Origin of the sequence: Herbaspirillum sp. C7C2 (assembly GCF_022627865.1) — a bacterium.
GTDB classification, from domain to species: domain Bacteria; phylum Pseudomonadota; class Gammaproteobacteria; order Burkholderiales; family Burkholderiaceae_D; genus Herbaspirillum; species Herbaspirillum frisingense.
Genome location: NZ_JABXGI010000018.1, coordinates 1 through 55,328, shown reverse-complemented (window position 1 = coordinate 55,328; position 55,328 = coordinate 1). Strand labels below are relative to the sequence as shown.

Annotated in this window: 55 protein-coding genes (1 of these 55 running past the window's edge); 29 read left to right on the top strand and 26 right to left on the bottom strand. The window is 62.9% G+C overall.

The genetic code is table 11. The annotated features are described in order from the left end of the window. Positions 1-39: the beginning of an acyl-CoA synthetase gene (locus HWE04_RS19125; RefSeq protein WP_241813423.1), read on the bottom strand. The gene continues 1,584 nt to the left of window position 1, outside the view; 39 of the gene's 1,623 nt are visible here — the first part of the coding sequence; it begins with the start codon at positions 37-39; its stop codon lies off the left edge, out of view. Between the two features lie 386 nt (positions 40-425). On the opposite strand from HWE04_RS19125, the gene HWE04_RS19120 reads away from it, so the two are divergent. The 5 genes from HWE04_RS19120 (at position 426) to HWE04_RS19100 (ending at position 7,803) form a co-directional block, all read left to right on the top strand. Further along, positions 426-3,212 (top strand): type VI secretion system Vgr family protein, encoded by a 2,787-nt coding sequence (locus HWE04_RS19120; protein ID WP_241813394.1) that lies wholly within the window; start codon positions 426-428, stop codon positions 3,210-3,212. 3 nt (positions 3,213-3,215) lie between these two features. Next, positions 3,216-4,961: an esterase/lipase family protein gene (locus HWE04_RS19115; RefSeq protein WP_241813393.1), complete on the top strand. Its 1,746-nt coding sequence runs from the start codon at positions 3,216-3,218 to the stop codon at positions 4,959-4,961. 98 nt (positions 4,962-5,059) lie between these two features. Next, positions 5,060-6,355 carry a T6SS immunity protein Tli4 family protein gene (locus HWE04_RS19110; protein WP_241813392.1) on the top strand — a complete coding sequence of 432 codons (1,296 nt, stop codon included), beginning with the start codon at positions 5,060-5,062 and terminating at the stop codon, positions 6,353-6,355. Continuing rightward, positions 6,352-7,500, top strand: coding sequence for a T6SS immunity protein Tli4 family protein (locus HWE04_RS19105; RefSeq protein ID WP_241813391.1), 1,149 nt, complete (start codon positions 6,352-6,354; stop codon positions 7,498-7,500). Before HWE04_RS19110 ends, HWE04_RS19105 begins: the two co-directional genes overlap by 4 nt. 36 nt (positions 7,501-7,536) lie before the next feature. Continuing rightward, on the top strand, positions 7,537-7,803 hold the full coding sequence (locus HWE04_RS19100; protein ID WP_006463471.1) for a PAAR domain-containing protein: 267 nt from the start codon (positions 7,537-7,539) through the stop codon (positions 7,801-7,803). Between the two features lie 9 nt (positions 7,804-7,812). Here the strand turns inward: HWE04_RS19100 and HWE04_RS19095 are convergent, their stop codons facing one another. From HWE04_RS19095 to HWE04_RS19065, 7 genes are all read right to left on the bottom strand, one after another. Beyond that, positions 7,813-9,417 (bottom strand): methyl-accepting chemotaxis protein, encoded by a 1,605-nt coding sequence (locus HWE04_RS19095; protein WP_241813390.1) that lies wholly within the window; start codon positions 9,415-9,417, stop codon positions 7,813-7,815. A 243-nt stretch (positions 9,418-9,660) separates the two neighbouring features. Further along, positions 9,661-10,299: an ABC transporter ATP-binding protein gene (locus tag HWE04_RS19090; RefSeq protein ID WP_241813389.1), complete on the bottom strand. Its 639-nt coding sequence runs from the start codon at positions 10,297-10,299 to the stop codon at positions 9,661-9,663. A gap of 23 nt (positions 10,300-10,322) precedes the next feature. Then, positions 10,323-10,646, bottom strand: a complete 324-nt coding sequence (locus HWE04_RS19085; RefSeq protein WP_241813388.1) for a hypothetical protein — start codon at positions 10,644-10,646, stop codon at positions 10,323-10,325. Positions 10,647-10,738: 92 nt separating this feature from the next. Further along, positions 10,739-11,203 (bottom strand): DUF2269 family protein, encoded by a 465-nt coding sequence (locus HWE04_RS19080; protein WP_241813387.1) that lies wholly within the window; start codon positions 11,201-11,203, stop codon positions 10,739-10,741. A gap of 11 nt (positions 11,204-11,214) precedes the next feature. Further along, positions 11,215-12,507: an SDR family oxidoreductase gene (locus tag HWE04_RS19075; RefSeq protein WP_241813386.1), complete on the bottom strand. Its 1,293-nt coding sequence runs from the start codon at positions 12,505-12,507 to the stop codon at positions 11,215-11,217. Positions 12,508-12,607: 100 nt separating this feature from the next. Next, positions 12,608-13,144 (bottom strand): GbsR/MarR family transcriptional regulator, encoded by a 537-nt coding sequence (locus HWE04_RS19070; RefSeq protein WP_241813422.1) that lies wholly within the window; start codon positions 13,142-13,144, stop codon positions 12,608-12,610. Between the two features lie 196 nt (positions 13,145-13,340). Further along, entirely contained in the window at positions 13,341-14,582 is a 1,242-nt protein-coding gene (locus HWE04_RS19065) for an MFS transporter (RefSeq protein ID WP_241813385.1), read from the bottom strand. A 133-nt stretch (positions 14,583-14,715) separates the two neighbouring features. On the opposite strand from HWE04_RS19065, the gene HWE04_RS19060 reads away from it, so the two are divergent. Next, a complete protein-coding gene (locus tag HWE04_RS19060) occupies positions 14,716-15,705 on the top strand; it encodes a LysR family transcriptional regulator (protein WP_241813384.1) in 990 nt (329 codons plus the stop codon). A 28-nt stretch (positions 15,706-15,733) separates the two neighbouring features. Here HWE04_RS19060 and HWE04_RS19055 read toward each other — a convergent pair whose 3' ends face one another. Next, complete coding sequence (locus tag HWE04_RS19055; RefSeq protein WP_241813383.1) at positions 15,734-17,224, bottom strand: acetyl-CoA hydrolase/transferase family protein; 1,491 nt, start codon at positions 17,222-17,224, stop codon at positions 15,734-15,736. A gap of 186 nt (positions 17,225-17,410) precedes the next feature. On the opposite strand from HWE04_RS19055, the gene HWE04_RS19050 reads away from it, so the two are divergent. The 3 genes from HWE04_RS19050 (at position 17,411) to HWE04_RS19040 (ending at position 22,016) form a co-directional block, all read left to right on the top strand. Next, positions 17,411-18,307, top strand: coding sequence for a LysR substrate-binding domain-containing protein (locus HWE04_RS19050; RefSeq protein WP_241813382.1), 897 nt, complete (start codon positions 17,411-17,413; stop codon positions 18,305-18,307). Positions 18,308-18,611: 304 nt separating this feature from the next. Beyond that, on the top strand, positions 18,612-20,792 hold the full coding sequence (locus HWE04_RS19045) for an FUSC family protein (protein ID WP_241813381.1): 2,181 nt from the start codon (positions 18,612-18,614) through the stop codon (positions 20,790-20,792). Positions 20,793-20,879: 87 nt separating this feature from the next. Continuing rightward, positions 20,880-22,016 (top strand): mechanosensitive ion channel family protein, encoded by a 1,137-nt coding sequence (locus HWE04_RS19040; protein ID WP_241813380.1) that lies wholly within the window; start codon positions 20,880-20,882, stop codon positions 22,014-22,016. Positions 22,017-22,290: 274 nt separating this feature from the next. Here HWE04_RS19040 and HWE04_RS19035 read toward each other — a convergent pair whose 3' ends face one another. The 3 genes from HWE04_RS19035 to HWE04_RS19025 form a co-directional block, all read right to left on the bottom strand. Beyond that, entirely contained in the window at positions 22,291-22,581 is a 291-nt protein-coding gene (locus tag HWE04_RS19035; protein WP_006465675.1) for a DUF4148 domain-containing protein, read from the bottom strand. Between the two features lie 646 nt (positions 22,582-23,227). Continuing rightward, positions 23,228-23,629 (bottom strand): DUF4148 domain-containing protein, encoded by a 402-nt coding sequence (locus HWE04_RS19030; RefSeq protein WP_077236506.1) that lies wholly within the window; start codon positions 23,627-23,629, stop codon positions 23,228-23,230. 246 nt (positions 23,630-23,875) lie between these two features. Further along, positions 23,876-24,184 (bottom strand): hypothetical protein, encoded by a 309-nt coding sequence (locus HWE04_RS19025; protein WP_241813379.1) that lies wholly within the window; start codon positions 24,182-24,184, stop codon positions 23,876-23,878. A 329-nt stretch (positions 24,185-24,513) separates the two neighbouring features. On the opposite strand from HWE04_RS19025, the gene HWE04_RS19020 reads away from it, so the two are divergent. After that, positions 24,514-24,870, top strand: coding sequence for a hypothetical protein (locus tag HWE04_RS19020; protein ID WP_077236507.1), 357 nt, complete (start codon positions 24,514-24,516; stop codon positions 24,868-24,870). A 67-nt stretch (positions 24,871-24,937) separates the two neighbouring features. Here HWE04_RS19020 and HWE04_RS19015 read toward each other — a convergent pair whose 3' ends face one another. Further along, the gene (locus tag HWE04_RS19015) at positions 24,938-25,888 is read right to left on the bottom strand and encodes a LysR family transcriptional regulator (protein ID WP_241813378.1); all 951 of its coding nucleotides are present in this window, start codon (positions 25,886-25,888) and stop codon (positions 24,938-24,940) included. 229 nt (positions 25,889-26,117) lie between these two features. Here HWE04_RS19015 and HWE04_RS19010 point away from each other — a divergent pair, with 229 nt between their 5' ends. Genes HWE04_RS19010 through HWE04_RS19000 form a run of 3 tightly spaced genes read left to right on the top strand, consistent with a single transcriptional unit; the run spans position 26,118 to position 28,029 of the window. Continuing rightward, positions 26,118-26,867 carry an SDR family NAD(P)-dependent oxidoreductase gene (locus HWE04_RS19010; RefSeq protein WP_006465331.1) on the top strand — a complete coding sequence of 250 codons (750 nt, stop codon included), beginning with the start codon at positions 26,118-26,120 and terminating at the stop codon, positions 26,865-26,867. Between the two features lie 58 nt (positions 26,868-26,925). Continuing rightward, positions 26,926-27,399 (top strand): nuclear transport factor 2 family protein, encoded by a 474-nt coding sequence (locus HWE04_RS19005; protein ID WP_241813377.1) that lies wholly within the window; start codon positions 26,926-26,928, stop codon positions 27,397-27,399. 42 nt (positions 27,400-27,441) lie between these two features. Continuing rightward, positions 27,442-28,029 (top strand): VOC family protein, encoded by a 588-nt coding sequence (locus HWE04_RS19000; RefSeq protein ID WP_241813376.1) that lies wholly within the window; start codon positions 27,442-27,444, stop codon positions 28,027-28,029. Between the two features lie 67 nt (positions 28,030-28,096). Here the strand turns inward: HWE04_RS19000 and HWE04_RS18995 are convergent, their stop codons facing one another. Continuing rightward, a complete protein-coding gene (locus tag HWE04_RS18995) occupies positions 28,097-29,392 on the bottom strand; it encodes an MFS transporter (protein ID WP_241813375.1) in 1,296 nt (431 codons plus the stop codon). 140 nt (positions 29,393-29,532) lie between these two features. On the opposite strand from HWE04_RS18995, the gene HWE04_RS18990 reads away from it, so the two are divergent. Further along, entirely contained in the window at positions 29,533-30,438 is a 906-nt protein-coding gene (locus HWE04_RS18990; protein WP_241813374.1) for a LysR family transcriptional regulator, read from the top strand. 46 nt (positions 30,439-30,484) lie between these two features. Here HWE04_RS18990 and HWE04_RS18985 read toward each other — a convergent pair whose 3' ends face one another. Beyond that, the gene (locus tag HWE04_RS18985) at positions 30,485-30,937 is read right to left on the bottom strand and encodes a hypothetical protein (protein ID WP_039877031.1); all 453 of its coding nucleotides are present in this window, start codon (positions 30,935-30,937) and stop codon (positions 30,485-30,487) included. A 579-nt stretch (positions 30,938-31,516) separates the two neighbouring features. Here HWE04_RS18985 and HWE04_RS18980 point away from each other — a divergent pair. Genes HWE04_RS18980 through HWE04_RS18970 form a run of 3 tightly spaced genes read left to right on the top strand, consistent with a single transcriptional unit; the run spans position 31,517 to position 33,872 of the window. Further along, on the top strand, positions 31,517-31,768 hold the full coding sequence (locus HWE04_RS18980; protein ID WP_006465337.1) for a FeoA family protein: 252 nt from the start codon (positions 31,517-31,519) through the stop codon (positions 31,766-31,768). After that, positions 31,765-33,591 (top strand): ferrous iron transporter B, encoded by a 1,827-nt coding sequence (gene feoB, locus HWE04_RS18975; protein WP_241813373.1) that lies wholly within the window; start codon positions 31,765-31,767, stop codon positions 33,589-33,591. Before HWE04_RS18980 ends, feoB begins: the two co-directional genes overlap by 4 nt. Next, a complete protein-coding gene (locus HWE04_RS18970; protein WP_241813372.1) occupies positions 33,588-33,872 on the top strand; it encodes a DUF6587 family protein in 285 nt (94 codons plus the stop codon). Before feoB ends, HWE04_RS18970 begins: the two co-directional genes overlap by 4 nt. A 26-nt stretch (positions 33,873-33,898) precedes the next feature. On the opposite strand, the gene HWE04_RS18965 is transcribed toward HWE04_RS18970, so the two are convergent. Further along, positions 33,899-35,104, bottom strand: coding sequence for a threonine ammonia-lyase (locus HWE04_RS18965; RefSeq protein ID WP_006465340.1), 1,206 nt, complete (start codon positions 35,102-35,104; stop codon positions 33,899-33,901). A 347-nt stretch (positions 35,105-35,451) separates the two neighbouring features. Here HWE04_RS18965 and HWE04_RS18960 point away from each other — a divergent pair, with 347 nt between their 5' ends. Beyond that, positions 35,452-35,802: a hypothetical protein gene (locus HWE04_RS18960; protein WP_182993456.1), complete on the top strand. Its 351-nt coding sequence runs from the start codon at positions 35,452-35,454 to the stop codon at positions 35,800-35,802. A 21-nt stretch (positions 35,803-35,823) separates the two neighbouring features. On the opposite strand, the gene HWE04_RS18955 is transcribed toward HWE04_RS18960, so the two are convergent. Both HWE04_RS18955 and HWE04_RS18950 read right to left on the bottom strand, forming a co-directional pair. Continuing rightward, positions 35,824-36,189 (bottom strand): type II toxin-antitoxin system VapC family toxin, encoded by a 366-nt coding sequence (locus HWE04_RS18955; RefSeq protein ID WP_241813371.1) that lies wholly within the window; start codon positions 36,187-36,189, stop codon positions 35,824-35,826. Then, a complete protein-coding gene (locus HWE04_RS18950; RefSeq protein ID WP_077236512.1) occupies positions 36,183-36,401 on the bottom strand; it encodes a ribbon-helix-helix protein, CopG family in 219 nt (72 codons plus the stop codon). The genes HWE04_RS18955 and HWE04_RS18950 overlap by 7 nt, the downstream gene beginning before the upstream one ends. Positions 36,402-36,542: 141 nt before the next feature. Here HWE04_RS18950 and HWE04_RS18945 point away from each other — a divergent pair, with 141 nt between their 5' ends. Then, positions 36,543-37,115, top strand: coding sequence for a methylated-DNA--[protein]-cysteine S-methyltransferase (locus tag HWE04_RS18945; protein ID WP_006465344.1), 573 nt, complete (start codon positions 36,543-36,545; stop codon positions 37,113-37,115). 32 nt (positions 37,116-37,147) lie between these two features. Here the strand turns inward: HWE04_RS18945 and HWE04_RS18940 are convergent, their stop codons facing one another. The 4 genes from HWE04_RS18940 to HWE04_RS18925 are packed head-to-tail and all read right to left on the bottom strand — an operon-like array spanning position 37,148 to position 40,934. Next, complete coding sequence (locus HWE04_RS18940) at positions 37,148-38,014, bottom strand: ABC transporter permease (protein WP_006465345.1); 867 nt, start codon at positions 38,012-38,014, stop codon at positions 37,148-37,150. A gap of 8 nt (positions 38,015-38,022) precedes the next feature. Then, on the bottom strand, positions 38,023-38,886 hold the full coding sequence (locus HWE04_RS18935; RefSeq protein WP_241813370.1) for an ABC transporter ATP-binding protein: 864 nt from the start codon (positions 38,884-38,886) through the stop codon (positions 38,023-38,025). Further along, positions 38,867-39,892, bottom strand: coding sequence for an ABC transporter substrate-binding protein (locus tag HWE04_RS18930; protein ID WP_446719241.1), 1,026 nt, complete (start codon positions 39,890-39,892; stop codon positions 38,867-38,869). Before HWE04_RS18930 ends, HWE04_RS18935 begins: the two co-directional genes overlap by 20 nt. A 1-nt stretch (position 39,893) precedes the next feature. Next, a complete protein-coding gene (locus tag HWE04_RS18925) occupies positions 39,894-40,934 on the bottom strand; it encodes an ABC transporter substrate-binding protein (RefSeq protein ID WP_241813369.1) in 1,041 nt (346 codons plus the stop codon). Between the two features lie 452 nt (positions 40,935-41,386). On the opposite strand from HWE04_RS18925, the gene HWE04_RS18920 reads away from it, so the two are divergent. The 5 genes from HWE04_RS18920 to HWE04_RS18900 all read left to right on the top strand — a co-directional run bounded on the left by HWE04_RS18920 (position 41,387) and on the right by HWE04_RS18900 (position 47,062). Next, positions 41,387-43,288, top strand: coding sequence for a potassium transporter Kup (locus HWE04_RS18920; protein ID WP_102664370.1), 1,902 nt, complete (start codon positions 41,387-41,389; stop codon positions 43,286-43,288). A 190-nt stretch (positions 43,289-43,478) separates the two neighbouring features. Then, complete coding sequence (rocF, locus tag HWE04_RS18915; RefSeq protein ID WP_077236518.1) at positions 43,479-44,405, top strand: arginase; 927 nt, start codon at positions 43,479-43,481, stop codon at positions 44,403-44,405. A 256-nt stretch (positions 44,406-44,661) separates the two neighbouring features. Continuing rightward, the gene (locus HWE04_RS18910) at positions 44,662-45,441 is read left to right on the top strand and encodes a basic amino acid ABC transporter substrate-binding protein (protein WP_102664372.1); all 780 of its coding nucleotides are present in this window, start codon (positions 44,662-44,664) and stop codon (positions 45,439-45,441) included. A gap of 137 nt (positions 45,442-45,578) precedes the next feature. Then, a complete protein-coding gene (locus tag HWE04_RS18905; protein WP_006465352.1) occupies positions 45,579-46,331 on the top strand; it encodes an amino acid ABC transporter permease in 753 nt (250 codons plus the stop codon). 8 nt (positions 46,332-46,339) lie between these two features. Continuing rightward, positions 46,340-47,062: an amino acid ABC transporter ATP-binding protein gene (locus HWE04_RS18900; protein ID WP_006465353.1), complete on the top strand. Its 723-nt coding sequence runs from the start codon at positions 46,340-46,342 to the stop codon at positions 47,060-47,062. Positions 47,063-47,140: 78 nt separating this feature from the next. Here the strand turns inward: HWE04_RS18900 and HWE04_RS18895 are convergent, their stop codons facing one another. From HWE04_RS18895 to HWE04_RS18880, 4 genes are all read right to left on the bottom strand, one after another. Further along, positions 47,141-47,905, bottom strand: a complete 765-nt coding sequence (locus HWE04_RS18895; RefSeq protein WP_241813368.1) for an ABC transporter ATP-binding protein — start codon at positions 47,903-47,905, stop codon at positions 47,141-47,143. A 23-nt stretch (positions 47,906-47,928) separates the two neighbouring features. Continuing rightward, entirely contained in the window at positions 47,929-48,696 is a 768-nt protein-coding gene (locus HWE04_RS18890) for an ABC transporter permease (protein ID WP_241813420.1), read from the bottom strand. A 15-nt stretch (positions 48,697-48,711) separates the two neighbouring features. Continuing rightward, a complete protein-coding gene (locus tag HWE04_RS18885; RefSeq protein ID WP_077236521.1) occupies positions 48,712-49,713 on the bottom strand; it encodes an ABC transporter substrate-binding protein in 1,002 nt (333 codons plus the stop codon). A gap of 479 nt (positions 49,714-50,192) precedes the next feature. Beyond that, a complete protein-coding gene (locus HWE04_RS18880) occupies positions 50,193-51,164 on the bottom strand; it encodes a LysR family transcriptional regulator (protein WP_241813367.1) in 972 nt (323 codons plus the stop codon). Between the two features lie 208 nt (positions 51,165-51,372). On the opposite strand from HWE04_RS18880, the gene HWE04_RS18875 reads away from it, so the two are divergent. The 5 genes from HWE04_RS18875 to HWE04_RS18855 all read left to right on the top strand — a co-directional run. Continuing rightward, on the top strand, positions 51,373-52,557 hold the full coding sequence (locus HWE04_RS18875) for an NAD(P)/FAD-dependent oxidoreductase (RefSeq protein WP_241813366.1): 1,185 nt from the start codon (positions 51,373-51,375) through the stop codon (positions 52,555-52,557). 15 nt (positions 52,558-52,572) lie between these two features. Then, positions 52,573-53,148 (top strand): HutD/Ves family protein, encoded by a 576-nt coding sequence (locus HWE04_RS18870; protein ID WP_077236523.1) that lies wholly within the window; start codon positions 52,573-52,575, stop codon positions 53,146-53,148. 73 nt (positions 53,149-53,221) lie between these two features. Beyond that, on the top strand, positions 53,222-53,971 hold the full coding sequence (locus tag HWE04_RS18865; RefSeq protein WP_102664378.1) for an electron transfer flavoprotein subunit beta/FixA family protein: 750 nt from the start codon (positions 53,222-53,224) through the stop codon (positions 53,969-53,971). Between the two features lie 9 nt (positions 53,972-53,980). Then, positions 53,981-54,916 (top strand): electron transfer flavoprotein subunit alpha/FixB family protein, encoded by a 936-nt coding sequence (locus HWE04_RS18860; protein WP_241813365.1) that lies wholly within the window; start codon positions 53,981-53,983, stop codon positions 54,914-54,916. Between the two features lie 4 nt (positions 54,917-54,920). Then, the coding region (locus tag HWE04_RS18855; protein WP_241813364.1) for an NAD(P)/FAD-dependent oxidoreductase at positions 54,921-55,328 on the top strand (408 nt) is incomplete at its 3' end.

Genomic DNA, 55,328 nt, shown 5'->3' with positions numbered 1-55,328 from the left:
CGCCGGTTCGTCGTGGCGGTAGTGCGTGCCATTGATCACGGTGCGTGGCGGGATGGTGGGATTCACTTCTGGTCTCCTTCGGGTGTCGGGGCCGTACGGTCCCGGGTGGTCCGGCGGGCGCTGCCTACGCGGGCGCGCCTCTGATTTGTGGGTCAGGCCGGCATGAGCCTGTCTTTCACCGCCTTGGCCTTGTCGCAACACGCGGGACTGCGTGCAGGCCGTCCATTGCTGCATGCATGTGCGGCAATGAGTGTTATCGAATTCTAACGAAAATACCCTTCAACAGTCTTCCTCGCCGCGAAGCTTGCGTATGCCGCCGCTAGCATAACCGCCTCAATCGCATCGCGTCCTACTCCATTCCATCTATAGCTCTGCCGTCCTGCATGCCCCCGGCACTCAGGCGGATTCGCATCGAGGACCCTGGCATGGTTTTCCGCTCTCTGAAGGAGTCGCTTACGGGCTACTCCGACATCGCACGCAGTATCCATTTGCGGCTGATGCAGCCGCCACCCGCCGAACCCGGGCCGGCTTCCGCGCCGCGCCTGGACGAGCTCCTGCTGGTGACCCACGTCTCAGGCCATGAGGTCGTCTGCGGTGCATTCGAATACCGTCTGCACTGCATCTCTGCCCAGCCCGATCTGCCGCTCAAGGACTTTATCGCGTTGCCCGCGGAGATCCGCTTCGTGACCGATCGTGGCCAATTGCGCAGGGTGTCCGGCCTGATTGCCGAGGCCAGTGCCGGTGAAGTCGAGGACGGCCTCGCCAGCTATCGGCTGATCCTGCGCGACGCCCTGGCGCTGATGGGCCAGCGCAGCAATACGCGGGTCTTCCTGCATGCCAATGAGCTCGATGTCACGCAGGTGTTGCTCTCCGAGTGGCGCAGGATCAATCCCGTGCTCACGTCCTGCTTCGACGTCGACTGGAGCCTGCTGGCCGGAGGCTACCCCTTGCGCGAATTCACCATGCAGCACAACGAGTCCGATGGCGACTTCCTGCGCCGGCTCTGGAAGCGACGCGGCATAGGCTGGTTCATCCGCCCGGGTGAGCCGGCACCGGAGGACCGCACAGGCCGGCCGACCCACACCCTGGTGTTATTCAACGATGCCTTCCAGTTGCCGGCCAACGCCGCCGGCACGGTGCGCTATCACCGTGACCATGCGCCCGGCGAACAGGACAGCATCACGCACTGGAGCGCGGTGAGGACCTTGCGGCCCGGTAGCGTCAATCGCTACGGCTGGGACCACGCCAAGGGCGGCCCCATGCGCAGCCGTGAAACCACCCGGGCGGACCAGGGCATCCTCGGCAGCCGCTTCGCCGCCAGTGTGGATGACTACCGGATTGACGCCCCGCGTACCGGCAACGAATCGGAGGACTATCGCCAGCTTGGCAAATTGCGCATGCAGCGCCACGCATACGAATCCAAATCCTTCCAGGCCCGCTCCACTGTGCGCGCACTGCGCGTGGGCGAGTGGATCACCGTCGAAGATCATCCGGAGCTGGACAGGCATCCCGCCCACGAGCGGGAATTCATTATCACCAGCCTCGACGTCGAGGCCGAAAACAACCTGCCGCATAGCCTGGCGACCAAAGTGAAGGCCTTGTCGCTTCGAAACCGATGGGAAATAGGCGACGAGAATGGACACCAGGGCGTTGAAAGCCCGAATCAAGGTGCGCCCACGCGGACGTTCCGCTACCGCAACCATTTTTCCTGCGTACGGCGCGGCACCCCGGTGGTACCGGCCTTCGATCCGCGACAGGATGTGCCGACGCCCCGCCTGCAGAACGCGCATGTGGTCGGTCCCCCCAACGAGGCGGTATTTTGCGACGCGCTTGGCCGGGTCAAGATCCGCTTTCCCGGCACCCGCATCGAGGATCATCGCCACGCCAATGGCGCCGGTGCCAGCGACAGCGGGCGCGACTCGGCCTGGGTGCGCGTGGCCAGTACCTGGGCCGGCAACCAGTGGGGTGCGATCAGTCTGCCGCGGGTGGGCGAGGAAGTCATCGTCGACTTTCTCGGCGGTGATCCCGACAAGCCCATCATCATCGGTCGCGTACACGGCGCCACCTCCCTGCCGCCCAGCTTCAGCGACATCGGTGCCCTACCGGCCAACCGCTTCCTGGCCGGCATCAAAAGCAAGGAAGTCCGGGGCCATCGCTACAACCAGCTACGGCTGGACGACACGTCGCGCGAAATCAGCGCGCAGCTCGCCTCCCAGCATGGCTACAGCGAACTGAACCTGGGCTGGCTCACCCATCCCCGCGACCAGGGTTTTGCGACCGCGCGGGGTGAAGGCGCGGAGTTGCGCACCGACCAGTCACTGGCCCTGCGCGGTGGACAAGGCGTACTGATCAGCGCCGCCGCACGCCCGGCCGCCGGTGGAGGGCAACTCGACAGGCAGGAGTTGCTCGGCCTCATGACAGCGCTGCAGGACGTCCAGCAGCAACTGGCCACCCTGGCACAGACCCACCGTGCCGGCGACACCGAGGCGCGCGCCCTGAGCACATTGCGTGAACGCCTCGAACGCTGGGAAGCCGGCAGCAACACCGACAAGGAAGGCAGCGGCGGCGGGCGTCCCCTGGTCGCCATGACCGCGCCCGCTGGTGTCGCCATCAGCAGCGAAGACAGTATCGCCATCGGCGCACAGACCCAGATCGACATGATCAGTGTGGGCAACACCCAGCTTTCAGTGGGCAAGAAGCTGCTGGCCCGCGTGGCCGAAAGCATCAGCCTGTTCGCCCATCGGTTGGGGATCAAGCTGGTCGCCGCCAGCGGCAAGCTGGAACTGCAGACGGACGCCGACAACATCGAAGCCACCTCTGCCAAACGCATCGTTCTCACCGCCGCAGAAGAAATCGTGCTGCAGGCACCGCGTCTGCGCTTCGTTGCACAGGGCGCGCAGATTGATCTCGGCGGCGGCGCCATCACCCAGCAGAGCAGCGGCGACCACGTCATCCGCTCGGCCGATTTCCATCACCTGGGCGGCGCAGACGCGCACGTTCCCGAGATCACCCTGCCGGTCAGCAATGTGCCGACTGACGAGCGCTTCATATTGGCCCGGCGCGGCAGCGGGCGACCCCATGCGCACCAGCGCTACCGCATCGAACTTGACGATGGCAGCGCCATGGAAGGCGTCACCGACGAGCAGGGCCGCACCGAGCTGAGCCAGGACATGGCCTTGCGCATCGCCCGGCTGCATCTACTGAAGGAGTAGGCAATGAATCAAACAGTGAAGCAAGCAAACAACCCGGAACCCACCCGCCTGGTCGGCACCAGCTGGGACGATCAGGGCAATGATGTGGCGCAGTCGGTCCTGACCGGCAAGAGCATGAAGGTGCGCGCCCTGTGCCTCACCTCGCCGGATGCGGTGCTGCCCATCGTCTTCGTGCCGGGGATCATGGGGACGCGGCTCAAGGTCAAGGGCCGTGATAAGGGGGCGGCATGGTTTCCGCCTGAAGGTAAATGGGATGCTGTCATTCTCCTGCTCAGGTCGCTCGTTCGAACTGCAGCGGACAGGCAGCGGCTGCTTAATCCCGACAAAACAGAGGTCGATGATGAGGGGCCGGCCTATCCCGACGACGCCTGCAAAAGTTTGCTGGCGATTGCGCCTGGCAAGACCGATGCCGAGCGCGCGCGCTGGCGCGGCTGGGGCCAACTACACGGCGACAGCTACGAAAAGATCCTGGCGTTTCTTGAGAAGAGCATGGCGACGATCTTCGATCCGATCAGCCAGGGGCAGACGCTCACACCACTTTGGCAGGAGCTGGTAATGAACCGCCAGGACGCCGCCAAGCTAGGTGCGCAAAAGCCCTTCGTTCCACTGCAGGAGCAGCAGTTGCGCGACGCTGCCGAACTGCTCTACCCGGTACATGCGGTGGGGTACAACTGGTTGCAGAGCAACAAGGTATCAGCCGAGCGGCTGGCCGCCGAGATCGACCGCATCACCGCCTATTACCGCAGCAAGGGCAAAGCCTGCGAGCAGGTGATCCTAATCACGCACAGCATGGGCGGCCTGGTGGCCCGTGCCTGTGCGCAATTGCCTGGAATGGACCAGCGCATCCTGGGGGTGCTGCACGGTGTCATGCCCGCCCTGGGGGCACCTGCCACCTACAAGCGCATACGCGCAGGGTTTGAGGGGGCAGCACAGGTGATTCTGGGGCGTAACGGCGCCGACTGCACCGCAGTGATGGCCAACGCAGCAGGTCCGCTGGAGCTGCTGCCCACAGATCAATACCGGACCTGGACCAACAGTGGTGAGCGGCATTGGCTGCGCGTCAGTTACGTGGGGATGGGGCAACGCGGGGTACAGGAGGAGATGGAGAGCTTTCTGGGCGAGGGGGACCCCTACGCGAACATCTATCTCAACAATACGGCGGACTGGTGGAAGTTGGTGAGGGAGGATTTGATTGATCCGGCTGGGAGGGAGGATCGAGAACGCTCTCAGCTTGCAGGCGAGGAAACCATAGCAATTGATAGTGGAAAATCCGAGTTTGATGACTATGCGCAGAATATGGAAAAAGCCTGCCGCTTTCATTATCTCATCGAGAAAAAATACCATCCTGTCACTTACGCTTATTACGGCGCCGATCAGCAGCAGCAAGCTTGGAATGAGATCGTATGGAAAGGCGATATGTTCGTTGCGGGTAGTCCCAGCAACGCCCTGTTACACGATGATGATTTGAATGGATCGGTCGTACTTTCCTTCAAGGATCTCAGCAAAAGTCGGTTCACTATCCAACCTGCTAGCGGGCCTGGAGACGGAACCGTACCGGCAGAATCTGGCGGATCGCCGACGCCCTTTGTAGTCCAGATATTCAAGCACGAAGGGAAGCTTAAGGCGCATGAAAGCTATGATCATCAGTATTCCTACAATGCCAAGCTTACCCAAGACGTAAGTCTTTATTCGATCATCAGAATAGCGAGTGAATCGACGTTGCTGAAAGCCGATCTCGATCAATCATGAATTTTCGCTCTCTCCTTCGCATTGTTCGCATAGCGACCATATGTACAGCGTCAATCATTTCATCTGACGTACCTGCTCAGATCACATCATCTCCAATAATGAACATCACGAACTCTGAAACAAGCTCATCAACTGCCACGTTTTGTGCTGGACGTTATGCACTGGACGTTCCTGTGGGATCGCGACTTAGTGGTGGCAACTATATTTATAAGTTCACGCAATTGGAGAAGCCCGAGCAAGTCAGCTTACAAAGTTTTGAAGCCGCCATAGCTGAAAAGGAGAAGGCCCTGAAGGCCATGAAACACGAGATCGAACCCAGCCTCCTTCGCTTGTCTTTGAGGCCTGATACTCACTCACATATCTTGGTTTTTTGGGAAGAAGACTTTGCAGAGGCTATTGCTGAGGTCGAAGGATATCGCTGGATTGATGGCATACGGTTCGTCATCAAAGGTCGGGCCGGGATGAGCAAACCTAGCCATGGAACGATAAGTCGTCAGGATATCGTCATTAACCGGATGCGTGAAATCCTTGCCCATTTGCGGCCGCGATCTGATGGCGAAATCCCTTCAGAACCCGGCTACTGCTTTGAAGGTGGCTTCATCGCCAGTCCCAAGTGGGGAAATGAAGAAGCTGGTATCGATATCGACATAGCGGGCCATCCTGACGCATTTATCTCCGTCTGGTTCTACCCCCTGGCCATGAGCAAACATGACCGCCCGTTACTGGAGCGCATGGGCGGAGTCCTGCAATCGCTTGGTAGACTCGCCACATCGGTACGGGTCCTGCGCAGCGGCGATCGCCAAGTCGGCCCCTACCGTGGGCAGGAACATCTGGCAACGGCGCCGAGCAGCGGCGGCATGCGCGGTCACAGCTTCATCTGGGAGACTGAAGGCCAAGGTACCTTCGAGACGCCAGCACTCAAGATCGAACTCACTACCGGTCATCGAGACAAAGATGGCAACCCACAAAAGACCCGGTTGACCGATGAGCAAGCCATGAAGCTCTGGGACGAAGTCCTCAACAGCTTCCGCGTGCGTCCGACCACGGACCCGCAGAAAACCAGCCAGAACAATCCTCCATCCTCCCCCTTGCGTCCTCTCGGCGAGCTCGCCGGGACCGGCAGCACCTGCCCGCAGAATGGCTGGTGGAGATGTGTTGACACGGGCAATGTTGCGGGCGGTCGTCGGCGCTTCTTCAAGGCTGGGGAGAAGATGCCCTCCGTTGTCCTGCTGGGTCCGCCGAACCTGTGGCAGGCCTTGCGCAAGAAACCACCGACATATGAAACCAAGACTGTATGGACTCTGGTCGATTACGAAGAAGGAGTCGACGTCCCGAGTGCGGAAACCGGCACGGACGGTGTAAATGCCGATACGCAAAGCAGGGGAAAGTCATGAAGCGTCAGCGCTTTTCTTGGTTGATTTTCCCTCTGGTGACGTTGGTCGCGGCTACCTGTACCGCCGATAGCAGTGGCCCGCGATCAAAGCTGATGAGCATGCAATCCAATAGTCCCTCTGCCTCGTCCGTGTCTACCTTCTGCGTGGGTCGATTTCTGATCGATGTGCCTTTGGGATCCAGGCTTAGCGGAGCAGACTACAAATATGATTACCTCCAGATCGAACCTCCGATGGGAAAGTCGTTCGAGGACTTTCAACGCGAGCGTAATTTGAAGGAGAAACAGCTAAGGGCGGAAAAGCATGAAAGGGATCCCAGTCTGTTACGTATATCTCGTACCCCAGATGCAGAAACTCGTGTGCTTTCATTCTGGGAATTCGATACAGCAGACGGTCTTATTGAAGTAGAAGGATACCGTTGGATCGATGGGACGCAGTATTTTTTGAGGGCACAAGCCGGAACCAGCCCGCCAGTAGAAGGAACCATGAGCAGGGAGGAGCTTGTTCTCGGCAAAATGGAAAGGGCTCTCACACATCTTCGGCCGCGTCTCGATACCGAAATTCCGACAGAACCCGGCTACTGTTTTGAAGGCGGCTTTATTGCTGGTGCCGAGTGGGAGAGCGAAGAAGCCGGTATCGATATCGACATTGCAGACCATCCCGACGCGTTTGTATCAGTCTGGTTCTACCCTCTACACATGAGCAAGCACGACCGTCCGCTGCTGGACCGCATGGGTGGAGTTCTGCAATCGCTTGGTCGCTTCGCCACATCGGTCCGGGTCCTGCGCACAGGCAATCGACAAGTCGGCCCCTACCGTGGCCAGGAGCATCTGGCAACGGCGCCGAACAGCGGCGGCATGCGCGGTCACAGCTTCATCTGGGAAACCGAAGGCGAAGGTACCCTGGACACGCCAGCACTCAAGATCGAACTCACCACCGGTCACCGCGACAAAAGCGGCAACCCGCAAAAGACAAAACTAACGGATGAGCAAGCCATGAAGCTCTGGGACGAAGTTCTCAACAGCTTCCGCGTACGCCCCACCGCAAGCCCCGAAAAGCTGCTTCACCGCGATCCCCCTGCCGGGATGCCCCAGCCTGCCAAGACTCCACAATCCGGCGTTGCCCACCCCGCCGAGTCCGCCTCCTGATCACTCTCTCCAATCCCTGCCCGAAAGGAAATCTCCATGCCCAAGATCATTCGTCTCGGTGACGCCACCTCCCACGGCGGCAAGGTCACCAGCGTCAGCGCCTCACACTTCAAGGTCAATGGCATTGCCGTGGCCCGTGTAGGCGACCCCTGCAGTTGCCCGCAGAAGGGTCACGAGAATTGCACCATCGTCGAAGGCCATGCCCATCACAAGATCAATGGCGTCGCCGTCGCCTACGAGGGCCACAAGACCAGTTGCGGCGCGACCCTGATTGCCAGTGCCAACAACTTCAGCGCTCAATAGCGGATCGACCTACGCATAGGCCAGCCGACCCCTCGTCGGCAACTCCAGCACCGCCAATCCCGGCGTCCCTCCTTCCAGCCTGAACACCGACACCAGCCGTGCCAGTTGCGCGGCCTGGTCCTGCAGCGACTGCGCTGCTGCAGCGGCTTGCTCTACCAGCGCCGCATTCTGCTGGGTCACCTGGTCCATCTGTACGATGGCCAGGTTCACCTGTTCGATGCCGGCGCTCTGTTCCTGCCCGGCTGAGCTGATCTCGTTGACCACGGCGCCCACCCGCTGCACGCTTTGCACCACCTCCTGCATGGTCAGCCCGGCCTGCTCCACCAGCTTGCTGCCGTCGCTGACCCGCTGTACCGAGTCGGCGATGAGGCCCTTGATCTCGTGGGCCGCCGTGGCCGAGCGTTGCGCCAGCGCACGCACCTCCGAGGCCACCACCGCAAAGCCGCGGCCCTGCTCGCCGGCACGGGCCGCTTCCACCGCTGCGTTCAGGGCGAGGATGTTGGTCTGGAAGGCGATGCCATCGATGACACCGATGATGTCCACGATCTTCCTGGAAGAATCGTCGATGGCTCCCATGGTCTTTACCACCTGGCTGACCACCTCCCCTCCCTGGCGCGCGATGTCCGAGGCCGAGCCCGCAAGTTGATCGGCCTGGCCGGCGTGGCTGGCGTTTTGCCGGACGGTGGCGGTGAGCTGCTCCATCGAGGAGGCGGTCTCCTCCAGCGAAGCCGCCTGCTCCTCGGTGCGGGAAGACAAGTCCAGGTTGCCACGCGCAATCTCGCTGCTGGCCGTGGCGATGGTATCGGTGGAGACGCGCACCTGGCTCACGATCTCCAGCAGCCGGTCATTCATCTTCTTCAAGGCACGCAGGAGCATGCTGGTCTCATCGCGCCCATGGGCGTCGATGGCCGAGGTCAGGTCGCCGGCCGCCACCGTCTCGGCCACGCGTACGGCGCGGTCCAGGGGCCGTGTGATGCTGCGCGTGATCATCCAGGCGATGGCGGTGGCGGCCGCCAGACCGACGACGGCCAGCGTCAGCAGCAGCGCGCGCGCTTGCTGGTAGTTGTCCTCGACTTCGTCGCCCGCGCTTTTCATCATGTCGTGCTGCAGCTTGATGAGGGCGTCGGCGGCGCTCATGGTGGCGCTCTGTACCGGGCGCACTTCGTCGATGAGCACATCGATGGCGCCCTCCTTGCCACCCTGCTGCACCATGGTCAGGACCTTGTCGCGTTTTTCCATGTAGGCCGTCTGGGCGCTGAGCAGCTTGCCCAGGGCGGCACGGCTGTCGGCGTCGGTAAGCAGGCGGTCCAGTTGCGCCAGGTTCTCGCGTACGGCCTTGTCGGCACCGCTGATGCGCTCGTACTCGCTCTTGATCTGCGCTTCCTTCTTGAGCAGCACGATGTTGCGCACCGAGCGTGCCACCAGATTGAGCTGGTCGACAATGTCGCCGGCTACTACGGTCTTGGGATACTTGTCGTGGATCACATCCTTCATCTGGCCATTCAGCTGAGCCAGACGCGCGATGCCGCTGGCGGCCATGGCCAGCATCAGTACCATCAGCAGGCCGAAGCCCAACCACAGACGCACACGGATGGTGACGTTGGAAAGTTGCATGGAATTCCCCCTGTTATCGTTTCATTGTCGGCAGGCAAGCAGGTCGGGCGACGTAACCGGAAAAGCAAGGCGCGGGCAGCAGTCCGGTTGTGCCCAGCCTCTTCCAGCATAGAAGACGATGCAGTTGAAACCAAGCACGGCCTTGTTGCGGGCGAGCGCCGACAGGCCGAAGACTCAGGCGTCCCGACGTAACTCAGCGGGGAGAGAATGTGAAGATGGAACGGGGACCGGGCGTGGGATCGCTCAGTCGCCCAGGTCGATGGTCCCGGCCAGGCGGATGGCCGTCGGGGTTTCGTACATCGCCACCACCCACGCCTGCTGGGCATCATCGGCATGCGCATCGAGCGTGGCGGCGACGAAGTTGATCGAGGCCCGGTCGAGGCTGGCGTAGGGGTCGTCCAGCAGCGTGAGCCTGGCGTGGGCGGCAAAGGCGGCAGCCAGGTAGACCTTGCGCTTGCTGCCGGTGGAGAGCATGAAGAGCTTCTTTTCCAGATGGGGCGTCAGCGACAGGCCCTCGGTCAGGGCCGGCAACAGGCTGTGGTCGAAGTGCGGAAACCGCTCGGCCATCGCCGCGAATACCTCCGCCGGCAACATCTGGTCGTAGGCCTCGGTACGCGGGTCGATGAAGAAGACCTGACGTCGATAGGCTTCGCCATCGCTGTCCAGGCGCATGCCGTCCAGTTCCAGAACCCCGTCGCGTGCCGGCATGAAGCCGCCCAGCAGGTTCAGCAGCGTGGTCTTGCCGCGCCCATCGCCGCCGCGCACCAGCGTCACGCCGGCGGTGATGCGGGCCGAGAAGTCCTGGAACAGATCCAGACCGGGATAGGAAAAATTGAGGCGGGAAGCCAGCAGCAGGGCAGCACGATCAGCAGCTTGGGTCATCGGATGGATTGGGTGAGGCCGTTTCAACGGCGTTGGCGACGGGCGGCTTGTCGTTCTGCTTCCTGGGCGGCGCGTTTCTCCTTGCGGGCATCGGCCAGCATCGCCAGTGCCAGCGCCAGTGGCGGATACAGGAGGATCAGACCGCTCCAGTCGTGATCGGACAGAAACATCAGGGCCGCAATGCAGAGGTCGACGGCCATCAGCAACATCAGTGGCCAGCCCACGGGCGCACCAAGGAAGGTCTTCTGTCGCTTGTTCTTGAAATACAGGGCCATGCCGTTCACCGTGCCGTGTTGTTCGCCGCGTGGCCGCCGCGCCGGATGGGCGCTATCACTGGCCGGGATCATGCTGGCGATGGGTTGTCTCCTGCCCGCGATTATAGAAGATGTGAAGGATCAGGGGGCATGCGGCGGCAGATGTTCCCCGCAAGAAAACCTGCTTACATCGGCTTGTTGACCATCAACCAATACACCACGAGCAGTCCGCCGAAAGCGGGAAAGCCGAGCACAGTCCAGATTTTTTCGAAGCGCCAAAAGCGCGCCGGCAACTCAGTGCCCTGCCTAGCGGCGATCTGCGCCATGTCGCGCATCCGCAATTGCAGCCAGACGACCGGTAGCCAGCAGGCGCCAGCCAGGGCGTAGAGCGCAAGTGACCAGATGATCCAGGGCGAATGCAAGGGATAACCCGCCAGGTGGATCATCCAGAAGCCCGACAGGGGCTGCACGATCACCGACGGCGTCGTGAACCACCAGTCGGCGCGTGCGACCCAGCGCGTGACCACGGCAATGGCCTGCACGTTGTGGCTGCGATTGACGAAGAACATGTAGAAGGCGGTGCCGAAGCCGGTCCCAAACATGAACGTGGCCGAGATGATGTGTACCCACTTGATGGTGAGGTAGGTCATGGAAATTCCTTTCAACGTAGGCGCCACATGACGCAAAAGAGAAGCAGCAAAGGCAGGTTCTTCGAGAGGGGCCCGAATGGGTGAGCCCAGAATTGCGGCAGAAAGACCGTCATCAGCAGCGTGTAACCCGCGACCAGGCCTATCTGCACCGGCCACAGCACGCCATGCCAGCGACGGGCACGGAGCAGTCCTGTCAACAGGGCCGTACCGAGCGCGGCATCGGTGAGGCTGGCGGTGGCCAGCACGAACTCATGCAGCCTGGGCGGCATGGCGCATGCTGATAGCCAGGCATGGCTTTGTTCGTGTGGCCAGGCGAACCATGAGACATACGCGGTATATAGCCATAGCCAGGCGATGATCACAGTCAAGGCCGGATAGGCCCAGCCGGCGATGGCCGCTGGCCGGAGGGAGGGGGTGGCGAAACCGGCCGGATCACGTGGCGAACGGCCCAGAATCTGGCACATCATGCTGTTATCCGGACAGAGGCGACCGCCCTGGCTGGCCGCCAGCATGGTCAGCGGCTCCGGGCCGAGCATCGGCAGTCGCAGCCAGGCGCTGACGCGCGCGATCGGTTGCGCCAGGGCAAACGGCAAGTGACCCAGCCAGGCGGGCGGCGCTCCCATGGCCTGACGCAGAAGGCTGATGTACTGCGCCAGGGTCATCTTGCGCGGGCCGGCGACGTCGATGCGGCGTGGCCAGGTCTCTCCGTCCAGCCGCATGCGCACGAGGGCCACGACCAGCGCCGCCAGGTCGTCCACGGAGACGGGTTGCACCGGCACGTTCGCGCCAGGGAGCAGCACGAGGGGCAGTGTGGCCAGTCCCAGGAACAGCTTGCTGCTGGCGCCCTGGGGACTGAAGACCAGCGAGGGGCGCAGGATGGTATAGGCGATATCTTGCGCGGCCAGCCACTCTTCTCCCCTTCCTTTGCTGGCCCAATATGCAGTAGGTGCGGTGCTGGCACTGCCCAGCGCGGAGAGATGGATCAGTGCGCAATGCCGCTTCGTGCATGCCACGCTGAGGGCTTGCAACATGGTGCAATGGAGTATCTCGAAGTCCCCGCTTCGCTTTTCGGCGATGATGCCGACGCAGTTGACGACGAGCTCGACCCCCTCCAGCATGGCTTCCCACTGGGCGGTGGTCGGCAATTGGGTGACGTCCATGCTGATCCATGGCGCGGTGCCTGCGGCGACCTCCTGTTCCGGCTGTCGACGACTGGCGCCGATGACCTCATGACCCTCTGCCAGCAATGCCTGTAGCGTGCACGCGCCGATGGCGCCCGTGGCGCCCAGAACCAGAATCCTCATCGCCGTTTCTCCGAAAGTTTTGTCACTTATTTCTGTAAATACAGAAATAATTATTTAAAAAAATGCGAGATCTTCCGGTAAGAAGATCTCGCTTGATCATTCAGGTCTTGTCGTCGGTGCTCAGCAGTCGCGCCACCTTGCCGCCCATTTTCAGGAAGCGCTTGAGCGTGGCAGGCGGAAGATGCTTGTAGTCGTCGTAGGAAGCCGTCAGCATCTGCAGGAAGTCCAGCGCCTCATCCATGCGCCCCTGCGCGGCTTTGCTCAAACTTTTGTCATGCCTGGCTTCGGAAGCGCAGTCGCGCAATACCGTCAAGGTTGGGTCGATCTCGCGCCGCTTGCGCTCCTCCACAATGGCCCGAAAGATTTCCCAGACGTCTTGCAGCGCCACGAAATGATCACGCCGGTCGCCAGCGAGATGAACAATGCGTACCAGGCCCCAGCTTTGCAGCTCCTTGAGACTGTTACTGACGTTGGACCTTGCAACATTGAGCGTTTCAGTGATTTCTTCCGCGTGCATGGGCTGGTCGGCCAGGAACAACAAGGCCTGGATTTGCGCGACGGTGCGATTGACGCCCCAGCGTGTCCCCATTTCTCCCCAGTGGAGAACGTATTTCTGGGCGGTTGGGCCAAGATCCATTGTCATTCCTCTTCCGTTATTTCTGTCATTACAGAAATTGTAGATGGGACTGCCGTGGCCGTCAACCTGATTGCGGGTTTGTTAATGACAGATGGGGAGACGGCATGACGGACCGGAAAAATAAAAAACGGCCCCGGCAAAGCCGGGACCGTCGTTGTTTCAGTCAATCTCAGGGGAAACAGATCGCGCTTAAGGCTCAGTGTGCCTTGGCCGCCCCCGGCCACATCCGCACCACCAGGGCCAGCAGGGCCGACAGGGTTGCCAGGGCGACCACGGCGATCCAGCCCCACTGGGCCAGCGCCAGACTGCCCAGGGCGGCACCGACGGCCATACCGATGAACATGCCCACGAACAGCACGGCATTCAGACGGCTGCGGGCGCCCGGTTCGATGCTGTAGACGATGGTCTGGTGCGCCACCAGGGTCGCCTGCACGCCGAGGTCGAAGCCGATGGCGGCCAGCGCCAGCAAGACCAGTTGACCCTGGGTCGAGAACCACGGTGCCAGCGCCATCGAGGCAAAGGCCAGGGCCGCCAGTGTCACACCCAGACGGGTCACCAGTTCCGGACCTTTCTTGTCGGAAATGCGGCCAGCCAGGGGTGCGGCCAGCGCACCGGCGGCACCGGCCAGGCCGAAGGCACCGGCAGCGGCGCTACCCAGATGGAAGGGGGCGCCATGCAGCATCACCGCCAGGGTCGACCAGAAGGCCGAGAAACCAACCGACAGCAGGCCCTGGGCCAGGGCGGCACGACGCAGGGCGCCATGCTTGCTGACCAGCGTACCCAGCGAGCCCAGCAGCGCGCCATAAGACAGACGCGAAGTCGGGTGGAAGCGCGGCAGGCCACGCCACGCGGCCAGGCCGACCAGGGCGATGCTGGCCGAGGCGCCCACGAACATGGCGCGCCAGCCGAAGTGTTCAGCCACGAAGCCGCTGACCACCCGCGAGAGCAGGATGCCCAGCAGCAAGCCGGTCATGACGGTGCCGACGATGCGGCCGCGATGCTGTTCCGGTGCCAGGGTGGCGGCAGCCGGGACGATGTCCTGGGCCATGGTGGCGGTCAGGCCGATGGCCAGACTGGCCGCCAGCAGCGTGGCTACGCCGGAGGCGGCGCCGGCCAGCAGCAGCGCCACCGTCAGGATGGCGGCCTTGATCAGGATGATGCGGCGGCGGTCGTAGCGGTCGCCCAGCGGTGCCAGCAGCAGGATGCCCAGGGCATAGCCGAGCTGGGTCGACATCGGCACCATGCCCACCGCGCGCTCGGAAGCGCCGATGTCATCGGCCAGCACGCCCAGCATGGGCTGCGAATAGTAGAGGGACGCCACGGCCAGGCCGGCGCCGGTGGCCAGCAGGCCGATCAGGGCCGGCGACAGGCCATTGGCATGCGCGGCTGGCTGGCCGGAAACCGGGGCAGCGGTATGCGTCTTTTGAATGCTGTTCATGATGGAACTCCGTAGGGTTTGTCTTGCGGCCGGCCCGGGAAACCCCCTCTTTGCCAGCGTTGGAACGGATTCTCCGCCTCCTGGCTCGCATCCGGTAGTAGCGCACGCGGCAGAATTGTTATACGTTAGCCGTATGAGCAAGCCTATCTCCCCCTCCCCTGGCGCGTCCGATCAGCCCAATATGGCCAGCTTTTCCGCGGCCGGGCTGACCGACCGCATCGAGCTGATCCAGACCTTCGTGCGCATCGTCGATGCCGGCAGCCTGTCGGCGGCGGCGGCGCAGCTGGCCACCACCCAACCCACCATCAGTCGTCGCCTGCAGACCCTGGAGCGCTCGCTGGGCGTGCGCCTGCTGCAGCGTTCCACCCATGCGATGAAGATGACCGAGGATGGCGAGCGCTGTTATGAACGGGCCAAGGAATTGCTGGCCGGTTGGGATGAGTTCGAGAACGAGTTGCGCGGTGCCCGCCAGCACGCCGAAGGGACCCTGCGGGTGGCCGTGCCGCACGCCTTCGGCCAGGAGCAGCTGATCGGCCCGCTGGCGCAGTTCATGCGCAACCATCCGCGCATCACGGTGGAATGGCTGCTGCACGACCGTGCCGCCGATTTCATCAGCCAGGGGATAGACTGCGCGATCCAGGTGGGAGAGGTGGCCGATCCCTCGGTGGTGGCGATCCATCTGGCCGAGGTGCCGCGCATGACGGTGGTCGCCCCCACCCTTCTGCAGGGACGGGCGCTGCCGCAGTCGCCGGCCGAGCTGGCGGACCTGCCGTGGATCGCCATTCCCGCCTTCTACCGCCGCGAAGTGACGCTGACCCACGCCCACAGTGGTGAGCGCAGCCAGGTGGCGTTCCGGCCCCAGCTGGTCACCGATAGCCTCTACGCCCTGCGCAATGCGGCCATCGCCGGCATGGGTGCGGCCGTAGGTTCATCCTGGGTACTGTCCGAGGATGTGGCCGCTGGTCGGCTGGTGCAATTGCTGCCGGAATGGGAGCCGGCACCCCTGCCGGTCTCGCTGTTGTACCCCTACGCCCGCTTCTACCCGGCGCGCCTGCGCCACTTCATCGATACCATGAAGGAAGCCATGCCCGGTGTGGTCCACAAGGCCGTCGGCCGGACTTGACCGGTAGCCGCCCGGCGGTCGGCCGATGTCAGTCCAGACGCATGGTCTGGTGCGTGGCAAAGTGCTGGTGCCAGGAGAATGCCTCGCCCAGCAGATGCGGTGTATGCCCTCCGGCGCGGCAGGCGCGCTCGAAGTAGTCGCGCAGCTGCGGGCGGTAATCCGGATGGCAGCACTGCTCGATCACCTTCACGGCGCGTTCGCGCGGCGCCAGGCCACGCAGGTCGGCCAGGCCCCATTCGGTGACCAGCACATCGACGTCATGCTCGCTGTGGTCCACATGCGAGACCATCGGTACCACGCTGGAAATCGCACCGTCCTTGGCCACCGATTTGGAGACGAAGATCGAAATCTGCCCGTTGCGCGCAAAATCGCCCGAGCCGCCGATGCCGTTCATCATGTGCGTGCCGCCTACGTGGGTGGAATTGACGTTGCCGTAGATGTCGAACTCCAGCGCCGTGTTCAGCCCGATGATGCCCAATCGGCGGACCAGCTCCGGATGATTGCTGATCTCCTGCGGGCGCAGCACCAGCTTGTCGCGGTAACGCTCGATATTGGCCAGGAAGTGCGCATACTTGGCCTGCGACAACGTGATCGAGGAAGCCGAGGCAAAGGCCAGCTGGCCCGAATCGAGCAGGTCGATGGCGCTGTCCTGCAAGACCTCCGAATACATCACCAGATCGCGGAATGGCGAATCGACCAGGCCGTGCAGCACCGCATTGGCAATCGTGCCGATGCCGGCCTGCAGCGGCGCCAGCGTATGCGGCAGGCGACCGGCCTCGACTTCGCATTCCAGGAAGTGGATCACATGGCCGGCGATGGCCCGGGTCTCGTCATCCGGCGGCAGCACCGAAGACGGACTGTCGGGCGTCTCGGTGAGCACGATGGCCACCACCTTGGCCGGATCGAAGGGAATGGTGGGATGGCCGATGCGGTCGCCGGCGGCGGTCAGCGCAATGGGTTTGCGCTCCGGGCGCGCGGCCGGGAGGTAGATGTCGTGCAGACCTTCCAGTGCCAGCGGCATGCTGGTGTTGAGTTCGATGACGATCTGCGCGGCCTGCTCCACGAAGCTGGCCGAATTGCCCACCGACATGGTCGGAACGATGCCCTCCTCGGTGATGGCTGCGGCTTCGATGACCGCGATGTCGATGCGCGAAGGCGTGCCGCTGCGCAGCTGCTCGGCCGTTTCGGAGAGGTGCTGGTCGATAAACATCACCTCGCCGGCATTGATCTTCTTGCGCAGCGTGGGATCGACCTGGAACGGCAGGCGCCGCGCCAGCAGGCCCGCTTCGGCCATGAGGCCGTCGCTGCCATTGCCCAGCGAGGCGCCGGTGATGACGGTGAAATGCAGTTCTTCATGCGCGGCCCGATCGGCCAGCGCACGGGGCATGGCCTTGGCGTCGCCGGCACGGGTGAACCCGCTCAGGCCGATGGTCATGCCGTTGTGGAAAAATGTCGCCGCCTCTGCGGCCGACATCACTTTGCCGGCCAATGCGGGCTGGCGGATGCGCTGGCTATCCATGGATGGTGTGCTCCTGCTCGGGTTCTTTAGGGGGCGTGCAGTGCATCCTCGACGGACTTCTTGCATTCTTGTTTGTATCAAGTGTAGGAGCGGGTCGCTATGCACTGTATGATTAAAATTCCCGCATTCCAGTCGTAAAACGCATAGGTGGGCCGGCCCGCCTTCCCGCTGCAGAAAGCCCTCGCCATGGACATCCGCGCCCTGCGCTATTTCACCGAAACGGTGCGTCTGAACAGCTTCAGCCGCGCCGCCGACGCCTTGCACGTGACCCAGTCCACCGTCAGCAAGATGGTGCGGCAGCTGGAGGACGAGATGGATGCCCCCCTGCTCATTCGCGATGGCCGCCGCCTGCAGCTGACCGACACCGGCCGCGTGGTCTATGAGCAGGGGCAGCAGATCCTGGCCTCGATGCAGCGCCTGGATGCCGAGGTACGCGATACCAAGGCCTTGCGCAGTGGCCGGCTGGAGATCGGCATACCGCCCATGATCAACATCCTCTGCACCCCGGTGCTGAAGGCCTTCCGCGAGCGACATCCCGAGATCGCCATCGTGCTCCAGGAAGATACCGGCCCGCAGATCGAGCAGCGCGTCGCCAGCGGTGAGCTGGAGATCGGCATGACGGTCTTGCCGGCCGACCCCGCGCTGGAGTTGCAGACCATGCCGGTGGCGCGCTATCCGATGTGGGCGGTGGCCCAGGCCGGCAGTTTCCAGAAGAACCGCTCTACCCTGCGCTGCGCCCAGCTCGACGGCATGCCGTTGGTGCTGCTCAACAATGAATTCGGTCTCACCCGCAGCCTGCGCGGCATGTTCCGCGAACAGGGCATCGCGCCCGAGATCGTGGCCCAGAGCGCGCAATGGGACTGGCTGGTGGCCATGGCCCTGGCGGGCATGGGTGCCGCGCTGCTGCCGGAACCGTTCATCCACCGCCTGGCCACCGACCAGTTGCAGGCGGTGCGCCTGGTCGAGCCGGAGGTGCAGTGGCAGGTGGCCTACGTCACCCGGGGCGGCTATCTCTCGCATGCGGCCAGGGCATGGATGGACCTGAGCGGCGAGCTGTTCGCCGGTGGCAAGGGCCGCAAGTAGGGTTGACTGACAAGGAACGCCCTCTGGCCGCAGGACTGCGACTACCCCATCTCTCACCGGCTGGGTGGCGTCTCCCCATGCATTTCTGAATATTCTCAAATGGAATGCAAAGCCGGAATTTAAGTCATGCCGTGCATGAGCGCAGCTTCCTATACTGAGCACTGCCGATGCCTGCCGCCCCTCCTCACCCGTGACGGCGGAACCGGAATGACGTCGTTGCGACCGTGAGTGCGCAGGTGTCGGCAATCCTCATGGCCGGTTTCCAGGCCGCCTGCACCCCAGCCCTCTACGTCAGCACGTGATCATGCCGCCGCCTTTGTCGTCGCTCCCGCTTTTGCAATCCCTGTCGCTGCTGTCATCGCGGTTTTCGCTCTACCGATTTCTGCTGCTGACCCATTGCCGTCGTTGTCGCACCCGGGTCGAACGCTGGCGCATGCAGTTCCCGCTGCGTCACGCCAATCTCTCCGAAGGCCTGCGTGCCGCCTGCGGTGCGGCGGCCATGCTGTTGCTGGGCGAATGGCTGGGCAATCCGCTCTTCTCCTGGGCCGCCATCGGTGCCTTTCTCACCTCGCTGGCCGACAGTGCCGGCTCCAACCGGGCCAGGCTGGCGTCCATGGGCGGCTTCGCCCTGGCCTCCACCCTGGGCGGCATGGTCGCCGCCAGCGCCGCCGGCCTGAGCGTGGAAGCGGGTTTGCTGGCCATCATGGCCTGCGCCGGTGCGGCTGGTTTTTCGCGTATCTATGGTGCGGCCGTCGGCCTGGTGCTGATGCTGGCGGCCGGGGTCTCGGCCATCATGGCCGATGCGCCGGTGGTGTTGTGGCCGCTCTCGCAAAGCCATGTCCTGATCTATTTCGCCGGCTGCCTGTGGGCGTTGCTGCTGGGCCTGACGGTCTGGCGCATCCACCCCTTCGCCCCGGCACGCCAGGCAGTCGCGCGCGCCTATGGCACCCTGGCCGAACTGGCCGCCATTGCGGCCGCCAATGACCTGGACGACCCGGCCTATGCGGTGCATGCCGCCGAACTGGCCGCCCACACCCGCCGTCACGCCCGCTTCGACCTGGCCAGTGCGCATCGCGCCCTGGAGGCGGTGGCCGTGGAGCGTACCGAATCCCGCCGTCTGTATGAAAACCTGCTGGTCCGCCTGGCCCGTGCCGAGGTGCTGCTCGATGGCATCACCGTGCTGGCCGACCTGCAGCTGACGCATTATCAGGCGCCCCGCGCCCGCCAGCGCACCGGCCGCGTGCTGGCCGCCATCGCCCGCCAGTTGCAGGCCATGCAACGCGACATGCAGCGTGGTGATGCCATTGCCGCCGATGACGATGCCCGCATCATGTTGCGCCTGCGGCAACTGGTGGCACGACTACCCAGCGGCACCGGCCGTCTGTTGCAGCGGGTGGACACGCCACTGGCCAATGGCGGCGATGATCCCGCCCGCCTGAAGCAGGCCGCCCGCGCCGAGCGCGCGCAGCGGGTGGGAGTATCGGCCTGGTTTCATCTGCTGAGCGCGGCCGCCCGCAAGGCCGCCCTGCACGTGCGCGCCGGTTCGGCCGAATGGCATCACGCCTGGCGCTGCGCCGCCGCCGCCGGGGCCACCTATCTGATCGTGCACCTGCTGGAACTGCCCTTCGGCTACTGGGCCACCATGGCCACCATGCTGGTGATGCAACCCAGCATCTCCGACAGCTGGTCGCGCAGCATGGAGCGCGCCGTCGGCAGCGTGGTCGGTGGCGTGCTGGCGGTGGCGGTCTGTCTGGTGGTGCATTCGCCGCTGGGGCTGGCCTTGCTGGTGTTCCCGCTGACCCTGCTGACCATGGCCCTGCGGCCGGTCAGCTATGGCCTGTATGCCACCTTCCTGACACCGGTATTCGTGCTGGTGGCCGATGTCGGCGGCGATCCGGCCCATGAACTGGCCAATGCCGCGCTGCGTGCCGGCAACAACGTCATTGGCGCGGTGGTGGCGGTCCTGGCCAGCTATCTGTTCTGGCCGCGTCGCCAGCAGGAAGACCCGCAGGCGCAACTGCGCCGCATGGCCCAGCTCAACCTGGACTACCTGGCCGCGGCATTGGTACCGGCCATGCCGGCTGGCGCCGGTGGAGCGGACAAGGCCGTTATCGCGCAGTTGCACGCCCACCGCCGCGACGCCTGCGTGGCCAATGTCGAAGCCGGCCTGCTGCTGCAACGGGTGGCGCGCGAACGCGGCTGGCGCGAGCGTGACCATGGGCGTGGCCGCACGGCAGTCGCCCTGTCGCGCCGCCTGGCGGCTGCCGCCAGCCACCTGTGGGCGCATCCCCAGCCTGTCGCACCGGAACTGCTGGAGTGGCTGCACGCGCTGGCCCAGGCCCTGCAGGCGCGCGATGCGCCGGCCCTGCAGGCCCTTACCCGCCAGCGCCCTGCCCCGGTGCAGCTGGCCCAGGCCGCTGCCGTCGAGACTGCCCGCCTGCTGGTGGCCACCCTGGAGGCCACCGGGCCGGCGCCAGGAAATTAGCGGAAACAAAATCCCCCTTCCCTGTTCGAACTGGAAAAACGCCTCTGGGCGTACCGATTCGACAACACAACAGATGGAAGGGAACGGATGAGCCTGGACCTCGATTTTCTTTACAACATGAACGAAGGCCCGCTGCGTTCGGGCCTGATCGTGCTCGGCGTCGCCCTGGTGGCGGTGCTGCTGGCGATCTTCCTGCATCGGCTGGGGGTGGCGCTGGTCAGGCGCCTGGCACGCGGCCGGCCCTTTACCACCACCGCCACGCAGGTCACCTTCAACGCCAGCCGTGCCTGTGTGATCCTGTTCATGCTGCGTATCGTGCTGGCCGGTGCGCCCGACAATACACCGGGCCTGACTCGTATTTCCTATCTCACCTCGATCGCCTTCATCCTGGCGCTGACCTGGTTCCTGATGCGCTGCGTGAAATCGGTGAGCCTGACGGTCGTCAATTTGAATCCCTATGACGTGGCCGACAACCTCAAGGCCCGTCGCATCCTGACCCAGACCCGGGTGCTCTCGCGCAGTGCCTACTTCCTCATCGCCCTGCTGGGCCTGGCCTTCGTGCTGCTGACCCTGCCCGGTGCGCGCCAGTTCGGTGCCAGCCTGCTGGCCTCGGCCGGGGTGGCCGGTATCGTCGCCGGTATCGCCGCCAAGCCGGTGCTGGGGAATTTCTTTGCCGGCCTGCAGATTGCCTTCTCGCAACCGATCCGCATCGACGATGTGCTCATCGTCAAGGGTGAATGGGGGCGCGTGGAGGAAATCACCGGGACCTTCGTCGTGGTCAGGATCTGGGATGAACGACGCATGATCGTGCCGCTGCAGTGGTTCATCGAAAACCCCTTCGAGAACTGGACCCACACCTCCTCCACCATTCTCGGCACGGTATTCCTGTGGCTGGATTTTTCGGTTCCCACGCAGGCCGTGCGTGCCGAATTCGAGCGCATCTGCCAGACCCTGCCGCTCTGGGACAAGCGGGTCTGCGTCATGCACGTCACCGACGCCAGCGAACGCACCATGCAGATTCGCCTGCTGGTGTCGGCCAGGGATTCGGGCAGTGCTTTCGACCTGCGCTGCCAGATTCGCGAGCACATGATCAACTTCATCGCCAGCCATTACCCGGACGCCCTGCCCCGCATGCGTGCAGAACTGAGCTCGCGCAATCAGCCGGATGCTTTGGATACCCTCATCGACGGCGCGCCCGGAGAGCCGCTGAAAGGGCAACAATGAACTCGCCGGAGGTCGCATTTTTACAACACTGGCGTGGCATGAAAAACTTAGAAAGTTGGATTGTTGAAACTAAGTAATCACAGGGGCTAAAACTTAGAAAAACTGTCACTGTGATTTTCTGATGCGTGCCGTCGGCGCCTGATGAAGCCACACGCAAAAAAGATCAGGCGGATCTCACGACTGGCGACCGAGGGGAGAGAGTGTCGCTGTCATGGATCCGCCTGCAGGGGAGAGACTGGTGTGCCGGACAACCCGGCTTGTTGGTCGCCAAGGCTTATTGATCGGTGACGTGCATTTCGCCATTGGCGCGGGCCTGGGCCAGCTCGGCGCGCACCTCGTCACGGGTCTTGGCAGAGGCGATCTGCTTGTCGTCGCGGTTGCGATCGCTCACCAGCAGTTCGCCGTTGGCACGGGCTTGTTGCAGTTCGGCGACCACTTCGGCACGGCTCTTGGTGGAGACGAAGCGGGTTTCGGCAGGATACGGTGCTTCAGCCATGGCGGTACCGATGGCGGAGGTCAACAGCAGGCCGGCAAACAGGTTCTTGGCAATGTTCTTGGTGTTCATGATCGTTCCTTTGTGTGAGAGAAGGGATGTGCACTTCAACCCGGCCCAAGGTCTTGGTTCAGTCGTTGTGTGCTGTCATCGTGAAACCAAGTTTAGAGATCAACGGACGACGGATAAAGACGCGAAATCGGAATTCATCGTTCCGGATTTCAGAACAAGCACATCCATTGTTGCCAGGCGCAGGTACCGTGGAATCCCGTGATCGGGTGATCCGGCCGCTTGTCGAAAACTTAGAAACACAGATGATGAAAACTTAGAAGTCGAAAACAGGAAAACTTAGAAAATGAAAAAAGAAATGCTCCGCCGAATTGGGTAAAAAATGAGCATGCTGCAGAGTGAAAATCGTGCATTGGGAGGGGAAAAATTCCGGATAGGGACCGCTGGAAAAACTTAGAAAAATGTCGAAATTTTTCTAATGCGGCTGGCGGCGTGGCAGCGTCAGGGCGGCAGCGGGAATTGTCCGGAATCGAGATGGCGAGATGGGCGCAGAAAGCAGGCAGGCGGACCTCACTACCGGCGACCGAGGGGAGAGAACGTCGCTTTCATGAGGCCCGCCTGGGGAGAGACTGACGCACCGGGATCGCCGGTGCGGGTGATGCGCAGCCAGGGGCGCGGATGGCGCCGGCCTGGCATCAGGGCATGCGGATTACAGCGGAGCGTTGCTGTTGCTTACAGCAGTGCCCTGGTTGCGGGCTTGCTGCAGTTCTTCTTGCACTTGCTGACGGGTCAGGGTCGAGTGGAAGGGCTTTTCCACCGGATATTGTTCGGTCACCAGCAGGTCGCCGTTGGCGCGGGCCTGGATCAGTTCGGCGCGTACGTCAGCGCGGGTCTTGGTGGAGACGAAAGGCTTGTCGACCGGATATTGGTCGGTCACCAGCAGGTCGCCATTGGCGCGGGCTTGCTTCAACTCGGCGACCACTTCGGCGCGGCTCTTGGTCGAGACGATCTGGGTCTCGGCGGGATACGGGGCTTCAGCCATGGCGGCACCGACAGCGGTAGTCAACAGCAGGCCGGCAAACAGGTTCTTGGCAATATTCTTGGTGTTCATGATCATTCCTTTGTGAGTGAGGGGATGAGCACTGCAACCTGGGCCGACACTTGTGGTTCAGTCGTTGTGTGCTGTCATCGTAGAACCAAGTTTAGAGATCCAAGCGCGGCAGAAAAAGCAGACAAACCGGAATACATCATTCCAGAAACGCGAACAATCAGTTTTTTCGAGCCTGTACTGCTCTTTTTGCACCGCATCTGCACATGGAGAATGTTGCATAAATTTCTACTTATGAAGTAGTTGAAGTTAATTAAATCGTTGATTTATTTGGAAAAAAATTGAATTGATCATCTGCTGGCAATAATCGCTGGTTGATCCATTTTGCGGTGCGATAAAAAAATTCCTATCGATCCAATACAAAATCGCAATAACTTGTTCAATGGATTTGACAGAGTTTTTCAGGCCTTCGTTATATTTCGACAAACATAGCGAATTGGCGCCTTTGAGCAAGCGTCTTTCTCCGCCTGACATTTGCGCATTCCCCATATAGCTCGATTTGCAGAAGCCGTGTGGTGGCGAACATTCATTGCTTGCAGCGTTGTTGTTTCGTTGCATAGCATCTCCTTGCATCGCCATCTGCTGACGGCAATGAGTGACGGTTCCCCCTTGTTACGATTGCTTGCAAGCCTCACCAACGCTTGCACTTCTCCTCGAACCTTCCTGTCGGAAAAGGCTTCAGAGATTCACGCGTTACGCAGAACAGGCAGGCCAACAGGCCCCACATTTTGCGTAATCGGGGAAGCGGAGAATCAGTCCTTGTCCGACATAGCGCGACCGCAAGCTTGCCTATAGTGATGACACGGATCTGCGATCCCGCATCCTGTAATTTTCTTGAGTATCCAAGCCTCGGGCTTTTCCGAAAAACATAATGCAAGGAGGTACACATGAAGACTCGTCATATTCTGATCTCGTCCCTGTTCATGGCCCTGGCCGGTAGCGCCATGGCGCAGAATGCACCGACCAATGGCAACGCCGTGGGCGCTGCACCGACCGCGCCGATGTCGTCGGCTTCGACCGCATCGCCTTCGGCCGTGCCTTCGAATGACCCGTTCGTCCAGAAGCGTCAGGCTGATGCCGATGCCAAGGCCGAGTACAAGGCGCAGAAGAAGGCCGCCAAGCAGGAATACAAGTCCGACAAGAAGGCTGCCAAGGCGCAGCTGAAGCAAGAGAAGAAGGAGTCCACTGCCGAGCGTAATGCAGCCCTGGCGGCCACTCCTGACAAGTCCGACAAGACTCCGTAATCTGCGGCGCTCATGTCGTGATGAAGATCCCCGGCTGCGGCCGGGGATTTTTTTTGCCTGCGTCTGCTCAGCGCTTGCGGGTCTTGGTTACGGCTCTTTGAGTCGCCATATGCTCGGCGGCGATGCGCGCCGGCAGGCACTCCAGCAGCCAGTCGATGAAGACCCGCAGGCGCTGGCTGACATGGCGGTTCTGCGGATAGACCACGTGGAAGGGATAGGCCGCCGGTCGCCAGGGCTGCAATATTTCCACCAGCGCCCCGCGCTCCAGTGCGTCGCGCGCGGCATAGCTGAAGGTCTGCACGATGCCCAGGCCCGCCATTGCCGCCGCCAGATGGGCGTTGCTCTCGTTGACGCCGATGCGATGGTCGATCTTGATGTCCTGCTTTTCTCCCTTGCGTTCGAAACGGAAGGGAAAGGCCCGGCCATTCTGCGGCGACAGGTAACTCACCAGCCGGTGTCCGTTCTTCAGTTCTTCCGGATAGGCCGGTGTGCCGAACTGCTTCAGGTAGGCCGGCGCCGCGCAGGTGATCAGCGTCGCATTGCCGATGTGCCGCGCGACCAGCGATGAACTGTCCAGCGGGCCGCCGCGGAGGACGCAATCGATGTTGTCGCTGATCAGGTCGGCCGAACGGTCGGAGACGCCGAGGTCGATGCGGATGTCGGGATAGCGCGCCATGAACTCCGGCAGCGCCGGGACCAGCACGTCACGCGCGGTCGAACCACCGACATCCACCCGCAGCTGGCCCTTGGGCTTGACGCGGGCCGCGTCGAAGGAGGTATCGATATCCTCCAGGTCGCGCAGGATGCGGGTGGTCTTCTCGTAGTAGTCGCGCCCTTCGGCCGTGACGGTGACGCGGCGCGTGGTCCGCTGCAGCAGTCGCACGCCCAGGTGCGACTCCAGTTCCTGTATCTGCTTGCTCAGCGTGGCGTTGGGCATGTCCAGCGAATCGGCAGCTCGCGTGAAACTGCCGGCTTCCACCACCCGCGCAAAGCCGCGGATGGCCATCAATTGATCCATGTCGAGTGTCCTTGGTTGATCGACGCCTGCCGGAAAAGTTTGCGGGATCGTCCAGATTATCCACGTGTGTGAATAGTAATTTTGATTTTACACGGTTTATCTGGGAATCGACCGCCGCTAAAGTGCAGCCATGCCTGATCGATACACAGCGCAACGCAAGGCGGGGCGCCACGACATGGCAGACGTCCATTTCATCCAAATTGCAGCACCCGACATAAGGAGCAACACCATGAACAAGCAACTCGACGGCAAGATCGCACTCGTCACCGGCGGCACCAGCGGCATCGGCCTGGCCACCGCCCAGGAACTGGCAGCACAGGGTGCCCGTGTCTTCATCACCGGTCGCCGCCAGGTTGAACTGGATGCCGCAGTGGCCAGCATCGGCGTGGCCGCCACCGGTATCCGGGCCGATGCCTCGGTCCTCTCCGATCTGGACCAGGTCTATGCCCAGATCGCCAAGAGCGCCGGCAAGCTGGACATCCTCTTCGCCAACGCCGGTGGTGGCGACATGATGCCGCTGGGCGCGATCACCGAAGAACACTTCGACCGCATCTTCGGCACCAATGTGCGTGGCGTGCTCTTCACCGTGCAAAAGGCCCTGCCGCTGCTGGTCGATGGCGCCTCGGTGGTGCTTACCGCCTCCACCGTCTCCATCCAGGGCACGGCCAACTTCAGCGTCTACAGTGCCAGCAAGGCCGCGGTGCGCAACTTTGCCCGCTCCTGGGCACTGGACCTGAAGGACCGCGGCATTCGCGTCAACGTGGTGAGCCCCGGCCCGGTCCGTACGCCTGGCCTGGGCGGCCTGGTGCCCGATGAAGCGCGTCAGGGGCTGTTCGACTTCCTCGCCGCACAAGTGCCGCTGGGCCGCCTGGGCGAACCACAGGAAATCGGCAAGGTAGTAGCTTTCCTGGCGTCGGATGCCTCCAGCTTCGTCAATGGCATCGAACTGTTTGTTGATGGTGGCATGGCACAGGTGTGATGTCGGGGGCGCTGGCACGGCATGTCCGCCAGCGCCGTCTTACATCGCCAGACCGACCATGAAAAATCTCGTCGCCACCCTTTCCCTCATTGGCGCGCTGGCCCTGCTTGCAGCGCCGGCAGCCTTCACCCAGGAGTCTTCCATGCATCTCACAAGTGACGCCACCGTTGACGTGGCACAGGCGCAGGCCTTGATCGACCTGCATTTCACGATCTGGAACGAGCCCGATGCGCAGCGCCGCAACCTGCGTGTCGGCCAGGTCTATACCGATGATTTCTTTGTCGCCGACTACCAGGCCAAGGCGGTCGGACACGCCGCCGTGGGCCAGTTGCTGCAACGGGTCCAGGACCAGCATCCCGGTTTTTCCTTTAAGCCCGATCCGGTGAGCTGGAACCACGGTCTGGGTCGCGTCACCTGGAATTACGGTCCGCCGGACCAGCCGGCCCTGATCCACGGCGAGGACATCTTCACCATTCGCGAGGGCAAGCTGGCCAGTGTCTTCGTCTTCCTCGACGTAGCCCCTTCCCACTGATCACCTTTCACTTTTCACCTTTAGCGTTGCACGGAGTCTTCCATGAAATTCGTTGTTTCCCTTCTGGCCGCAGTCGCCCTGCTGATGGCTGTACCGGGTCATGCCGCCGGCGTTCCGATTGCCGGGGTCGATCACGTCGGCATCAATGTGCCTGACCTGAAGCAGGCAGAGGCTTTCTTCATCGATACCTTCGGTTGCGTACCGGTGACGCAGATCGGCCCCTTCCCCCTGGATGTCGCCGCCGCCGAGAAATCAGAGGCCTTCGCGCCGCGCGCCGACAGCGTGACCCTGGCCATGATCCGCTGCGGGACCGGTGCCAACATCGAGTTGTTCGAGTACGTCAATCCGCGTGGCAGCAAGGCAATGCCGCAACTGGCCGAGGCCGGTGCCTCGCACATCGCCTTCTACACGGAGGACATCGTCGCTGGCGTGGCCTACCTGAAGTCGCACGGCATCACCGTGCTGGGTGAGCCGATCACCATGACGGCTGGCGACACCGGTGGCGAGACCTGGGTCCACTTCCGCGCGCCGTGGGGCGCCGAGATGGAACTGGTCAGCTATCCCAAGGGCAAGGCCTATGAGGGCCATACCGCGCAGCGCCTGTGGAATCCGAGCCGGCCGGCGCAGTGAACTGGGCGGCCCAAAACGACAAGGCCGGCATTGTGCCGGCCTTGTCGTTTCTGCTCTCAAAGAGGTGTCAGTTGCGACCCTGCCGCCATAGGCAGCGGGCCAGCCATGCGGCCGTCACGACCTGCAGCAGCATGAAGGCAGCTACGGCGTTCCAGCCTGCGTGTTCCCAGAACCAGCCGCCGGCCGAGCCCAGCACGCTGCCGCCCAGGTAATACGCCAGCAGGTACAGCGAAGCGGCATGCCCCTTGCCCCGCCCCGCCAGCCGACCGACCCAGCTGCTGGCGGCCGAATGGGTGGTGAAAAAGCCGATGGTCAACAGCACGATGCCGGCGATGACCACTGCCAGCCAGGGCGTGCAGGTCAGGAACAGGCCCACGCAGGAAGTGCCGATGCCCGCTGTCACCAGCGGGGCGCGGCCATAGCGGTCAGCCAGGGCACCGGCCCACGAAGAGGACACGATGCCGAAGATGTAGGCGCTGAAGATGAGCCCGGTCAGCGTGGCTGACAACGAGAACGGCGGGCTCATCAGGCGAAAGCCGGCGTAGTTGTACGAGGTAGCGAAGATGCCCATGTTCAGCGCCGCGATGCCGAAGGTCAGCGGCAGGCGGGCGTGGCCGAGGTGGCGGCGCCACAGGCCGAAGTGGTCGCGCAGGCGCAGCGTGCCGTTGCGCACGAAGTTGCGTGAGGCCGGCAACATCATCACGAAGGCCACTGCCAGCACCAGGTCCAGCGCGCCGATGGCAAGCATGGCGTGGCGCCAGCCGAAGGATTCGGCCAGGGTGCTCATGGCGACCCGGCCGACCATGCCGCCGAAGGCGTTGCCGCCCACATACAGCCCCATGGCGTAGCCCAGGCCACCGGCGTCGATTTCCTCGGCCAGATAGGCCATGGCCACGGCCGGCACGCCGCCCAGGGCGATGCCTTCCAGCGCACGGGCGACCAGGATCAGGTGCCAGCTGGGTGCGATGCCGGCCAGCAGGTTGCAGCAGGCGGCGGTGGCCAGGGAGGCGAACATCAGTTCCTTGCGGCCGAAGCGCTCCGACACCATGCCCGCCAACAGGATGGAGACCGCCAGGAAGCCCGTCGACAGCGACAGGGCCAGCGAGGCGCTGGCCGCGCCGATGTGGAATTCCTGCGCAAAGGCCGGCAGCAACGGCTGCACGCAGTACAGCAGCGAGAACGTGGCGAAGCCCGAGCAGAACAACGCCAGCACGATGTGGCGGTAGGCGGCGGAGCCGCGGACCGCGCCACCGGTGGCATGGCTGGCCGGGGTGGCAGAGTTGGCAGAGGTGGCATGGTGCGCGGCGGGTGCCGCTTCCGGGCACGGGACGTTGGAAGACGGTGAATCGGAGAGCGACTGCATGGCAAGGGGACGGCAGACGCGCCGGAGGAAGGCGTACCGCCATGTGTTGTGGAGAGGGGTAGTCTGGGATAAATGCGCTATATTGTCCAATATATGGAAGGTGGCCTGGCCATCTATGAAGCAGATATCAGGTGAGCACAATGGAACTGCGACATCTCCGCTATTTCCTGGCCGTGGCCGAACAGCGCAGCTTTACCCGGGCCGCGGAGAAGGTCGGCATCGGCCAGCCCCCGCTGTCGATGCAGATCAAGGACCTGGAGCAGGAGGTAGGCGGCGCGCTGTTCATCCGCACCTCGCATGGCGTGGAATTGTCGGAGGTGGGACGGGTGTTGCTGCCACACGCCCAGACGGCGGTGGACAATGCCGAGCAGGCACTGCGCGCTGCGCAACAGGCCGCCAGCGGCGAGGTGGGATTGCTGCGCATGGGTTTTACCTCGTCGGCGGTATTCCATCCGCTGGTGTCGCATGCGCTCCAGCAATTCCGCGAGCGTCATCGCAAGCTGGAAATCTCCCTCAGTGAAGGGATCACCGAGCAGTTGCTGGCCGATATCGCCGCGTCGCAACTGGATGCGGCCTTCGTGCGCATCGTGACGACGCCGTCGGCCGAGCTGGGGGTGGTGGAACTGCCGGCCGAGAAGCTGAAGGTGGCCTTGCCGCGTTCGCATCCACTGGCACGACGCAAATCGTTGCGCCTGCAGGACCTGGCCGGGGAAAACTTCATCATGGTGCCGCGTGGCAAGGGATCGGCGCTGTACGACAACATCTTCAGCGCGTGCCAGGCGGCCGGCTTCGATCCGCAGGTGATCCAGCTGGCGCCGCAGCTGACCTCGGCCATCAATCTGGTGGCCGCCGGGCTGGGGATTTCCATCGTCCCGGAAGCCATCGAACAGGTACAACTGGCACAGGTGCGCTACATCGAGATCCGCGAACCGGCGCCGCGGGCGCAGCTGTCGCTGGCCTACCACCGGCAATCGATTGCCGCGGCACGCTTTGCTGCGCACCTGCAGCGTTCGCTCAGGCGCGTCGGGGGCGAACATGTGTCGTGAAGCGCCGTGAAGCTGTATGGGCGACGGGCAGCGGGCGAAGTCTGCCTCAGTTGCTTTTGAAGCGTCCCAGCAGCTTGTTGGCCTGTTGCAGGAAGGCCTGAGGATAGGCCTCCACCAGTTGTTCGAGCGCCGGCAGCATGCGTTCGAGGGCAATGGTCAGGGCGATATCGCTGATTTCCTCGCCCCACAGGACCTTTTGCACGAAGGCCGCGGGTCCGATCTCGGCGATCAGGCTCATGCTCATCTGGCGTTCAAGGGTGTCGATACGCGGGCCGAAGACCTCATCGAAGATGCGCATGATGGCTTCTTCCAGCTGTACCCGCTCGCTGCGTTGCAGGCGATCGTCCCGTCCTAGCGGCTCGGGATCGACCGGCGCCGGCATCTGGCTGTTCTCGATGAGTGCGCTGGCCTCCCCCGCCATGCGACTCAGTTGCTGCACATGCAGCGTCAAGGCACTGATTTCAGCGAGCAACGAGCGCAGCGGCATTTGCTGCGGCATGTCGGATTCGGCTGGACCTGCTGGATGTGGATTCATATTGTTGTTGTTGCTCAGCCTGCCAGGGCAGAGACCGGGCAAGCTGCTTGAATCGATCGTTCCGGCGATGCCGCCCCCATGCGGTTGTATCGCCGGTGCCTGTGTACTGAACCGACGAGGCCCAGTACAAATTTCCCCAAGGAAACTAAATTAAGTATAGTGCGCTGCAAAAATTTACGCATGAAAAAATCCGTCACTTGGACGCAGAAGCGACACTTTCAGCGACTTTGTTGTTCGAATAATAAAAGAAAATCACAGAGTTGCGTTTTTTAGTTGTCTGTAATCCAACACTTTCGTGTGGATTGCACCCCGGGATTGCGACATATCGTCGCAGCTGATATGCGCAAACAGCCCTGGCCCGGCCCGCGATGCCCGTCGGAAATCCCCGTGATCGCCTCGAATTCCGCCAGCTGGCGGGCTTGAGCGTCTCTTGCTGACTGTCAGTACCCTCCTCCGCTGCTGTTGGGCTTCCGTCAGGCAAGTGTCAAAGTGAAGGAATATAATGAGAATCGTTCCTGATTTCTTCGACTGAAGCACACCATCATGCGTCTCACCGAACTTCCCAAGGGCATTGCCGCCATTGTCGATCATGTTGCCGACCTGCACGCCGCCGATGCCGTCGCCGCCCGTCTGCGCGACCTCGGTTTCGTCACCGGTGAACCGGTACGGGTGGTGGCGACGGCGCCCTTTGGTGGCGATCCCATCGTGGTCCAGATCGGCTCCACCCGTTTTGCCTTGCGGCGGGCCGAAGCGCAGCGGGTGTCGCTGCAGGCCGGTTCGGAAATGGCAGCATGAGCGCGGGCGCACTCAACATTGCTCTGGTCGGCAACCCAAACTGCGGCAAGACCGCACTGTTCAACCAGATGACCGGGGCGCGCCAGAAGGTGGCCAACTATGCCGGCGTGACCGTGGAACGCAAGTCGGGCAGCTTTACTTCCCCTTCCGGCCGTCAGGTGCGGGTGGTGGACCTGCCCGGTGCCTACAGCCTGCAGTCGGTCAGCCCCGACGAACGGGTGACGCAGGCGGTGCTGCAGGGACGCTACCCGGGCGAGGCGGTGCCGGATCTGATCGTCTGCGTGGCCGATGCCACCAACCTGCGCCTGCACCTGCGCTTCGTGCTGGAAGTGCGGCGCCTGGGGCGGCCCATGGTATTGGCCCTGAACATGATGGACGCCGCGGCCAGGCGCGGTATCCGGGTCGACGTGGCGGCACTGTCGCAGCGGCTGGGCATGCCGGTCATCGAAACCATCGCCGTCAGGCGTGGTGGTGCCGATGCCTTGCAGGCGGCCATCGACGACGCCCAATCGCTGGCGGCACCCACGGCGCCGGCAGTGGCCGACCTGCACGTGGAGGTGCGCGCCCTGCTGGCGGACACCGTCGTGATGCCGGCACCGACCGACCGGCGTGATGACGCAATCGACCGCATCGCCCTGCATCCGGTGCTGGGCGTGCTGCTGCTGGCGCTGACCATGTTCCTGGTGTTCCAGGCCGTATATGCCATCGGCAAGCCGATGACGGACGCCATTGCCGATGGCTTCGGCACGCTCGGTGGCGTGGTCGGTGAATGGTTGCCCGAGGGGCCGCTGCGCGGCCTGGTGACCGATGGCCTGGTGGCCGGGCTGGGGACGGTACTGGGGTTCCTGCCGCAGATCCTGGTGCTGTTCTTCTTCATCCTGCTGCTGGAGGAATCCGGCTACCTGCCGCGCGCGGCTTTCGTGCTGGACCGGGTGATGGTGTCGGTGGGCCTGTCCGGGCGCTCGTTCATTCCGCTCTTGTCCAGTTTCGCCTGCGCCATCCCCGGCATCATGGGGGCACGCAGCATCACCGATCCCCGTGACCGGCTGGCCACCATCCTGGTGGCACCACTGATGACCTGCTCGGCGCGCCTGCCGGTGTATGCCTTGCTGATCGGCGCCTTCATTCCGCATCGTGCGGTGCTGGGTTTCTTCAATCTGCAAGGACTGGCGCTGTTCTGCCTGTATGTGGCGGGCATCGCCGCCGCCATGCTGGTGGCCTGGGTGGCCAAGCGCATCGGCCGTGCGCGCCAGGAGCGTGCGCTGTTGATGGAACTGCCCTCCTATCGCCTGCCGCACTGGCGCGATATCGCGCTGGGTTTGTGGGAGCGCGGCGCCATCTTCCTCAAGCGTCTGACCGGCGTGATGCTGGCGCTGACGGTCTTGATGTGGGCCATCTGTACCTTCCCTGCCCCGCCGGCCGGCGCCACCGAAGCGGCCATCGACTATTCCATCGCCGGCCATATCGGCCATAGCCTGCAGTACCTGTTTGCACCGCTGGGATTCAACTGGCAGATCAGCCTGTCGCTGATTCCGGCCTTCGCCGCCCGCGAAACGGCGGTGGCGACGCTGGCCACCGTCTACGCCGTCGGTGGCGACGAGGGGCCCGCCTTGCAGACGGCGCTGGCTGCGCATATCTCGCTGGCCAGCGCGCTGTCGCTGATGGTGTGGTTCGCCTTCGCGCCGCAGTGCATGTCCACGCTGGCCATCATCCGGCGCGAGACACAGTCCTGGCGCATGGTGGCGCTGTCCTTCGGCTACATGTTCGTGCTGGCCTACGCAGCGTCTTTCCTTACCTATCGGATCGCGGGGTGGCTGGCATGAGCAGCTTGTGGTGGCAATACCTGATCATCGGCCTGCTGGTCGCGGCCAGCCTGCTCTACATGGCACGCAAGCTGGCGCCTGCGATGAGCTGGCGCTGGCAGGCGCGGCTGGGGAGCTGGCTGGTGCGGCGTCGTGGCGCACCCTGGCAGGCGCTGGGCCGGCGCATCCTGCCACCGGCCAGGGCTGGTGGTTGCGGTGGCGGCGCCTGTGATGGTTGTGGCGACAGTGGCGACGCCCTGCCGCCACTGGAACAGAAGATCAGCTTTCACCGCCGCAGATAAGGACCGGCTCCCGCGGCGGGCTGCGGTCAGTGCAGTTCCTCGGCCTCGAAGCCGGCTGCGCGCAGCGCCTGCAGCACCTGGGCCAGATGCGGCCGGCCGCGGGTCTGCAATACCAGTTCGATATCCACGTTCTGCGCGGCCAGCAGCGTAAAGGCGCGCTGGTGGTGCACTTCGTCGATGTTGGCGCCGGCTTCGGCGACGATGCCGGTGATGCGCGCCAGGGTGCCGGGAACGTCCCGCGAACTGACCTTCACCCGTGCCAGGCGGCCGGCGCGGACCATGCCGCGCTCGATGATGGCCGTCAGCAGCAGCGGATCGATGTTGCCGCCCGACAGCACCAGTCCCACGCGCTTGCCGCGGAAACGGTCCGGATAGCGCACCAGTGCCGCCAGTCCGGCCGCACCCGCGCCTTCGACCAGGGTCTTTTCGATTTCCAGCAGCATCAGCACGGCCTGTTCGATATCGCCCTCATCGACCAGCAACAGATCGTTGGCTTCGCGGGCGATGATGGCGCGGGTCAGGGTGCCGGGCGTGCCGACGGCGATCCCTTCGGCGATGGTGCTGGAGCCGACCGGATGCTCGGTCCCCTTGACCGCATTGACCATGGTCGGAAAACGCCGTGTCTGTACACCCACGATCTCGATCTCCGGCTTGATGGCCCGTGCTGCGACGGCCATGCCGGCCAGCAGGCCGCCACCGCCGATGGCCACCACCAGGCAATCCAGGTCCGGCACCGCTTTCATCATTTCCAGCGCGACCGTACCCTGGCCGGCGATGATGGCTTCGTCGTCATAAGGGTGGACGAAGGTCAGGCCTTCCTTCTCGGCCAGCTCGTAGGCATGGGCGCGTGCCGCTTCCAGGGTGTCGCCATGCAGTACCACGTTGGCGCCGAAGCCACGGGTACGCTCGATCTTCACGCCAGGCGTAAAGCGCGGCATGACGATGGTGGCCGGCAGGCCCAGCCGCTGCGCGTGATAGGCCACGCCCTGCGCATGGTTGCCGGCCGACATCGCCACCACGCCGCGTGCGCCGTCCTGGCTGGCGGCAACGTCGACCATCTTGTTGCAGGCACCGCGCTCCTTGAAGGATGCAGTGAATTGCAGGTTCTCGAACTTGAGGAAGACCTGGGCGCCGACGATCTGGGACAGCGTGCGCGATTCCACGCAGGGGGTCTCCAGGATCTGGCCTTGCAGTCGGCGGGCGGCTGCTTCGATATCGTTGAGCGTTGTCATCCTGCGATTGTAGAGCCAATGCACCGGTTTGTAGCACCTCGTGCAGCACGCCACCGAGGATGGCGATAAATCGAAGCCGTGGCCAGGCCAACTTGGCAATTGGAAAAATCCTGGCGTAGCGATGTCGATTTTTCGTCTGGCTCGGGCGATGCGGATTGTCGCTTCGCCAACACCAAATTTCTTTCACCGTCACCATTGAAGTCGCTGGTTCGGGCGACTAGAGTAAAGACTCGTCGCGCCACCGCCTGGATCTCTTGCCCCAGTGGAAGCGACACCTGGAAGTGCCGTCCGGCCTTCCTCCTCTCGCAGGTCCGATCAGACTCAGCCGTTCTCACCAAGGAGACACCATGAGCATCGCCACCCGGCATCCGGATGTCCGGCCCCCCTCGTTGCCGCCTTTCGGCACTGCCCTGCCCGACCGCCCGCGCCACGTACAGCGCACCTCCCCACTATTGTTGAAACTGGTCGAACTGGACCCGCGCGAGGTCGTCGAGGGCGTGATGACGCCGGCCGGCTTCGTCACCGCCGACGTGGTCCCGGTGGGACCCATGCGCGAGGCCTGCCCGCACTGCGATGGAGTGGCCCTGCAACTGGTGCTGCGGCACCGGCATGTCAAGCGCAGCCACCTGTTCTGCAGGAGCTGCACCCGGGTCTATGATGCCCTCAATGAAAGCGGGTATTCGGTGCTGACGGTGTGACTCACCTGCATATCGGGACGCCTAGAGCTTGTAGGGAACCCGTACTCCGGGCTCTTTGGCGGGAAAGTCCTTGGTGTTGCGCGAGACCAGCAGCAGGGAATGTTCCTGTGCGGATGCCCACACGATGGCGTCCGGCAGTCGGATTCTCCGTTGCTGGCGGATCATCACGGCGCGCTGGGCCACGGTGCTGTCCAGATTGATCAGGTGGAACGAGGATAGCCACGAACGCAGGGCCTCTTCATTGTCTTCCGAGGCGCCTACCATCACCTCCATCCAGGTAATGATGCTGATGGCACGGTATTCATAGCGTGCCATCTCCTTTTTGGCCGCGACAATGCCGTTGAGATAGTCCACCAGGATATTGGTGTCGAAGAGCGCCTTTACCATTCCGAGCGCAGCTCCTTCTGATAGGCCAGCCCATCCACCTTCTTCTTTTTCCAGAGGCCGAAGACCTCGGCATCGTGTTCCAGCCTGTGGTGGGCGATGTAGGCGGCGATGGCCTCCCGGATGACGACGGCGCGCGGACGCTGCTGGCTATCGACGATCTGGGTCAGTTCCGCCAATTGCGAATCGGGGATGTCGACAAGAATGCGGCTCATCGTGGGCTCCGTAGTGATGAATGATATACATATCATATATCAACCATGGCAACGGGATACTCGAAGTTTATCTAAAGCGTCTGGCAATCTTGTCTTTGGACACAGTAGAATCACTCCCTCGATGCAACAGAAGAGATGCGAATGGAATATGCCTACAAGCTGATGGCCTCTCCGGCCGGATTGCTCAAGCTGGTGGCCAGGGGCGATCACCTGGCGGCCATCCTGTGGGAGGACGATGACGCCCTGCGCGTGCGTCTGGGCGAGATGGTGGAGGACGAGGATCGCCCGGTCTTGCTGGAGACCGAACAGCAGCTGCGCGAATATTTCGCCGGCGAGCGTGACAGCTTCGAGCTGCCCTTGCACTTCGAGGGGACCGAATTCCAGCGCCAGGTCTGGTCGGCACTGCTGGACATCCCCTACGGCCAGACCCGTACCTACCTGGACATCGCGCGCCAGCTCGGCAATGAAAAGGCGGTGCGCGCCGTGGGGGCGGCCAATGGCCGCAATCCCATTTCCATCATCGCGCCCTGCCATCGCGTCATCGGTGTGGGCGGTGCGCTGACCGGCTTTGCCGGTGGCCTGCATGTCAAGAAGCTGCTGCTGGCCATCGAAGGCATCGCCACCGAAGGGCAGGATGCCGGCCAGGTGATCGATCCGCGTCGCAAGGCGCAGTCACGTCGTCGCGAAGACCCCAACCAGCTTTCCCTGCTGTAAACGATATAAATAATTACGGGGAGTGTGGCGCGTCAGCGCTGCATGCCCCATTTCTTCACGGTCGCCCGCTCCAGGGTATTGAAGACCAGGTTTTCCACCAGCAGGCCGATCAGGATCACCATGGCCAGCCCGGCGAAGACCTTGTCGGTGTAGAGCTCGTTGCGGTTCTGGAAGATGTACCAGCCCAGGCCGCCCTTGCCGCTGGTGGCGCCGAATACCAGTTCGGCCGCGATCAGCGTGCGCCAGGCGAAGGCCCAGCCGATGCGCAGGCCTGCCAGGATGGAGGGCAGGGCCGCCGGGACCAGTACCTGCAGCACGAAGCCCAGTCCACGCAGGCCGTAGTTGCGGCCGGCCATGCGCAGGGTGTCCGATACCCCCAGGAAGCCTGCATAGGTATTCACCGCCAGCGCCCACAGCACCGAATGCACCAGCACGAAGATCAGGCTGCCTTCGCCCAGGCCGAACCATAGCAGGGCAATGGGGAGCAGGGCGATGGCCGGGAGCGGATTGAACATCGAGGTCAGGGTGCCCAGCAGATCGCGTCCGAACTGGGTGGACACGGCCAGCGTGGTCAGCACGAAGGCGGCGACGATCCCCAGCACATAGGCCTTGAGCAAGACCTGCAGCGACAGCCAGGTCTTGCCGAACAGCTCACCGCTGCGGATGCCCTCGGCAAAGGCTTGCGCCGTCTGCAGGAAGGTCGGCAGCAGCAGGTCGTTGTTCTGCCAGCGGGCGATGGCTTCCCAGACCAGCGCCAACAGCAGCAGGATGGCGCCCTTGCGCACCCAGCCTTGTTGCCAGATGCGTTGCGGCAGCGTGAAATGGCGCTCCAGTACCAGGCCGGGCAGGGGCGTCAGCGGAACTTCGTATTCGTCGCGAATGGGGGGAGTCTGGGGCATGGCGCTATTCAGTAGGAGAAACGGACATCGCTGAAGTTGATGCTGCGCTCGGGCGCGGCAGCGGCGCCACCTTCGTCGAACAGCAGGCGGTGGATGCGCTGCGCGGTCTGCTGGAAACCGACCCCACCCAAACTGGAGAGATCGTACTGGTGGCTGTTGATCTCGGCGCGTACGCGGCCCGGGTGGGGCGAGAGCAACAGGATACGGTTGCCGACCACCAGCGCTTCCTCGATGGAGTGGGTCACGAACAGCAGCGTGAAACGCACTTCGTCCCACAGCGCCAGCAGTTCTTCCTGCATCTTGCGGCGGGTCAGGGCGTCGAGGGCGGCGAAGGGTTCATCCATCAGCAGCATCTTGGGCTGCATCGCCAGGGCGCGGGCGATGGCCACGCGCGCCTTCATGCCGCCGGACAACGTATGCGGATAGGCATCCGCAAAGCGTGTCAGACCGACCTTGTCGAGGTAGTGGCGGGCGCGTTCGGCGGCTTCCCGCTTGCCCAGGGTGCGCGAGGCCAGCAACGGAAACATCACGTTGTGCAGCACCGTCTTCCAGGGTGGCAACTGGTCGAATTCCTGGAACACCACGATGCGGTCAGGTCCCGGCTGGCGCACGGTGCGGCCCTCCAGGCGGATCTCGCCGGCGGCCGGCGGCAGGAAGCCCGCCACCGATTTCAGCAGGCTGGACTTGCCGCAGCCAGACGGCCCCAGCAGCACGAAGCGGTCAGCCGGATGTACGTCGAAGCTGACTTCGTGCGTCGCCTGCACCACTGCCGTGGCGCTGCGATATTGCAGGCTCACGCGGTCCACCTGCAGCAGGGGTTGCAGGCTTGCCGTGGCACTCACGCTGGCGGTCTCAGCTGCCGGGTTGTGCATACGCTTCCTCGAAGAAGTAGTCTTTCCAGGAGCTGGCGCGGTTCTTCAGGACGCCCAGTTCATGCAGCTTTTCGGCATAGACGAAGGTGCGCTCGGGAGAGACGGTGAAACGGATTTCCGGGTCTTCGACGATCTTGCGCACGAACTCCGGTGCCAGCTTGGACTTCTGCACGCGGATGAAGGTATCGGCCGCCTTGGCCTTGTTGTTGCGCACGAACTCTGCCGCCTCCACCAGTGCCTGGTAGAAGGCGCGATAGGTCTTGGGATTATCGTCGTGGAATTTCTGGGTGGTGTAGAGCACGTTGAAGGTCGCCGGGCCGCCCATGATGTCGTAGGAGCTGATCACCTTGTGCACGTTCTTGTTCTCCAGGGCCTGGTACTGGAAGGGCGGGCTGGAGAAGTGGGCGTTGATCTCCGAGCCGCTGGCGATGAGGGCGGCCGTGGCGTCCGGGTGCGACAGGCTCACGCTGATGTTGTCGAAGCGCTTGAAGTCTTCCTTGCCGAAGACCTTGGCGGTTTCGATCTGCAGCGTGCGCGACTGGAAGCCGACCCCGGCGGCCGGCACGGCGATACGGTCCTTGTCGCTGAAGTCCTTGATGCTCTTGACGTTGGGATTGTTCGACAGCAGGTAGTTGGGCATGGAGCCCAGGGAAGCGATGGCCTTGACGTTCTGGCGGCCGCGTGTGCGGTCCCACAGCACCAGGGCCGGTGGCGCGCCGGCCGAGACCACGTCCAGGGCGCCGGCCAGCAGCGCCTCGTTCATGCCGGTGGCGCCGGACAGGCTGGTCCATTCGACCTTGATGTCCAGACCGGCCTGCTTGCCGTATTTCTCGATGAGTTTCTGGTCCTGTACCACGTCCAGGATCAGGTAGCCGATGCCGAATTGCTGGGCGATGCGGATGCTGCCTTCGGCCATGGCCTGGGTCGATACACCGGCGGCCAGTACGCCAGCGGTGAGGACCGCCAGCCATCTGGGCGAGATGGAGGATAAGGAGGGGCGGCGCATCTCAGCTACCTCCCTGGATGTGGGCGTCGTCGAAGAAGTAATCCTTCACCGAGGCCGGCTTGTTCTTGATGGCACCCACGCGGTGCATGAACTCGGCCAGGCCGTAGGTATTCTGCGGCGCGATCTTGAATTGCACTTCGGGGTTGGTGATGATCTGCAGCAGCAGCTTGCGATCAGTATTGCCCTTGTTGACCTTGAGGTAGATATCGGCCGCCTTCTCGGGGTTGGCGGTGATGAACCTGGCGGCCTCCTCCAGCGCGCCGAGGAAGGCGCCATAGGTCTTGGGATTGTCCTTGCGGAATTTCTCGGTGGCGTACAGCACCGTGGCCGAGGATGGGCCACCCAGCACGTCGTAGGACTTCAGCACGATGTGGGCATTCGGATTGCCCGCCAGTTCCTGTTCCTGGAAGGGCGGATTGCCGAAGTGGCCGGTGATCTCGGTGCCGCCGCTGATGATGGCGGCGGTGGCATCGGGATGCGGCACGGCGATACTGAGCTTGTCCAGCCGGTTGTACTGGGCGTCACCCCACAGCTTGGCCGAGGCCAGCTGCAGCACGCGTGACTGCACCGAGACACCGACGGCCGGCACGGCGATGCGATCCTTGTCGCCGAAGTCGGAAATGGTCTTGACCTTGGGGTTGTTGCTCACCAGGTAGTAGGGGAAGTTGCCCAGCGAGGCGACGCCACGTACGTTCTGGCGGCCATGGGTGCGGTCCCAGATGGTCAGCAGCGGTCCCACGCCAGCGCCGGCGATGTCCACCGAACCCGACAGCAGGGCATCATTGACGGCCGAGCCGCCGGAGAGCTTGAGCCATTCCACCTTGATATCCACCCCGGCTGCCTTGCCGTGCTTTTCGATCAGTTGCTGGTCCTGCGCCACGTTGAGCAACAGATAGACGATGCCGAACTGCTCGGCGATGCGCAGCTGGCCTTCGGCGCGGGCCAACAAGGGCGCGGCCGCCAGGGTCAGCGCCAGGCCGCCGGCCAGGGTGGTGGTCAAGAGACGCCGCAGGCGTCCTCGGGGGGAGAGGGTAGTGGTCATGGTGTCCTGTATCGTGGATGGCGGGCCGGAGAATCCGGCAGGGGCTGACAAGTCATGGCTTAGAACCGTCACGATGGAAAAGCGCGGTTCTTTATTCGTTCGGAGTATATAAAGGGCAGGGGAGAAAGAAAAACTCGATTACCGCATATCCATATGCGTCGCCCGTATAGGCCGCAATCGCTTGTCCAGCAAGGGTTTGCGCAGGAAATGCGGAGTTTCCCGGCAGGTGATTCAGGAACTGCGACATGGCCCGTCTGTCAAGTTCGACAAGCTTCTGAAGAGGCTGGGGCGCAACGTCAGGGTGGGCGCCGGCGGCATTTTGAGCCGGCCACGGGTAGAGTGCGATAAAGTACGCGTCCTGCCCGGACAGACCGTCGCTTGCCTCCCTGGCAAGCCCTGTTGAAGCCAGAACCCTGTCCGCCGGCACTCATTTGAAGAAGCAAGGGAGCAAGATGAGTTCATCTCACACCAATCCGAGTCTTTCCCTCCGATCGTCCAAATTCCACTTGATTACCCTGGCGGCGCTGGGCGTGGTGTTTGGCGACATCGGTACCAGCCCGCTGTACGCACTCAAGGAATGTTTCAGCCCCGACCACGGCATCGCCTTTTCCCCGGGTGCGGTGCTGGGCATCATCTCCATGCTGTTCTGGGCCATCACCATCGTGGTGACCATCAAGTACGTGATGTTCGTGCTGCGCGCCGACAACAACGGCGAAGGCGGCGTGCTGGCGCTGATGGCGCTGTCCTTGCGCTCGGCCGTCTCGGGCTCGCCGCGGGCCAAGCTGCTGATGATGCTCGGCGTGTTCGGCGCCTGCATGTTCTATGGCGACGTGGTCATCACGCCAGCCATTTCGGTGCTGTCGGCGGTGGAGGGGCTGGAAATCGCTGCGCCCAGCACCACGCATGTGGTGATCCCGCTCACACTGGTGATCGTGGTGATCCTGTTCCTGATCCAGCGCCATGGCACCAGCGTGGTGGGGCGCTTCTTCGGTCCGGTGATGTTCCTGTGGTTCCTGTCGCTGGCGCTGCTGGGCATCTACAACATCGTCAAGGCACCGGAGGTGCTGGTGGCGATCAATCCCTACTATGCCGTGCATTTCATGGCCGAGCACTCGCTGCAGGCCTTCATCGTGCTGGGCTCGGTGGTGCTGGTGCTGACCGGCGCCGAGGCGCTGTATGCCGACATGGGGCACTTCGGCATCAAGCCGATCCGCTATGCGTGGATCTTCACTGTCATGCCCTCGCTGCTGATCAATTATTTCGGTCAGGGTGCCAACCTGATCGCCAATCCGGAGGCAATCAAGAATCCCTTCTACCTGATGATCCCCGATCCGTTGGTGCTGCCCATGGTGCTGCTGGCGACCTGCGCCACCGTGATCGCCTCGCAGGCGGTGATCTCGGGTGCGTTCTCGCTGACCAGCCAGGCCATCCTGCTGGGCTTCGTGCCGCGCATGCGCATCCTGCATACCTCCGAGGATGAACAGGGCCAGATCTACATCCCCCTGATCAACTGGATGTTGCTGGTGGTGGTGGTGGCCGTGGTGCTGGCCTTCAAGAAATCCGACAACCTGGCGGCCGCCTATGGCGTGGCCGTGACCACCACCATGGTCATCACCACCATGCTGCTGGGCGTGGTGATGCGTCATATCTGGAAGTGGCGCACGTCGGCCGTGGTGCTGACCATTGCCTGCCTGCTGATCGTCGATGTGGCCTTCTTTGCCGCCAACCTCTTGAAGCTGACCGAGGGCGGCTGGTTCCCGCTGGTCATCGGCGGCGCGGCCTTCTTCCTGCTGATGACCTGGTATTCGGGTCGCATGCTGCTGCGCATGCGCATCAAGGATGACGGCATTCCCATCGAGCCCTTCATCGAGGGCCTGCTGGCCCATCCGCCGCACCGGGTCGGTGGCACGGCCGTGTTCATGACGGGCAATATTGCCACCGTGCCGGTCGCGCTGCTGCACAACCTGAAGCACAACCGCATCCTGCATGAGCGGGTGTTCTTCCTGAAGATCAGCATCTGGGACGTCCCCTACGTGGCCGACAGCGAGCGCCTGACCATGAAGGAACTGGGCGGCGACGTCTACCTGCTGCGCGCAGCGTTCGGCTTCAAGGAAGCACCGGAAGTGCAGAAGGTCATGACTCTGACCGAGCAGCAGTTCGGTCATCACTTCGACCTGATGGATACCTCCTTCTTCCTGGCGCGCGACACGGTAGTGCCGAGCAAGCTGCTGGGCATGTCGCTGTGGCGCGAGCGCCTGTTCGCGTGGATGTACCAGAACGGCGCCAAGCCTTCGGACTTCTTCCACATCCCCGCCAACCGGGTGGTGGAGCTGGGAACCAAGGTCGAGATCTGATCGTCCGCGACGATGTTGCAAGGATGCCGTTCAGCTGACCGCTGAACGGCATTTTTCTTTGTGCTCAGGCAGGCGGGCGGAATTCATGCGGCCTGTACACGTCGAAGGGCCATCGTAGGACAATCGCAAGGATCCCTGCCGCCCGAGGCAGCGGTCATTCACTGTTTTCACTGTAAGGAGCGGTACAGCCATGAACAAGATCAGGATGATGGGCGCCCCCACCGATGTGGGCGCAAGCCGGCGCGGTGCCTCGATGGGGCCGGCGGCCTTGCGCGTGGCAGAGTTGCAGCGCGGCTTGCAGCAGCATGGGCTGGAGGTGGTCGATGGCGGTGACCTGGCCGGTCCGGCCAATCCGCAACAGCCACCGGTGCAGGGCCTGCGTCACCTGGACCAGGTGGTGCAATGGAACCAGACCGTCTACGCGGCGGTGGAGCATAGCCTGCGCGCGGGTGAAGTGCCGCTGCTGATGGGCGGCGACCATGCGCTGGCGGTGGGCTCCATTGCCGCCGTGGCGCGCCATTGCCGCGAGCAGGGCAAGGACCTGCGCGTGCTGTGGCTGGATGCCCATGCCGATGCCAATACCAGCCATTCCACCCCGACCGGCAATATCCACGGCATGCCCGTGGCCTGCCTGCTGGGCGTGGGGCCGGCAGAGTTGACCGGCATCGGCGGCCAGGTGCCGGCCTTGCAGCCGCAACAGATCTGCCAGGTCGGCATCCGCAGCGTGGATCGCGAAGAAAAGCGCCATCTGCGGGAACTGGGCGTGCGCGTCTACGACATGCGCCATATCGACGAGCACGGCATGCGCGTGACCATGGAGCAGGCTCTCGCCGGTATCGGCCCCGATACCCATCTGCACGTGAGTTTCGATGTGGATTTCCTGGATAGCGCCCTGGCGCCCGGGGTGGGGACTGCGGTGCCCGGCGGTCCCACCTACCGGGAAGCGCAACTGTGCATGGAAATGATCGCCGACACCGGCCGCCTGGCCTCGCTGGACGTGATGGAACTGAACCCGGCCTGCGACGTACGCAACCAGACCGCGGAGCTGGTGGTGGACCTGGTGGAAAGCCTGTTCGGCAAGTCCACCCTGATCCGTCGGCCGGAAGGGCCCTACTGACGCCTGCTGACATGGCCGTCGAGGGGGCGGTGACGGGCGGCGATATTTGCAGAGGCTTTGCGACAGGCTTGCAATTTGAGGTTGAAGGATTGCGGCGAATGCCGGATTATTCAGGGTTTTTCCGCTTCCGGCGGGCCCGTGCGGGTTTTACCCACGCATTCCCGCCCGCCAGGAAACGCCAGTCTGCCGCGCCTGATCCAACTTGCCTCTGCCTGCGGGTGGCGCGGCCCATTTTTCCGTCAGAAAGAAGGTCCCCATGTCGTTCAAGAAATTCTTCACCGTCGCCGCCAGCGCGCTGGCCCTGTCCTGTGCTGCCGGCAGCACCCTGGCTGCCGACCAGACCTACGTGGTCGGTGCCGGCGGTACCTATCGTCCCTTCGAATTCGAAACCCCGAAGAAGGAACTGGTCGGCTTCGACATCGACCTGATCAAGGCCATCTCGCAAGCCTCCAACTTCAAGATCCAGCTGGTGAGCACGCCCTGGGAAGGCATCTTCGCCACCCTCGGCCAGGGTGACCGCGACATCATCATCTCCGGCATCACCATCACCGACAAGCGCGCCCAGATGGTGGACTTCTCGCTGCCGTATTTCCCCGCCGAGCAGGTCATCATCACCAATGCCGATGCCAAGATCGCTTCGCTGGCCGACCTGAAGAAGACCCAGGTCGCCGTGGTCAATTCCACCGCCGGTGACATCGTGGTCTCCGAGGAACTGGGCAAGTCCAGCACCGCCATCCACCGCTTCGACAACACCGTGCTGATGCTGGAAGAACTGTATCGCGGTGGCGTGGACGCCGCCGTGGGCGACGTCGGTGTCATCAAGTTCTACATCAAGAGCCATCCCGAGAAGAAGTTCAAGGTGGTGGGCGACACCAAGTTCGTGCGCCAGTACTTCGGTATCGCCGTCAAGAAGGGCAACAAGGAACTGCTGGACAAGATCAACGCCGGCCTGACCAAGATCGTGGCCGATGGCACCTACGCCAAGATCTACAAGACCTGGTTCGATGGCGAAGTACCGACCCTGCCGCTGAAGTAAGCACTCCCGGTGCGCCTGCACGATCCTGCATGCGCACCGCCTGTCTGATCTGCCCGATCACGGCCGCCACGCTGCGCCCACGCAATGTCGGCGGTCCGCTTCCTCTGCTCAACTCCTCCGTTTGAACGGACCTCATCATGAATTCCTTCTTCCAATGGGAAATCATCGGCGAATACCTGCCCCTGTTCGTCGAAGGCACCTGGATGACCCTCAAGGCCGCGATCATCTGCGTCATCGCCGGTACCTGCTGGGGCCTGGTGCTGGGCGTCGGCCGCCTGGCCGAGGCTCGCCATGGTTTCTGGAAATATTTCCTGTGCTACTGCGTGCAGTGGCCGATCCGCTTCTACGTCAGCTTCCTGCGCGGCACGCCGCTGTTCGTGCAGATCCTGCTGATCCATTTCGCGCTCATGCCGGTGCTGATCAACCCCAGCGGCGGGCTGATCCTCTCCGGTGACCTGGCCCGCGAGATCCGCTCGCACTACGGCGCCTTCGCCTCGGCGGTGCTGGCCATCACGCTCAACTCGGGGGCGTATGTGTCGGAGATCTTCCGCGCCGGCATCCAGTCCATTGACCGTGGCCAGAGCGAGGCTTCGCGTTCGCTGGGCATGACCTACATGGCCACGCTGCGCAAGGTCGTGCTGCCCCAGGCCTTCCGCCGCATGCTGCCGCCGCTGGGCAACAATGCGATTGCCATCGTCAAGGATTCCTCGCTGGCCTCGGCCATCGGCCTGGCTGAACTGGCCTATGCGGCACGCACCGTGTCCGGTGCCTATGCCCGCTACTGGGAGCCTTACCTCACCATCTCGGTGATCTACTGGGTCATCACGCTGGCCCTGTCGGCGCTGGTGCGCCACCTGGAAGCCCGTTACGGCAAGGGGGATGCACGATGAGCACGACGATGATCAAGGTCAATCAACTCCAGAAGCGCTTCGGCCAGGCGCATATCCTGCGCGGTATCGACTGCGAGATCAGGGCTGGCGAAGTGGTCTGCGTGATCGGGCCTTCGGGCTCGGGCAAGAGTACCTTCCTGCGCTGCCTCAATGGTCTGGAGGAGGTCAGCGACGGCGATATCTTCATCGAAGGCATCAAGCTCAACGACCCCCGGGTCGATCTCAATGCATTGCGCGCCCGCCTGGGCATGGTGTTCCAGCGCTTCAACCTGTTCCCGCACATGACGGTGCTGGAAAACCTGATCATGGCGCCGATGCAGGTCAAGAGCCTGTCGCGCCGCGAGGCGGTGCTGGTGGCCGAGAAGCTGTTGCAGAAGGTGGGGCTGCTGGACAAGATCGATGCCTTCCCCAACCAGCTCTCGGGTGGCCAGCAACAGCGCGTGGCGATTGCCCGTGCGCTGGCGATGGAACCCAAGGTGATGCTGTTCGACGAGCCGACCTCGGCACTGGATCCGGAACTGGTGGGTGAGGTGCTGAGCGTGATGAAGCAACTGGCTGAAGAGGGCATGACCATGGTGGTGGTCACGCACGAGATGGGGTTTGCCCGTGAGGTGGCAGACCGCGTCTTCTTCATCGACCAGGGCGTGATCATGGAAGAGGGGCCACCGCAGCAGGTGCTGGGTGACCCCCATCATGAGCGTACGCGGGACTTCCTGCGCAAGGTGCTATAGCCCTTGCTCTGCCCTGTAGAGATTGTCCGTCGGGCTGGGTTCTCTCCAGTCCGACGAACGCTACCGGCAAGAACGGATCTACTTGACGCCTTCCAGGCCTTTCATCACTTCCACCTGGACCGTCTCCCAGATCGAGCGTTTCAGTTCGATATAGCGGGATGACAGCTGGACTTCGGCCGTACGTGGATGCGGCAGGTCATTGTCGATGTCCTGCACGACGCGCCCCGGCTTGGCACCCATGACCACCATGCGTGTAGACAGCATCAGCGCTTCGTCGATGGAGTGCGTGATGAAAATGATGGTCTTGCCGCTTTTTTCGTAGATCTGCAGCAACTGCTCTTGCAGCACCTGGCGTGTCATGGCGTCCAGCGCCGCAAATGGTTCGTCGAAAAGCATCACATCCGGATCGTTGGCCAGTACCCGTGCAATCGAGACCCGCTGCTTCATGCCTCCGGAAAGCTTGTTGGGAAAGCTGTCCTCGAAGCCCTTGAGTCCGACCATCTCGATGTAATGCTGTGCAACCCTGGCACGCTCGGCCCGCGATACACCTCTCATCTTCAGGCCGAACTCGACGTTTTCGCGAACGGTCTTCCAGGGGAACAGCGCGTACTGCTGGAATACCATGCCGCAGGCCGGGTCGACATCCTTGACCTCCCTCCCGTTGACCCAGACGCTACCGGTGCTGGCGCGTTCAAAGCCGGAAACCAGGTTGAGCATCGTCGATTTGCCGCAGCCGGAAGCTCCCAACAGCACCAGAAATTCACCCTGGGCCACCTGCAGGTCCACCTGATGGAGCACCTTCAGGTCTCCGAACGACTTCCCCGTGCCGCGAAATTCGATCATCGGACCTGTCCTGGTCGGGTTCTTCATTTCTGCCATGACAGCACGCTCCTTTGGATCAGTCGGAAGACGATGTCCGTAATCAATACGGTAAAGCTGATGAGCACCATACCGAGTACCACGGTATCGGTCTGGAAGAATTCCTTGCCATTCATGATCATGAAGCCCAGCCCCTCCTTGGCCGCCACCAGTTCCGCTGAGATCACGCAGGTCCACGACAGGCCAAGGATCACCTTCATGCCGGACAGGATCTGGGGCATGCAGCCGGGCAGGATGACTTCGCGCATCACCTGCCAGCGATTGGCGCCCAGGTTGCGGGCTGCGCGGATGAGCAGTGGATCGATGCCCTGCGTGGCTTCGATCACGTACAGCAGGGCGGGTGTCACTGCGCCCATGAAGACGATGCTGTACTTCTGCGTCTCCGTGATGCCGAACCACAGCAAGGTGAGCGGAATCCAGCTCATCGATGGCAACGGCCTGAGGAACGACAGGATAGGATCGAAGACAGCGCGTGCGATCTTCGAAGTTCCCAGCATGATCCCTAACGGAATGGAGACCACCACTGCGGCCAGGAAGCCGACCATCACGCGCCGTGCCGAGGCCAGGATGTTGATGATCAAGGTGTCCTGTTCCCACATGCGCATGGCGCGGGCGAGGATCTGCGAGGGCGCCGGCAGGAATACCGCATCCACGATGCCGGCCCGGCATATGCCTTCCCACACCAGCAGGAAGGCCACCAGCGAAACCGCCGACAGGGTGATCAACGCCCCGCCGCTGAACCATTCTTTCTTCATAAGCATGCGCCGGCCTCAGAGGTAGGTGGTGTTGACCCACTGGCGTACCTGCGGCATGGAATCGACCTGCTTGAGCTTGACCAGCATCTCGGCCAGCTTTTGCAGACCCACGATGAAGTTGCCCGGGTCACTCATCAATGCCTTCTGGTCGGCCAGCGTGAACCACTCGGTCTGCTTGATGACGCCAAGCTGCTCTTCCATCGACAGCGAGGTCAGTTCAAGCAGGATGCGGGCGGACTCCTCCGGCTTTTGCGTGAGCATGGCGTTGGCCTCGAAGATGGCTTGCATGAAGGCCTTCACGGCTGCCGGATTGTCCTTGCCGAAGCTGCTCCGGGTCAGCAGCACATCGGGGCCGGGTGACATCTTGTAGCTCTTGTAGAGCGAGAAGGCGCTGTCGTCGAACAGCAGCCTGGTACCGGGCAGGGCGCGGATGCGGTCGAAGGTCGGGGTCCAGGCGGCGGCGGCATCGATCTGGTTGGCCTTGTAGGCCGTGAGCAGCTCGGTGGCGGGCAGGTTGATGATCGCGACATCCTTGTCGGGATTGATGCCGGCCTGCGAAAGCACGTCCAGCAGCAGCACGTGGGCGCTGGAGGCATAGGTCACCCCGATCTTCTTGCCCTTGAGGTCAGCCAGTTCCTTGATCCCCTCACGCACCAGCAGGCCTTCGGCGCGGCCGAAGTTGTTGGGCGTGGCAATCAGCTGGAACTGACGGGCGCCGCTGGCCATGAGAGCTAGCGCCGAGACCACGCCGGTACCGGCGATGTCGACGTTGCCGGCCATCACCGCAGCCATGCGGGCGGAGGAGGTGGAGAAAGCTTGCCAGCGCAGATCGATGCCATGCTTGGTCATCAGGCCGGTCTTCATGGCGATGTAGGCCGAGTAGTGGCCCAGCCATGCCGAGCCGCCGTAGTTGATCACGGTTGGGGCAGCGGCGCTTGCCACGAGGGGGAGGCCGGCAGCGCCGGCGGCGGCCAGCGTGATGACCTGCTTCATGACCCTGCGTCGATTCTGGTTCATTGCTTGCTCCTTCAGATTGGATGTGAAATCTCTTGATGGACCACTTCAGACGCGGCTCGAGCAGTCATCTGACCTGCTTGCGTCGCCGCCATGCCCTGGTCCTTCCCGCTGTGCTGGTCAATAGCAGCGACGGCGGGCCCCCGCAGGTGATGTGGCAGCGTCGATATTACTGATTCGTGACGGCAGTCCGGTCCGCTTAAGAAAAACTAATACAAACTATCTTCAGCACTAATCTAGCTGCGCCGCAGCGGTGCGCCCGCGCCTCGCCGCCGTGCATGGTGGACAGGCGCTGCACAAAAAGCGCTCATGGCCACCGGGCGTGCACGTCCAGCGTCTGCAGGCGCTGGATGGCGGCTTCGATCATCTGTCTTACGGGTAGCTAACGGCTGCCTGCTCATCCGTGTAGAGCGACTGGCACATTTGCATCTGTGGTGCGTGACTGTGCCAGTCAGGCCGTTCTTGAGGCGGCCATTGGCGGCCTATTTCCAGGAAAACGCGTCCTTGGGCAAGCCCGGCAAGGATTTGCGGATGGCAGGGGAGATCTTGTCTTGCAGTGTCTGGCGGGTGAGTGCCGAGATTTCCTCGGCCAGGCTGTTCCATTCGCCCTCGCGCGAGAGCAGGAAGAAGTTGCGGCGACCCAGCTGGCTGGGCGGCAGCGGCACCAGCACCACGTCCGGCAGGCAATGACGTGATTGCCACAGGCACAATGGCGTGGTGACCGCATAACCCATGCCCCAGGCGACCAGGTTGAGCATCGGGTCGGTGGCATCGAACTCCAGGCGACGCGGGGCATCGAGCTTGATGTGCCGCAGGTAGCGTTCGATCTGCTGGCCGATGACCGAGCGGCGCGTATAGCGCAGCAGGGGAAGGCTTTGCAGGGCTGCCTGGTAATCGTGACCGGCATCGGCATGCCGCTCGGCCACGCTTCTGGGAATCACGGCCACGAAGCATTCGGAGAACAGCAGGCGTTGTTCGATGCGCAGGTCGTTGACTGTCGATTCGGTGCACACGGCCAGATCGAGCTCACGTCGTTGCAGCTGTTCCGAAAGAATGGGCGTCAGTCCCGACCAGAGTGATATCTGTCGCGCGCCTTTGGCGATGGCCTGGACCAGTATCGGGCCCACGGTGGCGGAGAATGAATCCACGCCGCCCAGGCGGATTTGCGCCACCTCCGAGCGGGAAGCGTCGATCAGGCGCTCATTGACGCGCTGCGCGTGCTCCAGCAGGTCCTGCGCCAGTTCCATGAGCAGGCGACCGGCCGCCGTCGGGCGCGAAGGGCGAAACTCCCTGTCCAGCAACACCATGCCGCTTTGGGTTTCCAGTGACTTGATCAACTGGCTGATGGCACTTTGCGTCACGCCCAGCTTGCGGGCGGCTTCGATCATGGAACCGCCTTCGCAAACGGCGACGAAAGCCTGGAGGGCGTGCAGGTCGAATGGCATGTCAGGCATGAAGCGGTCCTTTCGGAGAAAACAGGCAGTCGCCGGTTACTGCTCTGGCAGTTGTGCAGGGAGATCATGGAGCGAAAGCGCCACATGGTGCGTGATGATAATGCCCACTTCTTCAAAACATTAGTTTGTCTAATGCTGCCGCGATTGTCGATTTTTTCGGGTGACACTGCATGCCATTCTGATCGAAGAGGATGCTATGACCCCTGCAATGAACGCTTATGACGCCATCGTGATCGGTGCCGGCGTGATTGGTACTTCCACCGCTTTCCATCTGGCCCGGCTGGGTGCACGCAAGGTCCTTGTGCTGGATCGCAAGACCGTCGGTGAAGGCACGACATCGCAGTCTTCAGGCATTCTGCGGACCCACTATTCGGTCCAGCAAAATGTCACGCTGGCGCAGTTGTCATGGGATACGTTCAACAATTTCCCGGCCTATGTCGAGGATGAGGAGGCTTCCTGCGGTCTGGTCAAATGTGGCTACATGATCTGGGCCGCGGATGATGACAAGCTTGCACCCCTGCGTGCCTCGCTGCAGGGGCAGCAGGCGCAGGGCATTGCGTTGCAGTATCTGGATGCCAGGCAGGCTGCCGAACTGCTGCCCATTGCCCGCTTCGACGACGCTGCGCTGATCAGCTTCGAACCGGAGGCCGGCTTCGCCGACGCCTACCTGGTGGCTACCTCGTTTGCGCGTGCCGCACGGCGCCGGGGCGTAACGGTAAAAGAGGGCGTGAGCGTAGAACGGCTGCTTATCGAGAACGGCCGTGTGAGCGGTGTGCAGACCACTGCCGGGCGCTTCCTCAGCGACATCGTCATCAGCACGCAGAACATCTGGACGCCTGAATTGGCTGCATGGACCGGGCTCACGCTGCCGGTACGGCCGGAACGCCATACGGTGCTGGCACTGGAGGGACCGCAGGCTTACACCTTCCAGATGCCGGTCTTCAAGGACCTGGCATCCAAGGGCATGCTCTACGGACGCAGCTATGGCGGGACCCAGATGCTGGTCTCCGAGGGGGTGGCAGGGGAAACATTGGCTACGCCTGATACGGAACAGGGCGACGTATCCCTGGACGCCATCGTCGAAATTGGCGAACAGGTGGCGCAGCGCTTCCCCAGCTACGAGACGGCCGGCCTGGCGACCTCCTGGACCGGCGTCTATGACGTCACTCCGGACTGGAATCCGGTATTGGGTCACCTGCCTGGCGTGGAAGGCCTGGTCGCCGGGTTCGGCTTCTCCGGTCACGGCTTCAAGCTTTCGCCGGCAGTCGGACAAGTGCTGGCGCAGTGCGCCCTGGGGCTGCCCACGGAGGTCTCGCTGGCGCCGTATTCGATCGAGCGATTCTCGACCGGAAAACTGCTGGTGGGGAAATACGGTTCGGGTGCGGTCTCCTGAGGAGCTCACGCTGTCATGCATTTGCTCCTGCTCGACGAAGTCAGGCCCGAGCCCTGGCGCAACGGCGGTGGCGTGACGCGCCCGCTGGTCAGTGCGCGTGAGGCGGGCTCGGCATCCACAGGGTCTGCTAGTGCCGACTGGCGCCTGAGTCTGGCCGATATCTCCGCCGATGCCGAGTTCTCGGTCTTTCCCGGCATGCAGCGCCATGCCGTCCTGCTGGGTAGCGGGGCGGTCAGTCTGGCCAGCAATGGCGCCGAGCCAGTGTGGGTGCGACCCTTGCAGCCCGTCAGTTTTCCAGGTGAACCACGTTGGCATGCGCGCCGCGATTCCGGCAGCCTGGAACTGCGCTTCCTGAATCTGATGGTGCGTCGTTCCGTCTTGCGCGGTGAACTGCAGGTGATCGAATGCCAGCGACAGGTCCATGCGGGGACCGCCTGGGCCTTGCTGCCGCTAGCAGGGCGCTGGCAGTTGTCGAGCGACGTCATCGTTGGTGCTGGGCAGCTGGCCTGGGACGAGGGGAACGGCGGATGCCTGATGCAGCCACTGCAAGCCGATGCCAGCGCGGTACTGGCGCTGGTTCATTCCATCTGATCAGATCGGATGCCGGACCGTCCATGCTCCGCGCATCGCCTGGTTACATTTCTTATGAGGCAGATACGAAGCCATGAAAATACTAGTCGCAGTCAAACGGGTGGTCGATTTCAATGTCAAGGTAAGGGTCAAGTCGGACGGCTCGGGAGTCGATATCGGTGCCGTCAAGATGAGTATGAATCCCTTCGATGAAATCGCGGTGGAAGCTGCCGTGCGTCTGAAGGAAGCTGGAGTGGCCACGGAGGTGGTGGCCGTTTCCTGTGGCCCGGCTGCCTGTCAGGAGACCTTGCGTACGGCCATGGCCATCGGCGCTGACCGCGGCATTCTGGTGGAGTGCGCGCAAGAGCTGCAGCCCCTGGCCGTAGCCAAGCTGTTGCAGGCAGTGTTCATGCGGGAACAGCCGCGCCTGGTGGTGGTCGGCAAGCAGGCCATCGATGATGACAGCAACCAGACTGGCCAGATGCTGGCAGCATTGGCGGGCATGCCGCAGGCTACCTTTGCCTCCCAGTTGCAAGTGGCCGGAGATGAAGTCATTGCTACACGCGAAGTGGATGGCGGCCAGGAAACCATCGCCCTGAAGCTGCCCGCGGTAATCACGACCGACCTGCGGTTGAATGAGCCGCGCTACGTCACCCTGCCCAACATCATGAAGGCCAAGAAGAAGCCGCTGGAGGTGCTCACTCCCCAGGCGCTGGAGATCGACGTTGCGGTCGGGCTGACCACCCTGAAGGTGGCAGAACCGCCTGCTCGCAGCGCAGGGGTCAGGCTGGCGGACGTCGCCGCTCTGGTCGCCAAGCTGAAAAATGAAGCCAACGTCATCTGAGGACTATCCATGTCAGTGCTGATCATTGTCGAACACGATAACCAATCACTCAAGAGCGCGACCCTGCATGCCGTGACGGCGGCCAGGGAATGCGGTGGCAACATTACCTTGCTGGTCTGCGGCTGGCAGTGCGAACCAGTGGCCCAGGCGGCCGCGAAGGTGGCCGGGGTGGCGCGGGTGCTGGTCGTAGACGCGCCTTGTTTCGCCGATGGCCTGGCAGAGAACGTGGCGGCGCAGGTGGTCACGTTGGCCGGGGCATTTTCCCACGTCATGGCCACGGCGACAGCGACCGGCAAGAATGTCCTGCCACGGGTGGCGGCATTGCTGGACGTGGCGCAGGTCTCGGAAATCACCAGGGTGGTGGATGCGCACACCTTCGAGCGGCCGATCTACGCGGGCAACGTGATTGCCACCGTCAGGTCTTCCGATCCCATCAAGGTAATTTCGGTGCGTGCTACTGCCTTTGAGGCAGCGCCCCTCGAAGGAGGCCAGGCCGTCATCGAGACAATCGCCGCCGTGGACGATACAGGTCTCTCGCGGCTGATCTCGCGACAGACCATTGCGTCAGACCGGCCGGAGCTGGCGTCGGCAAGGATCGTGGTATCCGGCGGACGTGGTCTCGGTTCCGGCGCGCATTACGCGGCGCTGCTCGAGCCGCTGGCCGACAAGCTCAACGCGGCGCTGGGCGCGTCGCGTGCGGCAGTGGATGCCGGCTATGTGCCCAACGATTACCAGATCGGCCAGACTGGCAAGGTGGTGGCGCCGGAGCTGTACATCGCCGTCGGGATCTCGGGCGCGATTCAGCATCTGGCGGGGATGAAGGATTCGAAGGTCATTGTGGCGATCAACAAGGATGCCGACGCACCGATCTTCTCGGTTGCCGATTATGGCCTGGTGGGAGATCTCTTCGAGGTATTGCCTGAACTGGTTGCGCAACTGGGATAAGGCGATGACGATGCAGAACGTGCTCGCACAATACGGCCCTCGCGAATCCATGGAATACGACGTGGTCATCGTTGGCGGCGGCCCGGCCGGGCTGTCGGCAGCAATCCGCCTCAAGCAACTGGCTACACAGCAACATCGCGAGGTCTCGGTCTGCGTGCTGGAAAAAGGCAGCGAAGTCGGCGCCCATATCCTCTCAGGCGCCGTGATGGACCCGCGTGCGCTGAGCGAGCTGATCCCTGACTGGAAGGAACAAGGCGCGCCACTGGACACGCCGGTGAGCGAAGACCGCTTCCTCTTCCTCTCGGCCGACAAGGCCTACAAGACGCCGAACTGGCTGCTCCCCACCTGCTTCCAGAACCATGGCAACTACGTGATTTCGCTTTCCAACGTCACGCGCTGGCTGGGCCAGCAG

Excerpts from the sequence above, each read along its gene's own strand:
- HWE04_RS19035 (WP_006465675.1), bottom strand. The coding sequence starts at position 22,581 with ATGAACACCAAGAACATTGCCAAGAACCTGTTTGCCGGCCTGCTGTTG.
- HWE04_RS18875 (WP_241813366.1), top strand. The coding sequence starts at position 51,373 with ATGAACGCTTATGACGCCATCGTGATCGGTGCCGGCGTGATTGGTACT.
- HWE04_RS19005 (WP_241813377.1), top strand. The coding sequence starts at position 26,926 with ATGAAAAATCTCGTCGCCACCCTTTCCCTCATTGGCGCGCTGGCCCTG.
- HWE04_RS18965 (WP_006465340.1), bottom strand. The coding sequence starts at position 35,104 with ATGACAACGCTCAACGATATCGAAGCAGCCGCCCGCCGACTGCAAGGC.
- HWE04_RS18900 (WP_006465353.1), top strand. The coding sequence starts at position 46,340 with ATGATCAAGGTCAATCAACTCCAGAAGCGCTTCGGCCAGGCGCATATC.
- HWE04_RS18980 (WP_006465337.1), top strand. The coding sequence starts at position 31,517 with ATGCGTCTCACCGAACTTCCCAAGGGCATTGCCGCCATTGTCGATCAT.
- HWE04_RS18890 (WP_241813420.1), bottom strand. The coding sequence starts at position 48,696 with ATGAAGAAAGAATGGTTCAGCGGCGGGGCGTTGATCACCCTGTCGGCG.
- HWE04_RS19085 (WP_241813388.1), bottom strand. The coding sequence starts at position 10,646 with ATGATCCCGGCCAGTGATAGCGCCCATCCGGCGCGGCGGCCACGCGGC.
- rocF (WP_077236518.1), top strand. The coding sequence starts at position 43,479 with ATGAACAAGATCAGGATGATGGGCGCCCCCACCGATGTGGGCGCAAGC.
- HWE04_RS19075 (WP_241813386.1), bottom strand. The coding sequence starts at position 12,507 with ATGAGGATTCTGGTTCTGGGCGCCACGGGCGCCATCGGCGCGTGCACG.
- HWE04_RS18925 (WP_241813369.1), bottom strand. The coding sequence starts at position 40,934 with ATGACCACTACCCTCTCCCCCCGAGGACGCCTGCGGCGTCTCTTGACC.
- HWE04_RS18920 (WP_102664370.1), top strand. The coding sequence starts at position 41,387 with ATGAGTTCATCTCACACCAATCCGAGTCTTTCCCTCCGATCGTCCAAA.
- HWE04_RS18940 (WP_006465345.1), bottom strand. The coding sequence starts at position 38,014 with ATGCCCCAGACTCCCCCCATTCGCGACGAATACGAAGTTCCGCTGACG.
- HWE04_RS19070 (WP_241813422.1), bottom strand. The coding sequence starts at position 13,144 with ATGGATCTTGGCCCAACCGCCCAGAAATACGTTCTCCACTGGGGAGAA.
- HWE04_RS18995 (WP_241813375.1), bottom strand. The coding sequence starts at position 29,392 with ATGCAGTCGCTCTCCGATTCACCGTCTTCCAACGTCCCGTGCCCGGAA.
- HWE04_RS19110 (WP_241813392.1), top strand. The coding sequence starts at position 5,060 with ATGAACATCACGAACTCTGAAACAAGCTCATCAACTGCCACGTTTTGT.
- HWE04_RS19090 (WP_241813389.1), bottom strand. The coding sequence starts at position 10,299 with ATGACCCAAGCTGCTGATCGTGCTGCCCTGCTGCTGGCTTCCCGCCTC.
- HWE04_RS18985 (WP_039877031.1), bottom strand. The coding sequence starts at position 30,937 with ATGCCGCAGCAAATGCCGCTGCGCTCGTTGCTCGCTGAAATCAGTGCC.
- feoB (WP_241813373.1), top strand. The coding sequence starts at position 31,765 with ATGAGCGCGGGCGCACTCAACATTGCTCTGGTCGGCAACCCAAACTGC.
- HWE04_RS18970 (WP_241813372.1), top strand. The coding sequence starts at position 33,588 with ATGAGCAGCTTGTGGTGGCAATACCTGATCATCGGCCTGCTGGTCGCG.
- HWE04_RS19015 (WP_241813378.1), bottom strand. The coding sequence starts at position 25,888 with ATGGATCAATTGATGGCCATCCGCGGCTTTGCGCGGGTGGTGGAAGCC.
- HWE04_RS19030 (WP_077236506.1), bottom strand. The coding sequence starts at position 23,629 with ATGAACACCAAGAATATTGCCAAGAACCTGTTTGCCGGCCTGCTGTTG.
- HWE04_RS18905 (WP_006465352.1), top strand. The coding sequence starts at position 45,579 with ATGAATTCCTTCTTCCAATGGGAAATCATCGGCGAATACCTGCCCCTG.
- HWE04_RS18930 (WP_446719241.1), bottom strand. The coding sequence starts at position 39,892 with ATGCGCCGCCCCTCCTTATCCTCCATCTCGCCCAGATGGCTGGCGGTC.
- HWE04_RS19105 (WP_241813391.1), top strand. The coding sequence starts at position 6,352 with ATGAAGCGTCAGCGCTTTTCTTGGTTGATTTTCCCTCTGGTGACGTTG.
- HWE04_RS19095 (WP_241813390.1), bottom strand. The coding sequence starts at position 9,417 with ATGCAACTTTCCAACGTCACCATCCGTGTGCGTCTGTGGTTGGGCTTC.
- HWE04_RS18885 (WP_077236521.1), bottom strand. The coding sequence starts at position 49,713 with ATGAACCAGAATCGACGCAGGGTCATGAAGCAGGTCATCACGCTGGCC.
- HWE04_RS19065 (WP_241813385.1), bottom strand. The coding sequence starts at position 14,582 with ATGAACAGCATTCAAAAGACGCATACCGCTGCCCCGGTTTCCGGCCAG.
- HWE04_RS18950 (WP_077236512.1), bottom strand. The coding sequence starts at position 36,401 with ATGAGCCGCATTCTTGTCGACATCCCCGATTCGCAATTGGCGGAACTG.
- HWE04_RS19115 (WP_241813393.1), top strand. The coding sequence starts at position 3,216 with ATGAATCAAACAGTGAAGCAAGCAAACAACCCGGAACCCACCCGCCTG.
- HWE04_RS19045 (WP_241813381.1), top strand. The coding sequence starts at position 18,612 with ATGCCGCCGCCTTTGTCGTCGCTCCCGCTTTTGCAATCCCTGTCGCTG.
- HWE04_RS19060 (WP_241813384.1), top strand. The coding sequence starts at position 14,716 with ATGAGCAAGCCTATCTCCCCCTCCCCTGGCGCGTCCGATCAGCCCAAT.
- HWE04_RS19040 (WP_241813380.1), top strand. The coding sequence starts at position 20,880 with ATGAGCCTGGACCTCGATTTTCTTTACAACATGAACGAAGGCCCGCTG.
- HWE04_RS18990 (WP_241813374.1), top strand. The coding sequence starts at position 29,533 with ATGGAACTGCGACATCTCCGCTATTTCCTGGCCGTGGCCGAACAGCGC.
- HWE04_RS19010 (WP_006465331.1), top strand. The coding sequence starts at position 26,118 with ATGAACAAGCAACTCGACGGCAAGATCGCACTCGTCACCGGCGGCACC.
- HWE04_RS19050 (WP_241813382.1), top strand. The coding sequence starts at position 17,411 with ATGGACATCCGCGCCCTGCGCTATTTCACCGAAACGGTGCGTCTGAAC.
- HWE04_RS19055 (WP_241813383.1), bottom strand. The coding sequence starts at position 17,224 with ATGGATAGCCAGCGCATCCGCCAGCCCGCATTGGCCGGCAAAGTGATG.
- HWE04_RS18880 (WP_241813367.1), bottom strand. The coding sequence starts at position 51,164 with ATGCCTGACATGCCATTCGACCTGCACGCCCTCCAGGCTTTCGTCGCC.
- HWE04_RS19100 (WP_006463471.1), top strand. The coding sequence starts at position 7,537 with ATGCCCAAGATCATTCGTCTCGGTGACGCCACCTCCCACGGCGGCAAG.
- HWE04_RS19025 (WP_241813379.1), bottom strand. The coding sequence starts at position 24,184 with ATGCAACGAAACAACAACGCTGCAAGCAATGAATGTTCGCCACCACAC.
- HWE04_RS18935 (WP_241813370.1), bottom strand. The coding sequence starts at position 38,886 with ATGCACAACCCGGCAGCTGAGACCGCCAGCGTGAGTGCCACGGCAAGC.
- HWE04_RS18910 (WP_102664372.1), top strand. The coding sequence starts at position 44,662 with ATGTCGTTCAAGAAATTCTTCACCGTCGCCGCCAGCGCGCTGGCCCTG.
- HWE04_RS18945 (WP_006465344.1), top strand. The coding sequence starts at position 36,543 with ATGGAATATGCCTACAAGCTGATGGCCTCTCCGGCCGGATTGCTCAAG.
- HWE04_RS19120 (WP_241813394.1), top strand. The coding sequence starts at position 426 with ATGGTTTTCCGCTCTCTGAAGGAGTCGCTTACGGGCTACTCCGACATC.
- HWE04_RS18870 (WP_077236523.1), top strand. The coding sequence starts at position 52,573 with ATGCATTTGCTCCTGCTCGACGAAGTCAGGCCCGAGCCCTGGCGCAAC.
- HWE04_RS18860 (WP_241813365.1), top strand. The coding sequence starts at position 53,981 with ATGTCAGTGCTGATCATTGTCGAACACGATAACCAATCACTCAAGAGC.
- HWE04_RS18895 (WP_241813368.1), bottom strand. The coding sequence starts at position 47,905 with ATGATCGAATTTCGCGGCACGGGGAAGTCGTTCGGAGACCTGAAGGTG.
- HWE04_RS19000 (WP_241813376.1), top strand. The coding sequence starts at position 27,442 with ATGAAATTCGTTGTTTCCCTTCTGGCCGCAGTCGCCCTGCTGATGGCT.
- HWE04_RS19080 (WP_241813387.1), bottom strand. The coding sequence starts at position 11,203 with ATGACCTACCTCACCATCAAGTGGGTACACATCATCTCGGCCACGTTC.
- HWE04_RS18955 (WP_241813371.1), bottom strand. The coding sequence starts at position 36,189 with ATGGTAAAGGCGCTCTTCGACACCAATATCCTGGTGGACTATCTCAAC.
- HWE04_RS18960 (WP_182993456.1), top strand. The coding sequence starts at position 35,452 with ATGAGCATCGCCACCCGGCATCCGGATGTCCGGCCCCCCTCGTTGCCG.
- HWE04_RS19020 (WP_077236507.1), top strand. The coding sequence starts at position 24,514 with ATGAAGACTCGTCATATTCTGATCTCGTCCCTGTTCATGGCCCTGGCC.
- HWE04_RS18865 (WP_102664378.1), top strand. The coding sequence starts at position 53,222 with ATGAAAATACTAGTCGCAGTCAAACGGGTGGTCGATTTCAATGTCAAG.